At 54.5% G+C, this 53,426-nt stretch carries 55 protein-coding genes; 33 read left to right on the forward strand and 22 right to left on the reverse strand.

Annotated elements, in window-relative coordinates:
- A partial coding sequence (locus tag VI895_06800; protein HLG19510.1) for a hypothetical protein occupies positions 1 to 263 on the forward strand: 263 nt, incomplete at its 5' end.
- On the opposite strand, the gene VI895_06805 is transcribed toward VI895_06800, so the two are convergent.
- Genes VI895_06805 through gmd form a run of 4 tightly spaced genes read right to left on the reverse strand, consistent with a single transcriptional unit; the run spans position 260 to position 4,388 of the window.
- Positions 260 to 1,456, reverse strand: coding sequence for a glycosyltransferase family 2 protein (locus VI895_06805; GenBank protein HLG19511.1), 1,197 nt, complete (start codon positions 1,454 to 1,456; stop codon positions 260 to 262). The genes VI895_06800 and VI895_06805 overlap by 4 nt on opposite strands.
- Positions 1,449 to 2,456 carry a glycosyltransferase gene (locus VI895_06810; protein HLG19512.1) on the reverse strand — a complete coding sequence of 336 codons (1,008 nt, stop codon included), beginning with the start codon at positions 2,454 to 2,456 and terminating at the stop codon, positions 1,449 to 1,451. Before VI895_06810 ends, VI895_06805 begins: the two co-directional genes overlap by 8 nt.
- A complete protein-coding gene (locus VI895_06815) occupies positions 2,434 to 3,381 on the reverse strand; it encodes a GDP-L-fucose synthase (GenBank protein ID HLG19513.1) in 948 nt (315 codons plus the stop codon). The genes VI895_06810 and VI895_06815 overlap by 23 nt, the downstream gene beginning before the upstream one ends.
- Entirely contained in the window at positions 3,378 to 4,388 is a 1,011-nt protein-coding gene (gene gmd, locus VI895_06820; protein ID HLG19514.1) for a GDP-mannose 4,6-dehydratase, read from the reverse strand. Before gmd ends, VI895_06815 begins: the two co-directional genes overlap by 4 nt.
- 81 nt (positions 4,389 to 4,469) lie before the next feature.
- Between gmd and VI895_06825 the strand changes: the two genes are divergently transcribed.
- The 5 genes from VI895_06825 to VI895_06845 are packed head-to-tail and all read left to right on the forward strand — an operon-like array spanning position 4,470 to position 9,917.
- On the forward strand, positions 4,470 to 5,567 hold the full coding sequence (locus tag VI895_06825) for a glycosyltransferase (GenBank protein ID HLG19515.1): 1,098 nt from the start codon (positions 4,470 to 4,472) through the stop codon (positions 5,565 to 5,567).
- Positions 5,551 to 6,660, forward strand: coding sequence for a radical SAM protein (locus tag VI895_06830; GenBank protein ID HLG19516.1), 1,110 nt, complete (start codon positions 5,551 to 5,553; stop codon positions 6,658 to 6,660). The genes VI895_06825 and VI895_06830 overlap by 17 nt, the downstream gene beginning before the upstream one ends.
- The gene (locus VI895_06835) at positions 6,657 to 7,742 is read left to right on the forward strand and encodes a radical SAM protein (GenBank protein ID HLG19517.1); all 1,086 of its coding nucleotides are present in this window, start codon (positions 6,657 to 6,659) and stop codon (positions 7,740 to 7,742) included. Before VI895_06830 ends, VI895_06835 begins: the two co-directional genes overlap by 4 nt.
- The gene (locus tag VI895_06840; GenBank protein HLG19518.1) at positions 7,742 to 9,106 is read left to right on the forward strand and encodes an FAD-dependent oxidoreductase; all 1,365 of its coding nucleotides are present in this window, start codon (positions 7,742 to 7,744) and stop codon (positions 9,104 to 9,106) included. The genes VI895_06835 and VI895_06840 overlap by 1 nt, the downstream gene beginning before the upstream one ends.
- A gap of 13 nt (positions 9,107 to 9,119) precedes the next feature.
- On the forward strand, positions 9,120 to 9,917 hold the full coding sequence (locus tag VI895_06845) for a class I SAM-dependent methyltransferase (GenBank protein HLG19519.1): 798 nt from the start codon (positions 9,120 to 9,122) through the stop codon (positions 9,915 to 9,917).
- On the opposite strand, the gene VI895_06850 is transcribed toward VI895_06845, so the two are convergent.
- From VI895_06850 to VI895_06860, 3 genes are read right to left on the reverse strand one after another with little or no spacing between them, the layout of a single operon-like run.
- The gene (locus tag VI895_06850) at positions 9,857 to 10,777 is read right to left on the reverse strand and encodes a class I SAM-dependent methyltransferase (GenBank protein ID HLG19520.1); all 921 of its coding nucleotides are present in this window, start codon (positions 10,775 to 10,777) and stop codon (positions 9,857 to 9,859) included. The genes VI895_06845 and VI895_06850 overlap by 61 nt on opposite strands.
- On the reverse strand, positions 10,774 to 11,856 hold the full coding sequence (locus VI895_06855; protein HLG19521.1) for a radical SAM protein: 1,083 nt from the start codon (positions 11,854 to 11,856) through the stop codon (positions 10,774 to 10,776). Before VI895_06855 ends, VI895_06850 begins: the two co-directional genes overlap by 4 nt.
- Positions 11,853 to 13,127 (reverse strand): glycosyltransferase family 4 protein, encoded by a 1,275-nt coding sequence (locus VI895_06860; protein ID HLG19522.1) that lies wholly within the window; start codon positions 13,125 to 13,127, stop codon positions 11,853 to 11,855. Before VI895_06860 ends, VI895_06855 begins: the two co-directional genes overlap by 4 nt.
- A gap of 32 nt (positions 13,128 to 13,159) precedes the next feature.
- Between VI895_06860 and VI895_06865 the strand changes: the two genes are divergently transcribed.
- The 9 genes from VI895_06865 (at position 13,160) to VI895_06905 (ending at position 22,022) form a co-directional block, all read left to right on the forward strand.
- Positions 13,160 to 14,551, forward strand: coding sequence for a radical SAM protein (locus VI895_06865; protein ID HLG19523.1), 1,392 nt, complete (start codon positions 13,160 to 13,162; stop codon positions 14,549 to 14,551).
- 28 nt (positions 14,552 to 14,579) lie between these two features.
- On the forward strand, positions 14,580 to 15,551 hold the full coding sequence (locus VI895_06870; GenBank protein HLG19524.1) for an NAD-dependent epimerase/dehydratase family protein: 972 nt from the start codon (positions 14,580 to 14,582) through the stop codon (positions 15,549 to 15,551).
- Complete coding sequence (locus VI895_06875) at positions 15,548 to 16,474, forward strand: glycosyltransferase family A protein (protein ID HLG19525.1); 927 nt, start codon at positions 15,548 to 15,550, stop codon at positions 16,472 to 16,474. The genes VI895_06870 and VI895_06875 overlap by 4 nt, the downstream gene beginning before the upstream one ends.
- A 541-nt stretch (positions 16,475 to 17,015) precedes the next feature.
- Positions 17,016 to 17,933: a glycosyltransferase gene (locus VI895_06880; protein ID HLG19526.1), complete on the forward strand. Its 918-nt coding sequence runs from the start codon at positions 17,016 to 17,018 to the stop codon at positions 17,931 to 17,933.
- A 5-nt stretch (positions 17,934 to 17,938) separates the two neighbouring features.
- The gene (locus VI895_06885; protein HLG19527.1) at positions 17,939 to 18,814 is read left to right on the forward strand and encodes a DUF5107 domain-containing protein; all 876 of its coding nucleotides are present in this window, start codon (positions 17,939 to 17,941) and stop codon (positions 18,812 to 18,814) included.
- Positions 18,811 to 19,701 carry a glycosyltransferase gene (locus VI895_06890; protein HLG19528.1) on the forward strand — a complete coding sequence of 297 codons (891 nt, stop codon included), beginning with the start codon at positions 18,811 to 18,813 and terminating at the stop codon, positions 19,699 to 19,701. Before VI895_06885 ends, VI895_06890 begins: the two co-directional genes overlap by 4 nt.
- 26 nt (positions 19,702 to 19,727) lie before the next feature.
- Complete coding sequence (locus tag VI895_06895; protein HLG19529.1) at positions 19,728 to 20,366, forward strand: acylneuraminate cytidylyltransferase family protein; 639 nt, start codon at positions 19,728 to 19,730, stop codon at positions 20,364 to 20,366.
- On the forward strand, positions 20,363 to 21,304 hold the full coding sequence (locus VI895_06900) for a phosphoglycerate dehydrogenase (GenBank protein HLG19530.1): 942 nt from the start codon (positions 20,363 to 20,365) through the stop codon (positions 21,302 to 21,304). The genes VI895_06895 and VI895_06900 overlap by 4 nt, the downstream gene beginning before the upstream one ends.
- Complete coding sequence (locus tag VI895_06905) at positions 21,294 to 22,022, forward strand: SDR family NAD(P)-dependent oxidoreductase (GenBank protein HLG19531.1); 729 nt, start codon at positions 21,294 to 21,296, stop codon at positions 22,020 to 22,022. Before VI895_06900 ends, VI895_06905 begins: the two co-directional genes overlap by 11 nt.
- 28 nt (positions 22,023 to 22,050) lie before the next feature.
- Here VI895_06905 and VI895_06910 read toward each other — a convergent pair whose 3' ends face one another.
- Together VI895_06910 and VI895_06915 are read right to left on the reverse strand one after the other, a co-directional pair.
- Positions 22,051 to 22,890, reverse strand: coding sequence for a glycosyltransferase family 2 protein (locus VI895_06910; protein HLG19532.1), 840 nt, complete (start codon positions 22,888 to 22,890; stop codon positions 22,051 to 22,053).
- 2 nt (positions 22,891 to 22,892) lie between these two features.
- Complete coding sequence (locus tag VI895_06915; protein ID HLG19533.1) at positions 22,893 to 23,813, reverse strand: glycosyltransferase; 921 nt, start codon at positions 23,811 to 23,813, stop codon at positions 22,893 to 22,895.
- Positions 23,814 to 23,924: 111 nt separating this feature from the next.
- Between VI895_06915 and VI895_06920 the strand changes: the two genes are divergently transcribed.
- Positions 23,925 to 24,791 carry a class I SAM-dependent methyltransferase gene (locus VI895_06920; protein HLG19534.1) on the forward strand — a complete coding sequence of 289 codons (867 nt, stop codon included), beginning with the start codon at positions 23,925 to 23,927 and terminating at the stop codon, positions 24,789 to 24,791.
- A gap of 53 nt (positions 24,792 to 24,844) precedes the next feature.
- Here VI895_06920 and VI895_06925 read toward each other — a convergent pair whose 3' ends face one another.
- Genes VI895_06925 through VI895_06940 form a run of 4 tightly spaced genes read right to left on the reverse strand, consistent with a single transcriptional unit; the run spans position 24,845 to position 28,686 of the window.
- On the reverse strand, positions 24,845 to 26,038 hold the full coding sequence (locus VI895_06925; GenBank protein HLG19535.1) for an NAD-dependent epimerase/dehydratase family protein: 1,194 nt from the start codon (positions 26,036 to 26,038) through the stop codon (positions 24,845 to 24,847).
- A 13-nt stretch (positions 26,039 to 26,051) separates the two neighbouring features.
- Complete coding sequence (locus VI895_06930; protein HLG19536.1) at positions 26,052 to 27,056, reverse strand: Gfo/Idh/MocA family oxidoreductase; 1,005 nt, start codon at positions 27,054 to 27,056, stop codon at positions 26,052 to 26,054.
- 9 nt (positions 27,057 to 27,065) lie between these two features.
- A complete protein-coding gene (locus tag VI895_06935; GenBank protein ID HLG19537.1) occupies positions 27,066 to 27,878 on the reverse strand; it encodes a class I SAM-dependent methyltransferase in 813 nt (270 codons plus the stop codon).
- Positions 27,871 to 28,686 (reverse strand): hypothetical protein, encoded by an 816-nt coding sequence (locus VI895_06940; GenBank protein ID HLG19538.1) that lies wholly within the window; start codon positions 28,684 to 28,686, stop codon positions 27,871 to 27,873. The genes VI895_06935 and VI895_06940 overlap by 8 nt, the downstream gene beginning before the upstream one ends.
- Before the next feature lie 140 nt (positions 28,687 to 28,826).
- Here VI895_06940 and VI895_06945 point away from each other — a divergent pair, with 140 nt between their 5' ends.
- Together VI895_06945 and VI895_06950 are read left to right on the forward strand one after the other, a co-directional pair.
- Positions 28,827 to 29,684 (forward strand): ABC transporter permease, encoded by an 858-nt coding sequence (locus VI895_06945; protein ID HLG19539.1) that lies wholly within the window; start codon positions 28,827 to 28,829, stop codon positions 29,682 to 29,684.
- A gap of 9 nt (positions 29,685 to 29,693) precedes the next feature.
- Positions 29,694 to 30,956 carry an ABC transporter ATP-binding protein gene (locus VI895_06950; protein ID HLG19540.1) on the forward strand — a complete coding sequence of 421 codons (1,263 nt, stop codon included), beginning with the start codon at positions 29,694 to 29,696 and terminating at the stop codon, positions 30,954 to 30,956.
- A gap of 30 nt (positions 30,957 to 30,986) precedes the next feature.
- Here VI895_06950 and VI895_06955 read toward each other — a convergent pair whose 3' ends face one another.
- Entirely contained in the window at positions 30,987 to 32,471 is a 1,485-nt protein-coding gene (locus VI895_06955) for a radical SAM protein (protein HLG19541.1), read from the reverse strand.
- A gap of 381 nt (positions 32,472 to 32,852) precedes the next feature.
- Entirely contained in the window at positions 32,853 to 33,125 is a 273-nt protein-coding gene (locus tag VI895_06960; GenBank protein ID HLG19542.1) for a DUF4258 domain-containing protein, read from the reverse strand.
- A gap of 88 nt (positions 33,126 to 33,213) precedes the next feature.
- Here VI895_06960 and VI895_06965 point away from each other — a divergent pair, with 88 nt between their 5' ends.
- The 13 genes from VI895_06965 (at position 33,214) to VI895_07025 (ending at position 43,588) form a co-directional block, all read left to right on the forward strand.
- On the forward strand, positions 33,214 to 33,867 hold the full coding sequence (locus tag VI895_06965; protein ID HLG19543.1) for an ABC transporter ATP-binding protein: 654 nt from the start codon (positions 33,214 to 33,216) through the stop codon (positions 33,865 to 33,867).
- Complete coding sequence (locus VI895_06970) at positions 33,864 to 34,670, forward strand: ABC transporter permease (GenBank protein HLG19544.1); 807 nt, start codon at positions 33,864 to 33,866, stop codon at positions 34,668 to 34,670. The genes VI895_06965 and VI895_06970 overlap by 4 nt, the downstream gene beginning before the upstream one ends.
- A gap of 61 nt (positions 34,671 to 34,731) precedes the next feature.
- On the forward strand, positions 34,732 to 35,670 hold the full coding sequence (locus tag VI895_06975) for a GGDEF domain-containing protein (protein HLG19545.1): 939 nt from the start codon (positions 34,732 to 34,734) through the stop codon (positions 35,668 to 35,670).
- A 21-nt stretch (positions 35,671 to 35,691) separates the two neighbouring features.
- On the forward strand, positions 35,692 to 36,594 hold the full coding sequence (gene xerD / locus VI895_06980) for a site-specific tyrosine recombinase XerD (protein HLG19546.1): 903 nt from the start codon (positions 35,692 to 35,694) through the stop codon (positions 36,592 to 36,594).
- Between the two features lie 39 nt (positions 36,595 to 36,633).
- Positions 36,634 to 37,290, forward strand: coding sequence for a site-2 protease family protein (locus tag VI895_06985; protein HLG19547.1), 657 nt, complete (start codon positions 36,634 to 36,636; stop codon positions 37,288 to 37,290).
- 121 nt (positions 37,291 to 37,411) lie between these two features.
- Positions 37,412 to 37,711: a hypothetical protein gene (locus VI895_06990; GenBank protein HLG19548.1), complete on the forward strand. Its 300-nt coding sequence runs from the start codon at positions 37,412 to 37,414 to the stop codon at positions 37,709 to 37,711.
- 13 nt (positions 37,712 to 37,724) lie between these two features.
- Complete coding sequence (gene trpS / locus VI895_06995; protein HLG19549.1) at positions 37,725 to 38,708, forward strand: tryptophan--tRNA ligase; 984 nt, start codon at positions 37,725 to 37,727, stop codon at positions 38,706 to 38,708.
- Positions 38,701 to 39,519: a segregation/condensation protein A gene (locus VI895_07000; GenBank protein ID HLG19550.1), complete on the forward strand. Its 819-nt coding sequence runs from the start codon at positions 38,701 to 38,703 to the stop codon at positions 39,517 to 39,519. The genes trpS and VI895_07000 overlap by 8 nt, the downstream gene beginning before the upstream one ends.
- Positions 39,482 to 40,135, forward strand: a complete 654-nt coding sequence (scpB, locus tag VI895_07005; protein ID HLG19551.1) for an SMC-Scp complex subunit ScpB — start codon at positions 39,482 to 39,484, stop codon at positions 40,133 to 40,135. Before VI895_07000 ends, scpB begins: the two co-directional genes overlap by 38 nt.
- Entirely contained in the window at positions 40,113 to 40,871 is a 759-nt protein-coding gene (locus tag VI895_07010) for a pseudouridine synthase (protein HLG19552.1), read from the forward strand. Before scpB ends, VI895_07010 begins: the two co-directional genes overlap by 23 nt.
- A 42-nt stretch (positions 40,872 to 40,913) precedes the next feature.
- Positions 40,914 to 42,545, forward strand: coding sequence for a GTPase HflX (gene hflX, locus VI895_07015; protein HLG19553.1), 1,632 nt, complete (start codon positions 40,914 to 40,916; stop codon positions 42,543 to 42,545).
- Between the two features lie 351 nt (positions 42,546 to 42,896).
- Entirely contained in the window at positions 42,897 to 43,112 is a 216-nt protein-coding gene (locus VI895_07020) for a hypothetical protein (GenBank protein ID HLG19554.1), read from the forward strand.
- The gene (locus VI895_07025; GenBank protein HLG19555.1) at positions 43,109 to 43,588 is read left to right on the forward strand and encodes a hypothetical protein; all 480 of its coding nucleotides are present in this window, start codon (positions 43,109 to 43,111) and stop codon (positions 43,586 to 43,588) included. The genes VI895_07020 and VI895_07025 overlap by 4 nt, the downstream gene beginning before the upstream one ends.
- A gap of 4 nt (positions 43,589 to 43,592) precedes the next feature.
- Here VI895_07025 and dnaK read toward each other — a convergent pair whose 3' ends face one another.
- On the reverse strand, positions 43,593 to 45,494 hold the full coding sequence (gene dnaK / locus VI895_07030; GenBank protein HLG19556.1) for a molecular chaperone DnaK: 1,902 nt from the start codon (positions 45,492 to 45,494) through the stop codon (positions 43,593 to 43,595).
- A gap of 149 nt (positions 45,495 to 45,643) precedes the next feature.
- Between dnaK and VI895_07035 the strand changes: the two genes are divergently transcribed.
- Positions 45,644 to 47,383 (forward strand): hypothetical protein, encoded by a 1,740-nt coding sequence (locus tag VI895_07035; GenBank protein HLG19557.1) that lies wholly within the window; start codon positions 45,644 to 45,646, stop codon positions 47,381 to 47,383.
- Entirely contained in the window at positions 47,376 to 48,839 is a 1,464-nt protein-coding gene (locus tag VI895_07040) for an HD domain-containing phosphohydrolase (GenBank protein HLG19558.1), read from the forward strand. Before VI895_07035 ends, VI895_07040 begins: the two co-directional genes overlap by 8 nt.
- Here the strand turns inward: VI895_07040 and VI895_07045 are convergent.
- The 6 genes from VI895_07045 to VI895_07070 form a co-directional block, all read right to left on the reverse strand.
- Positions 48,836 to 50,104, reverse strand: a complete 1,269-nt coding sequence (locus VI895_07045) for an amino acid permease (GenBank protein ID HLG19559.1) — start codon at positions 50,102 to 50,104, stop codon at positions 48,836 to 48,838. The two genes, VI895_07040 and VI895_07045, sit on opposite strands and share 4 nt — an antisense overlap.
- A gap of 63 nt (positions 50,105 to 50,167) precedes the next feature.
- Positions 50,168 to 50,728, reverse strand: coding sequence for a 2-oxoacid:acceptor oxidoreductase family protein (locus VI895_07050; protein ID HLG19560.1), 561 nt, complete (start codon positions 50,726 to 50,728; stop codon positions 50,168 to 50,170).
- Positions 50,718 to 51,485 carry a thiamine pyrophosphate-dependent enzyme gene (locus VI895_07055; protein ID HLG19561.1) on the reverse strand — a complete coding sequence of 256 codons (768 nt, stop codon included), beginning with the start codon at positions 51,483 to 51,485 and terminating at the stop codon, positions 50,718 to 50,720. The genes VI895_07050 and VI895_07055 overlap by 11 nt, the downstream gene beginning before the upstream one ends.
- Positions 51,482 to 52,564: a 3-methyl-2-oxobutanoate dehydrogenase subunit VorB gene (locus VI895_07060; protein ID HLG19562.1), complete on the reverse strand. Its 1,083-nt coding sequence runs from the start codon at positions 52,562 to 52,564 to the stop codon at positions 51,482 to 51,484. The genes VI895_07055 and VI895_07060 overlap by 4 nt, the downstream gene beginning before the upstream one ends.
- A complete protein-coding gene (locus VI895_07065; GenBank protein ID HLG19563.1) occupies positions 52,561 to 52,785 on the reverse strand; it encodes a 4Fe-4S binding protein in 225 nt (74 codons plus the stop codon). The genes VI895_07060 and VI895_07065 overlap by 4 nt, the downstream gene beginning before the upstream one ends.
- The coding region (locus VI895_07070) for a hypothetical protein (GenBank protein ID HLG19564.1) at positions 52,785 to 53,426 on the reverse strand (642 nt) is incomplete at its 5' end. The genes VI895_07065 and VI895_07070, both read right to left, overlap by 1 nt.

Genomic DNA, 53,426 nt, shown 5'->3' on the forward strand with positions numbered 1-53,426 from the left:
TCGTCGGTTATCGATTCTATTCGGATCGTCCCACGGTCGGCTTCTACACGACGGATCGAGCGCTGCAGGCCCATCTTCGTGTGGAAGAGTTTCAGAAATTCGTTTTTCCCGTTTCGGGCGTGGATATTCCGAACGTCATACGAGATCGATGCGGGGACATTGCGATCTTGCCGTCCGGCCTGGCCTCCCGCTTCCAACACCTGACGGTCGTGGCGAAAGTCGAACCGCTCGTTCTGGTTTCTTCAAAAGTTCAATCGAATTAGTTCGAGTCATTTGCCGCGCGGATGTCTTTAAGAATCCGCATCACGACGCCCGTAATCATCATCTGGAGCCCCACGATGATAAAACCTGCCGCAAAAAGCAGCCAAACCCAATGCATTTCCAGGCCGCCGCCGAAGAGATATTTCCAAAAATAAAGTCCGTTGATCACTACCCCGACTCCGAAAACTCCGAGACCGTACCACCCCATCGTGTCGTACACTCGGAGCGTTCGGTTGAGTTTGTGAATCAAATGGCCGGTTTCATGCCGGCGAAAAAAAATCGAAACGATGAACCGCGCCAAAATTCCAAAGAGCATGATCTGAACGCCGGCTGTGAAGAAATACATACCCCCGATCGACCGGTAGATGTAGTCCGAAAAACGGACATGTTCTTCGGTCAATAGAGCGTATAAGGGGGTCGAAATCAGTAACCCCGCCCCCAGTTCAAGGAGAAGTCCGACCAATAAGAATACTTTGAAGGGGTTGTACATCAGAACGGTCCCTACAATGGTTTTGAGAAATCGGATTCCATCCGACGTCATGCGGAGTTTCGAGTCGCCGCTTCGCTCCGAATAGGAAATTGGAACTTCCACCACCTTAAGTTTCTCATGCACCGCTTTGGACGACATCGCGGGGGTGAAGTGAAGTCCGTCGGGCAACGGCGAAAGCTGCGGAAGAATATCCCGTCGGAAAAGCCGAATCCCGCTGGCGGTGTCGCGAACCTTCTCTCCGGACAAGAAGGACAAAAGCCCCGCAAAGAAACGGTTCCCGAGCTTCCGGAGGAAAGGCATCTTCGAGCCTTTGATTCCAAATCGAGTCCCGACCACCATGTCCGCACGCGAACTTCGCAGTGTCTTGTACATCACGATAAGCGAATCGGGCGCCAAAGTTCCGTCGGCGTCCATGAACGACAAGTGTGTGCCGGAAGCGCGCTGAAAACCTGTTTTTAGCGCGGCACCGTAGCCGCAATTCATTTCGTGCGTGACCACCTGGAGATGACCCTTCGAGGCCTTAGCGAGAGTCTCCAATTTCTCGCCGGTGCCATCGGTGGAGCCGTCGTCTACAATGATCACTTCTACGTCTGAAAGCTGAGCGTCTTTTCGAATCTGATCCCGGGCGGATAGAAGAGAGAGCACGACACGATCGATATGTTCGACCTCGTTGTACGCCGGAACGACAATCGATAATTTATCCATGGGCGGTTGCGATCCTTCGTTGACCGAGGAGGCCGGGATAGAACCCGATCAGCCAGCAGACTATACTCACGGACAAGAGAGCTGTGAATAGCGCCCCCGGGATCCAACCCTTGGAACGGAAAGCAAGTACGGCCCAACCGGAAAAAATACTTACCCCCGTCGCGGCGACGAGCCATATCGGCTTATGCCACAAGATAAAGAGAAGAATCGCACCGAGCGGAAACAGGAGTGGCAGGAGGTGAATCTTCTGACAGAACCCATGTTTCTTCACGAGTTGGGCATGGGCGAATCCGTATCGCTTCATCATCCGAAAAAAGGATCTGAATGTGGCCGGTCTTCGATGTTCCACCACTGCTGCCGGAGTGAAGAGCGCCGTGAAACCTTTTCGCTCCAGGCGCAGGTCCAGATCGAGATCTTCGCAGGGCCAGAGCGACTCATCGAATCCCCCCACGCTTTCGATCGCCGACCGGCGGTATAAGACATTACACGTCGGATTGTGCCGAACCGTACGCAGGTTTTCCGATGAATGGATGTAATCGGATATAAAACCAATGGACAAGAAAAATCTCCCAAATATTCGCTCCATTGATGGAGCATGTCGAGAAATAACTTGAACTCCGCCCACGGACGATACCGTATGAGTAAAGTATATCGTCAGCGCCCGTAACTGTTCGAGCCAATCGGGGTGAACTTGAGCATCCGCGTCCGTAAACGCAATCCATCCCCGATCCGTCGACTGAAGGGCGAGGTTCCGAGCATGCCCCGGTCCCTTCCCCCCGCCGTCCAAAACCCGGATCTTCTTTTTGTATTGAGCCAAGATCGAGCGGCTGTCATCCGTGGATCCGTCGTCCACGACGATAATTTCAGCCTCCCGTCTTGCCGCCCTTAAGAGGGAGTCGATGCATTCTTTAAGATGCGCCGCCTCGTTTTTCGCGGCGACTACTATGGCGATATCGAACAAACGAGCCGGAAGAACTTCAGTTCGATTTGAATTCGTCACGATACCAACGAATGGTTTCTTCGATTCCGTCTTCCAAGGAGTATTTCGTTCGAAAGCCGAGGACTTTTCGGGCGGCGGCACTCGATACGTATCGCCTGGGTTGACCGTCCGGTTTCGAGGAATCCCAGGCGAAAGTCCCCTTAAAACCGGTCGCATCGGCGACTACCCGAGCCAAGTCCCGAATTTTGATTTCCCTTTCCAAGCTCAGATTAAAGAATTGCCCTTCCGCTTCGGGACAATCGGCTGCGAGTAAAAGACCGGTTACGGCGTCCTTGACATAGAGGAAGTCCCGACTCGGATCTCCCGTGCCCCATAATTGCACCGTGGGTTCGTTGCGGCGGCGCGCCTCTTCACACTTCCGGATCAAAGCCGGAATTACGTGCGACGTTTCGAGGTCGAAATCGTCCCTCGGTCCGTAGAGATTCGTCGGAAAGATCGCCGTGTACCGCAGGCCGTATTGTTGGCGATAACCTTCCGCAGCCACGAGAAGAGATCGTTTCGCAACACCGTAGGGCGCGTTTGTCTCCTCCGGATAGCCGTCCCAAAGCGAACTCTCGGCAAATGGAACCGGTGCGAACTTCGGATACGCGCATATTGTGCCCAACAGAACAAAACGGCCCACGCCGGCTTTTGTCGCCGCGTCGATCGTATGAATCCCCATGAGCATGTTGTCCCGGAAGAAGTCCGCTGGGTGGGCCCGGTTTGCTCCTATTCCACCGACGGAAGCCGCCAAATGAAATACGAGGTCATAATCGGATCGAAAGAGTGTTCGGACGGAAGGTTCGTCGCGGAGATCGCATTCGGCTCGCGCGGGGGCGAAAATCTTCGTACATCCTTTGGCTCTCAAGCTCTCCAGTAAATGCGAGCCCAGAAAGCCGTGACCTCCGGTGACGAGAATCTTGGCTGTGGACCAGTTCAAACTCACTCCGGGAGTCTCTCGCCTTGCGCCTCGCAATCCGCTTTAAGCATGATCTTCACGAGTTGTCGAAAGGTCGTCTTTGGAGTCCAACCTAAGACACGTTTGGCCTTGGAAGCATCGCCGATCAGGACATCCACTTCCGTCGGCCGAAAATATTTCGGGTCGATTTCAACGTGGTCTTCCCATTTGAGCCGGGCGGCCGAAAAAGCTTCGGTCAAGAACTCACGGACCGAATGGGTCTCGCCCGTCGCCACCACGTAGTCGTCCGGCTTTTCTTGTTGAAGCATTTTCCAGGCGGCCTCCATGTACTCGGGCGCGTATCCCCAGTCCCGTTTTGCATCGATATTTCCAAGAAAGAGCTTCTTTTGTTTACCGGCCAAAATTCGTGCTATCGCCATCGTGATTTTACGTGTGACGAACGTCGGGCCGCGCCTCGGCGATTCGTGGTTGAACAAAACTCCGTTCGTGGCGTGAATTCCGTAAGCCTCCCGGTAATTCCGTGTGATCCAGTAGGCGAAAACTTTCGCCGCAGCATACGGGCTCCGGGGCTGTAACAACGATGCTTCATTCAAAATCCCACCCGGTGTGCCGCCGTACATTTCCGAACTCGACGCTTGGTAGAAGCGTGGTTTGATCCCGACGTCCCGAATCGTTTCCAAGATTCGCAGCGGGCCCATGGCATCGATGTCCGCCGTATATTCGGGAATATCGAAACTGACTCGAACGTGGCTCTGGGCGCCCAAATTATAGATTTCGTGGGGGTTTACCTTCGTCAGAAGCCGGGCAAGGAACGAGCCGTTCGCGAGATCTCCGTAATGTAACGACAACCTATGCCCGGGCTCATGCGGATCCTCGTAAATGTCCCGCAGCCGCCCCGTGTTGAACGTACTCGCCTTGCGTATGATTCCATGGACTTCGTAACCCTTCGAGAGGAGAAGCTCGGCCAGATAGGAACCGTCTTGGCCGGTGATTCCCGTAATGAGGGCCCGTCTTCCTTTGAGTGTTTCATTCACGTTAAGTATCCAATTCTGTTAGCCGTTTCGCCATGTTAGCCATCGTTCGAGCATGGTACAATATCTCTTCCCTCCGGCATTATGCAAACACCTGCACTTCGATCGAACGACACGGCAGAGCATCGTCCCAAAATACTCATGCTCAACAGCTTGGACGAACGATACGGTTCCACCTACCGGATCCGCGCATTTGAGGCCCTTCTCCGAGAATCGGGCTATGCCGTTGAATATTTGGAAGGGAAAAATTCCCCCTTGAACCGTCTCGGCAGTCTATTCAAAGCGGCCGCCAAGAATTCCTTTGATCTGCTCATAACGCAAAAATTCAACCCGGTCACACTGCCCGCAATTTGGGTGGCCCGTCTGCGAGGTAAGCCGGTTCTCGTCGATTGGGATGACTTTGATCCGGGATTGCAAGGAAGTCGTTGGAAACGATGGCTATCCTATGTATGCGAGACGATCGGACCCTATTTCGCGACGATCATTACCACGCATAGCGAAGTCATCGCCGACCGGGCGACGCGCAAGGGACGCCGCGTCGTCAACCTACCCCAGGGGTTCGACGACCGTCTCTTTTCACCCCGCCGGGAAAAGAAACGAGAGGACCGCTTGAAATGGGGATTTTCACCCAAGGATCTCGTGGTCGGCCACCTCTGTACGTTTACCGACGGAGGAATCCTCGACCTCCCGATGATTCTCGATTCTTGGGCTAAATTGAAACAGCCCGAGATCCACTTTCTTTTGATTGGTGGGGGACCCAAAGAACCTCAAGTCCTCCGAATGATCGACGAACGGGATCTTCGATCCCGCATTCGACGGACGGGATTACTCTCTCACGAGGAAGTTCCTTCCGCGCTGAACGCGATGGATGTGGGCATGGTCTTCATGCGGGACACCCCTGCGAACCATGCTAGAGTGTCGTTCAAAGTGATCGAATATTTGGCTATGAATGTTCCCGTCGTGGGACAAGCGGTGGGCGAGACAAAGCGACTCTTCGGAACCTGGATTACAGGCTCGGATGAAGCGCATCTGCCTCAAACTCTTCTTCGCGTTCTTCACGATCGTCCGGAGAACGATACGGCAAGCACCTTGCGACCGTACCGATGGTCGGCGATTCATCGTGATCTTCTCAACGTGATATCGAACTTTTCCATGGGAGAAAAAAATGTCTCTCACGTCTAGAGTCGATATCAACGTCGGCTATTCATGCAACGAACGGTGCAAATTTTGTTATTACATTCAGACCGTAAAGGATCGAACCAAAGAAAAAGATCTACCCACCGACGAGGTGAAAAAGAGAATCGCCTTTATTCGGCGCCAGGGAATCGAAACCCTGGAGTTCACGGGAGGCGAGCCGACAATTCGGAACGACCTCATCGATCTGGTTCGGTACGCGAAATCTCTCGGATTCAAGAGCATCAGCATGATCAGCAATGCCGTCCGGTTGGCTCAGCCGGACTATGCGAAGGCTTGCGTGGAGGCCGGAATTGACGATTTTCTCATTTCCATTCATGGCTCCGAGGCCAAAAGTCATGACCGTGTGACCGAAATACCCGGAAGCTTCGACAAAGCCGTTCAAGCCGTCCGTCACTTAACGAAATATCCGGTCAAGGTTCGGGCGAATTGCGTCATATCAGGACTTAACTATACGGAGGCCGTTCCGACGCTGGAGCTTTACCGTTCTCTCGGTCTTCAGACGGCGAATTTCATTTTGTTCAATCCCATCGTGGAGGCCGATTGGCGTTCGGCGCCGGAGCTGAACGTCGCGTACAGCGACGCCGCTCCTTACCTCAAATCGGCGATTGACCAGTACAAAGACAAGATCCAGAAAATCACCGTCCGCTACATCCCTCTTTGCTTGATGCAGGGTTATGAGTCGTACGTCACGAACATGCCGCAGATTCAGTACGACCCGGACGAATGGGACTACCTGATACGCACGGGTATCCGGGAAGGAAAATTCATATCGACCGCCGCGCTTTGGGTCGGAATGGCGCTCCATCCTTCGAAAAGGCGCGCCTTAAAACATGGCTGGAACACGCTCAAGCATGAGGGGATCAAGTACTTTCTTCAAATCAAGAACAAGGTGTACGGATCGGAGTGCCAAAAATGCGCTTACAAAGGCGTCTGTGACGGCGTTTGGAGAAAGTACGCCGATTGGAAGGGTTTCGGCGAGCTTCGGGCGATCCCCGGCCCGCGAATCCAGGATCCGACCCATTTCATTCGCCAGAATCCTAACTTCTTCCTGAACGAAAAGCGGAGAACGGCGGCTTGAAGGTTGCCAACCAGCTTAAAGTCCCTCTCTTCAAAGAGGGACTGAATGCCCTTAAAGTCTACCCCGGCTATAAGCTGGGTCAGGTCTGGAGCCGGCCGGTTTCCGTCAATTTTTTGATTACCTCCCGGTGCAATTCCAAGTGCATCACCTGTGACTCCTGGAAGCTGACGGATCACGACCGAGAACTCACCCTCGACGATTTTAAACGGTTGGCCGCGGAGATTGCGGAGCTCGACATTCCGATCGTCACGATCGGCGGGGGAGAACCGACACTGCGGAGCGATCTATGGGAGATCATCCGAGCGTTCAAAGAACAGGGCCGCGTCGTCCAGCTGACGACCAACGCTCTTACAATGAAGGCTGAACAGAGGAAACAGGTGTACGACAGCGGCCTGGATCGTGTCACGATCTCCGTGGACAGCCATCTCCCCCGCTTGTATCACCTAATTCGGGGAGTCGACGGCGGTCAGAAAGTTTTGGAGAATCTTCAGGCCCTTTTACGCGAACGCCCTCCGACGTTGGAAGTCGATTCCAACACCGTTCTGTGCAAGGACAACGCCGAATCATTTCTTGAAACGCTCGACTATTTGATTTCGATAGGGGTTCCGAAGGTCAACTTTTCGGCGGTCACTACCGCCGGAAATAATTATCTGATGGTTGAGCCGAAAAAGGATTTGGCCGATATTCCATCGACCCTCATTGATCGGATCATTGTGGGGCTTTTGGAGCGAAAAAAAACGAGCGATACGATTCCGGCCAGCACGACGTTCATTAAGGGACTGCGGACGTATTACGCGAATCCCACAAAAGTGGTTTTCCCTTGCTTCGCCGGCCACCTTACGCTCGACATCTTTCAGGACGGCTCGGTCCATGGTTGCGGGAATCTCCCGGCCTTCTCAAACGTTCGTGAAGCTTCGCTTCGGGAAATCTGGTGTGGCGACGCCGCCTCCCAAAATCGCACGGACATGGCCGAGGGGAGATGCACCAACTGTTATCTTTCGTGCAAAATCGAGCTGGCCATTGCCGCCAATCCCCGCCATCTCCCGAGTTTTGCCCTTGAAAAGCTCGCCGGATCCTTCTGATGGCCAAGAAAATCGCGATTTTTGGCGCCGGCATGACAGGTCTGGCGGCCGGTCGAATGCTTGTTCAAGCGGGTCATGAGGTGGATGTCTACGAAGCCTCGGATCAGATCGGAGGACTGGCCAAAACCTATCGCGATTCGGACGGGTTCGTATACGACAACGGCCCGCGATTCATCTTCTCGACGCTGGCCGAGAAAATCGGGATCGCCCATCTCTGCCAACCGGTCAAATATTACGAAGATCTGTATGTCGGGGGCCGATATTATTTGTTTCCGTTTGGGTTTATCCGAAACCCGGTTTACTGCGCTTCCGCCGGGCTCGCCACGCTGACCCGGCTATTCCATCGGAAACCTCAAAATCTGGGGGAATTTCTCCAGACCTACTACGGGCGTATTTTCTCGAGCGATGTTCTAAAGCCCCTTATTTCCAAATGGGCTGGAATTCCAACGGAGGAGGTCTCGATTGATTTTGCCTCCCGTCTCCTCCCGACGAATATCGGCTATGTCATTCACTCCCTGGTCAAGAAGCTCCGCGGCGGGGTCACGGAGGATTACTACAAAGCCGGGCGGTACATCGTCTACCCAAGAGGAAGTAATGCGGTGATTTTCGAATCGCTCGCAAGCACTCCCGGGTTGCGCGTTCATTTGCGTTCTCCGCTCGAGAAACTCAAGACGAGCGGCGATCGAATTCAGGGTGCCGTGGTCGACCAGACTCCCATTGAGGCCGATTATTATCTCAGTACGATCCCCATCAACACCCTTCCCCGCCTTCTGGACCGACCCAACTCGATCGCCCATTGGAGTCAATTCCATTATCGGGCCATTATGATTCTCTTCATTAAACTCCGGCGGGAACGCGTACTGAATCACCTGTGGACCTGGTTTCCCGAGCCCAAGTATCGGTTCTACCGAATCTCAGAGTTCAAGAACGCTCTCAAAGACCTCTCTCCGGCCGACAAAACATTGATCGCCGTCGAGTTCGCCTGCGAACACGACGACCCTCTATGGGCCGCCGATGCCCGAAAGGCCTACCGAGAGATCGAGATGGACCTTCATGACTTATATGGGATTGGAAATGGCGATGTTTTGGGATTGGATCTCCGAAAGAGCGGTTATGCGTACCCCGTCCTTCGAAAGTCGACCGAATTGGAACAGCGGGCAATTACACATCAGACCCCGTTTGTGAACTTGTTTGTCGCGGGACGAACAGGAATGTTTCAGTACCGGATGTTGGAGGGATGCTTTGAGAGCGCCATGACCTGCGTGGCGAGGATCCACGCAACGGTTGAGGGGCAAACTGAGTTGAGCCTCCCTGAGCTCATTCGGAGGGACGCGTTCGGCCGGCCGACGATTGTGCCCGAATAAAGAAAGATCCCCAGTGAATCGGCAAAAGATACTTGCTCTGGAAAAAGAGATGTTTGGAAATGTTCACGACGCCTACAAGCAAAGTGTGGCTATTGCCTGGGATTCGTCCTCCTCCTATGCAAAGGCAGTCGATCGTATCCTCTCGTTACATTTGAGCCGCTTGGATTCCAGAGCCTCCATACTCGATATCGGGGGTGCTTCGCGCTGGTGGATCCGGCGGTTCGGTCGAGAAACCCAGGCGATTGTCTTGGATCTCTCCAGCACTTTTTTGCATTCCGTCGCCGCCGAGAATCGATGGAAAATGCTGCTCGGAGCCAATTGCGAGGCTCTCCCCCTTGATTCTGCCTCATTTGATTTGGTTTTGATCCAAGGTGTCCTCCACCATGTGCCTGACCAACGTCTGGCACTGGCCGAGGCTGGAAGAATCCTGAGACCCGGCGGTACCTTGATCGTCATCGAACCCGCGAAGTGGAGTGTGGCCTTGGTGTACTACCTGATCAAGCGTCTCGTATATATCTTCTTTGGGACGTGGGGCCTTCGACGAATTTTGCGTTACTACGGCAGTCCCCATGAATCCTTCGTATCGCCCGCGATCATTCGTTGTATTCTTGGTCCACCGAGGTTCAGCGTCTACCTGACGAAGACCACGCCTTTCCGTTTTCCCTACATCGGTAAAGCCACGTCCACCCGAGTGTATCGTGCGTTGGAGAACGCGCTCAATCGAACCGTTTTCGCGCGTTGGTTTGGCAGTTACTTGTTTGCGGAGATCTCCCGCTCCTTTGTCGCACAAACCGTCAGCAAGAGAGACTGACCCAACCAGTCCAACGGTCGCAGAAGCAGAGCCTCTGACTGAAAAAGGATCTCCGACCACGCCTTTCCCGAAAGACCGATCTTGCGCAATTGCTCCTCACCGAAAACACTCGGCACCGACCGAACGCCACGAAAGCCGGCGTTCTCAAGATAAGCTGCCAACGTTTTGCGTGTGAAATAGTTGAGATGCCCGCTCTGAATCACCGAATATGAAAACCCAGGCCCGATGACCGACAAAAACACCTTTTCGAAATAGACCGACAGGAGCGAATAGTTGGGGACGATGGCCAAGAAAAGCCCCCCCTGGCGCAGCAGGGCGTGGAGGTGGCCAAGTGCCTCCCGGAGGTGAAGGACATGCTCGAGCGTATGGGCCGAATAGATCACATCAAAGTAACCGTCGCCATAATGTTTACGAATCGCGTCGAATGACGCGTACATCGGGACGCCCTCCCGCGTTCGAATCTGGTGGCACGCGTTCTCGTCTTTGTCCATGCCGACGATCTCGCCAAAGCCGAACTCCTTCGCTCTTGAAATGCAAAACCCCGTGCCGCTTCCAAATTCCAGGAAACGTAGTTCCTTCGGCGCAAGCACTGTGATGTGCGTCGCCCGATACGAACAAAACAACCGTTTCAGCTCGAAGTCGTGCATGTGGGCAGGTCTCCCCCAATGCTCGGTGAACCCGGGGTCACTGGCGTATCCGAGACTCTCCTCATCGATTTGGAACTTCGACTCCAGGTACGACATTCCGCATGCCGTACAATCGATGACGTTCAACCGACGTTCCGGATTGTAGTGATCCGAAGCAGAGCGGACCGTTTTGCGCAAACCGGTGAGATCGTTGCCACAGAGTTCGCAGGTCATGCCAGACGAATCATTTTACGATCGTACATCGGACATTTCTCGCAAAAGGCCGGAGGAACGGAATTTTTCATTTCCTGACGAAAAGCCCTATAGTCTTGACTGTCCCAAATATCGGCGAACGGTCGATCCCGGGTCGAACCAAAATTGAATTTACCGTCCCATCCGTGCCAATTGCACGGGGTGGCTAGACCGTCCGCCGTGATATAGCTGAAGAACCACGGGAGCTGGCAACGCCGCTTCCCATCCCCGGCCGAAATCTGCGCTTCCAAGTTCACGCCAAGCCTCTTGGCCGCCAGGCGGGCCTCCTCGTAGAACTGATTCCGCCTCGTCCGCTCCAAATCGATCGTCTTCGACTCGAAAGCCTTTTCAATGCCTTGGCTTCCCCAAAACATGATGTCCTGGACGACCAGCTTCGAAACCCCGAGGTCGGCCGTGAGCTGCACAAGGGCCGGCAGCTCGTGCATGTTGGCGCTCGTCAGACAATTATAAATAGTCACTTGCAGGAGACTTTTACGTTCCCGAATCAACGCTGTCAGAGCTTTCACGTTGGCAATGACTTTCTCGAAGTTAGCTCCCGCCCGCTGAACCTCGAATGACTCTTTGGTAGGCCCGTCGATCGATATATTCAGATAATCTTGACCGTTCGAGAGGATCTCTTCGCGCATTCGTTCGGTAAGCAGCGTGCCGTTCGTGAAAAAACCGCAGTAAATGCCCTTGGATTTCGCATATTGCACCATTCGGAAAAGGTCCTTGAGCATTGTTGGCTCACCGATTCCGTAGAGAATCAGTTTCGCGACAAACTCAAACTGATCGATGAAAGTCTTGAACATGTCGAAGTCCATGTCTGTGCCAACGCCCAGCTTTTCGGCATGTATGCAGCTCGGGCAACGGAGATTGCACCGGGAGGTCGTCTCCATGTGAAGGATTACGGGAAGCTGGGAGGGTTTGAGCGGCTCGAAGAGTTGATTCCATTTCGCCCGAAAGATCGGTCGAAGGGCCCGGAAACCATGATTTTTCCAAGCGCTGGAAAGGATCGCTAGATTCTCGCGCAAATAAACGCGTTTAAGGACGGCGTTCATGGTTCAGGGAAAAGGGGGCTCACGTATTGTTTTACGATATCGTCCCAATCGTGACGCTCTTCGACCCTCCGGCGAGCGCTGATTCCCATCGTCACGCGCTTTGATTCGTCATCGAGCAAAAGCTTGAGCTTCTCGGCGAGGTCGTCGGCATTCCCTGGGGCGAAATGGTAACCTTCGATACCATCTTCGAAGATGTCCGCCAAACCTCCGATCCGGCTCGCTACGACGGGCAAGCCTGCCGCCATCGCCTCAAGAGTCACCATGCCGAACGGTTCCGGCCAAAGAGAGGGAATGACAACAATATCGCATTGACTGTAGAGGTCCGGCATTTCGGAGTGGGACCTCCAGGGGATTGAACGAATTCCCGGCGCCCCTTTGAAATGGGAATCGGTCGTCCATATTTCAAAGTCCGATCGCGAGCGACGCAAGCATTCCGCCGCCGCGACCGCGACGGCGAAGCCCTTCCTCTTTTCCTCCGTTCTTCCTGGCACCAAAATCACCTTTTTCCCTTCGAAACCGCCATTTGTGCTATGGCGCGGCGTAAACCGACGGACGTCCACGCCCCCCGGCACGATCCTCACTTCCCTCGCGAAAGGCGAAACCCGATCCGCCGTGGATCGGTTATAAACCAGAACCACCCGGCTTGCATGCAGACTTTCGATGACCCGTTCGCGATAACTCGGAAGAAAAGCCCGCGCGGCAAAAAATTCGTGCAGCCACGTCGGACTCGGGTAGGAAACATAAAAGCCGAGCGTACAAACGTCACAGCGCAAATGCGTAAGAGCACCGTCCCGGAGGTAGTCTTTCTCGCATGCCTTTCCCCATCGATAAAGGAAGCCGTCGGCTTTGATGCATAGCATCTCATGGGCGTAGATGCGAACGACGGGTTTGAAGTCCTTGAGAGCTAGGGCGAGATAGGGCTTCAAGTACCAGGACTGCGTGATCCAGACATGGTCCGGTTTCCAGGCTTCGATCGCCGATTTAAATCGCGGTCCGATCCCCTTCGCGGAGAAAGAAAGCGGCCCGAACGGCACCAGCTCGATTTCCACCCCTACCGGTTCCCGAATCCTGCCCTTCCAGAAAAAACGGGTCCGATCGAGCGGCCAGCGAAACCTTTTGGAACCCACTCGGAGCCAGTCTTCCATGGTAGCTGCGAAGATCTTGACGTTATTATCCCTCGCCAGGCGAACGGCACATTCTCGAACATCCGTCTGAGCCCCCCCATCGGGCGGCCAATTGAAACAACTGTCCACGATCGCGATCCGCGCCACGCTTTATGATAACATGCCGCCCCCGGACGCGAATGGCGGTTCTTCTTTTAAACCCTCCCAACCCAAAAGGGTTCCAGGCCAACCGCGACTTCATGGGAAACTACGGGATGCTCAACACGCGCCCCGGCATCGTGTTGCCTCCGCTTCATCTCATACAGATGGGCGGAACCGTACCCGCCGAAGAGGTTTTTTTTCTGGACGCGGCCGCCGAAGGCCTCTCGCTGGATGAGACACGGGAACGGATACGAAATCGACCTCCAGATATTTCGATCGTTTTGACGTCGACCCCGACCTTCGACGAAGACTGCCAAATGGCCCGTTGGCTTAAGTCGATATCGCTGAAGCCGGTTTATTTGTACGGCCCCCATCCCGCCCATGTGCAGGACGAAGCCTTTGAAAAAAGCGACGCAGACGGCATCGTCGTCGGCTACACTCCCAAGACCCTTCCCGCGCTTCTGGCGGGACCCAAACCAGCCCTGGAAGAGATCATCTATCCGGGGCACCGAAAGGATCCCCCGCCCGTCGCCCCCGCTTTCAACTTGGACGACCTCCCCTATGGTTGCTGGGAGAAGGCGCCGCTTTATCGATATCGATTCAACCTCCACGAACCGATCCCCTTTGCTACCATGCGCACCTCTCTCGGCTGTGTTTATACATGCGCCTATTGCCCGTATGTCGTCGCTGAGGGAAACCGGTTTCTGGCGATGTCGTCCGATCGGATTTACTCCGAAATGGAGTACCTCTCATCGAAGTTTGGCGTTCGCTATATTCTGTTTCGCGATCTTCTCTTCACAGCCCAAAAAAAAAGAATCGAGCTCCTCTGCCAAAGACTGATCGAGCATCCCCTGCCGCTGAAGTGGCGGTGCGAAACATCAACACAGCACTTGACTTCCAACCTCGTAAGTTTGCTCGCACGTGCCGGTTGCACCGGAATCAACCTCGGGGTGGAGACTATCGATGACCTCTCCGCCTCCGAAATGGACCTGATCTCAAAACGAAGGGACCTCGACCATCTACAGGCCATGTTTCGTTCCTGCCGCGAGCACGGCATCAAGGCGAATGCGCTTTTCGTGTTCGGCTTTCCTGCGGATCAGCGGAGCGGCATTCTCAAAACGATCGCCTTCGCGAAAAATCTCGACGCCGATACGGTGCAGTTCTGTGCAGCTGTGCCCTACCCCGGGACGCAACTATTTCGCCTGGCAACGCAGGAGGGTCTGATTGAAACGTCGAAATGGGAGGATTACTCTTCGCTGCGACCCGTCATGCACACCCGACACCTTGCAAAAAAGGACGTCCAAGAACTCATTCGCTCCGGTCTTCGATCTTTTTATTTGAAGCCGACCCGAATTAAACGCCTTGCCGGACACCCTGCGGATTTGTTGCGTCGAACCAAGGCGTTCGTAAATTTCTATTTACGACGTTGATACAACTTCGCGCGGAATTGACCCTATCATGAAATATCTCATTACAGGGGCGAGCGGGTTGATCGGTGGGGCGCTCCTCCGGGAACTTGTTGCGAATCAGCACGACGTGGTAGCCGTCAGCCGACACCCGCCGGTGGGCGCTCAAGACGTTGTTTGGCATAAAGGCGACATCACCAAGCCGGAATCTCTGGCTCCTGCTTTCAGCGAGAGCTACGACGTACTGATTCACCTTGCCGGGCTCGTGTCTGCGGACGGCCGAAACAGAGAGGAGCTTTTTGCGGTAAATGGCCAGGGCACTCGCAATGTTTTTGAGTGGGCGCTCAAAGCGAAGATCCGCCGATGTCTGCAAGTCAGTTCAACGGCGGCGATCGGACCTGCTCCATATGGACGCATCGCCGACGAGACCACGCCCTTCAGCTGGTCGCCGGATAAATTTGCGTATCATGCGTCGAAGCACGAAGGAGAAAAAATCGCACTTGAGTATGTGCTGAAAGGACTGGATGTGGTCGTTGTGAATCCGGCATTCGTTTACAGCGAGAAGGACGATCACACGCCTGCGAGGGACTTGTTACGAAAGATTCGCGACCGCAGGCTACCCCTTTATCCACCCGGGGGAATGTGCAACGTCTGGGTTGGCGACGTCGTCAAAGGCATGACACGAGCTGTGGAACGCGGTCGCACGGGAGAAAGGTATATTTTGGGAGGTGAGAACCTACTCCATCGAGATTCATATGGCATCATGGCCGAGGCTCTTGGGGCCGTAATTCCCCGAATCCCAGTGGGTGTGGCAGCGCTCTATGTGTACGCCCTTACTTCCGAGATCGGGGCGCGACTTATGCGCCAGAAGCCTCGCTTCTGCCTATCCTGGGCCCGCGCCTCAAACCACACCTACTTCTACTCTTCCGAGAAGGCCGCCCGTGAACTCGCATATGCTCCTCTTGACTTCCGCAGCACGATTCAGCGCGTCGTTCCCGCCATGTTAAATGCTCGGCTCCTATGACCCCTCCGAATATCACGGTCGCCATCTGCACTCGAAACCGTGCAAGGATGCTGGATGGCGCAATAGAGAGTCTTTTGCGTCAGTCCATCAGCCCAAACGCATACGAGATCCTCATCGTCGACAATAATTCTATCGACCAAACCGAACAAATCTCGGCACAGTGGATGACTCGAACCAGCGGGCTTGTCCGATATACCCAACAGCCGGTCCCCGGGTTGAGCGCATCCCGAAATCATGCCATTGAGCGCGCATACGGCTCCATCCTCGCATTTATAGATGACGATGCCCGGCCTGTGCCCGATTGGCTCACTCACATCAAGAACTGTTTTGAGCAAGACGCTAAGTGCGTAGGTGTTGGCGGATCGATCGTACTGAGTTGGCTAAGCAGCCGCCCGTCTTGGTTGCGGAAGCAGGAAGAGTACTTCTACGCCGCACACGATTTGGGATCGGAAGCTCGATTGATGCGATTCCCCGAATTTGCAATGGGTACGAACATGGCTTTTCAAACCTCCGCCCTAAAGCATATAGGAGGGTTTCCGACGAATTTCGGATACAATTCGGCCGCCGGTACGATCTTGCCCAATGAGGAGCTCTTCGTCTCTTACTCCCTCCACCAAACTGGAAGTCACATGTGGTATCTGCCCCAAGCGCGAGTCCAGCATTTGATTGACAACGAGAGAGCGTCGGTCGATTGGTTCCTCCGGCGAGCGGGCGCGCAGGGGACCGCCGATGCAAGACTCGTCAAGAGCTTTCGTCGCTACGGGGTATTGCGACTGAATTTAACGTTATGGTTACGCCGCGTCGCCCTCGAACGCGCTCGTCTTCGGCTGCGCCTCTGTCGTCAAACCGGCGACACTCCGACCAAAGTGCTCTTCAATGTGAAGCTCCGTTACAATCAAGGCTTTTTGGACGAATGGCGCTGACTCCGATCAGGGTACGACGCAAAAGCGAATATGTTGGTTCCTTTACGAAGACAATCCGAAAGGATGCGAAGCGCTGGAGAATGCGCCTTTCCAGCCGGGGCCGAAACTCCACGATAGTTCGTCAGCACGCAGGGCAAGAACCCGTTGCTCTATGTTACTAACGTCTGGAATCTTCTCGGCGTGCGAAGATTTCACGCAGCGATTTTGCTGAGTTGATTGGCGTCCGCGTTCCGAGCGGCGATGAGCGCGGAAATAATTCGTCGTCCTTTATCCGTGAGCTGATAGCGGTGGGTGGAATGAAACCGGTCGCTCAAGTTCCTATGTGGATCATGTATCTGTATGCGATTGCGGGAGAGTGCGAAGGGAGGCTCTTCGGACGATTGCCTCGCTTTTCGTTACTATGGGCGCGATCCGCAAACCATTTTCATTTTTACAGTTCGGACAAGGCTAGGCGGGAACTTGACTACAATCCGATTGATTTCCGCGCAATGATCCAGCGAACGGCAGATGCGTTAACACGGGATAAAATGTTGTGACACGGATGTTTCTGACGGTTGCCATCTGTACCTTCAATCGTGCAAAGGAATTAAGCCGAGCTGTGGAGAGTGTCCTTCAACAAGATTTTCCCAAAGATAGTTACGAAATCCTCATCGTAGATAACCATTCCACCGATCAGACCGCGGAACTTGGCCAGGGGTTGGAAGGAGCGCATCGGGGTCTGGTACGCTATTTTTATCAACCGGTGCCAGGACTCTCCGTCAGCCGGAATGCGGCCGCTCAGAACGCAAAAGGCGATATCGTTATCTATTTAGACGACGACGCGGTACCGCACCCGGAGTGGCTTCTGACATACCAGAACATTTTTTCTGCGCATCCAAATTGTTTCGGAGCTGGCGGTACGATCCGTCTGATATGGGAAAATGAAAGGCCCCTTTGGCTTCGTAACGAGGACGAAGCGCTTTATACCGCGTACGATTTAGGGAGAATCGAGCGCCGGATGTCCCCTCCGGAGTTTCCAAGGGGCGCGAATATGGCATGGCGAAAGAATATCCTGCTGAAGCTCGGCGGATTTCATCCGGACACGGGTTACGACGCCTCAAAGAACGCGCTCGTATCCAACGAAGAAAAATACATGGCCTACCTTGTCTATAACCGCGGAGGGGAGATTTGGTTTGCACCGAGTGCGACCGTGGATCACCGGATCGATCAGACAAGAGCAACCCCCTCCTATTTTCTTCGAAGAGTCTATTTTCAGGGTGTCGCGGACGCTCGTTTTAGTAAATTCATTTTCAGGCGTACGGCGCCGTGGAAGATACTCCGCCGTATGATTCACAAGATGGCTTTTTGGCGCGCAACGGCCATGCTCCGCTGGATTCCTGAATCGGAGGAACACCCCGAGTACGTCCTTTACCGGGCCAAAGAAGAATATAATCGCGGCTATCTAAGTGAACTGAATTGACCGTAATGAAAGAGATCGTTCTCGAAAATCAACGGCTCCGAGTCGCCGTGCTTCCGGAGGCGGGAGGCCGGATTGAATCCTTCGTCGACAAGTGTTCCGGGCGGGACTGGATCTGGAGAAACGCCCGGCTAAAACCGCAGGCCCATCCCCTTTTCACATCGTACGACGACGTTTGGGCGGGCGGCATCGAGGAACTCTTTCCCAACGATCTTGAACAGAAGATCGGTTCCTACCGCCTCCCGGATCATGGCGAACTTTGGTCTCAACCCTGGCGCTTGCTGGAGACAGACGGCTCAAGATTAACACTGAGCATTCGAACGCAGGTTTACCCATGTACGGTGCAAAAGCGACTCATCTTGCAGGAATCATGTCTGACGATTTCATATACTTTGGAGAACATCGGAAACGAGTCGTTGCCATATCTCTTTAAGCTACATCCGGCTTTCGCCGTCACCTCCACGGACATTTTATGGCTTCCGGGTGGAGAGTTTTCGCGCGTGGACTCACAATTCTCGACGATGATCCGACAAGACGGATGGTTTCGATGGCCTGGAGAAGAGCAAATCGACCAGTGCAGAGGCCCTGCGTCGCAGCTGCGTGAGTTCGTCTACGTCCGGAATTTGCCCGAAGGTCTGTGTGGCGTAAAAGACCCCACGACCGGGCGATCGGTTCGCATCCGGTTTCCGATCGATGTCCTTCCCTATTGCTGGGTCTTCATGACCTATGGCGGATGGCGCGGCCACCAGGTGGTGGTTCTGGAGCCTTGCACGACCTATCCCAAGGATTTGAACGAAGCGATTCGGCGCCGCTCGACTCCTTTTTTGGAACCGGGAGGCGTGCGAAAGTTCGACGTGCGGTTTGACGTGGGGGCTGCGGAATGAAAACTCCCAAGGTTTCCGTCATCATCCGATGCTTTAACGAAGCCCATCACATCGAGAAGCTCCTTTCGGAACTGGCGCGACAAAGTTACCGACATTTTGAGATCCTCGTCGTCGACAGCGGTTCAACGGATCAAACCGTGGAGCTGGCGGGCAAATATTCTTGTCGAATCCTCCATATCGAGCGCCGGAAGTTCTCGTTCGGAGCCTCACTGAACCTGGGCTGTCGCAACGCCCAGGGCGAAATCATCTGCACGATCAGCGCCCACGCATACCCCTCGGATCGCGAATGGCTGAAACATCTCATAGCGCCTTTTTCGGACGCTCAAATCGGCGTGGCTTACGGGAGACAGCGCGGCGCTGAATCCACGAAATTCAGCGAGCATCGGATTTTCCGGAAATGGTTTCCGGAGGAGGCGGCCCCCTCGGCCAACGGGCCTTTTTGCAACAATGCGAATTGCGCGGTCCGCCGTTCCGTGTGGAAGGAGCTGCTCTATGATGAGAGCCTTACCGGCTTGGAGGATATTGAGTTCGCCCAGCGAGTCATTCAACGAGGTCTCAAAGTGCGATACGTCCCCTCGGCCTCGGTCGTTCACGTCCATGAGGAGGCGTGGATCCAAATATTCAATCGGTACCGCAGGGAGGCGATCGCCTTGCAGCGCATTTATCCGAACGAGCATTTCAACGTCGGGGACCTCTTCCGCTTATGGACATCCAATGTCGGGTCGGATTGTTCGGAGGCTTCTGCCCGAGGGTTATTTCCGCGCGAAGCCTGGAGTATTTTGAAGTTCCGGTCCGCGCAGTTCCTCGGCACTTTTCGTGGATTTCACCAGCGCAAGCCGGTAGATTCCGAACTCAAACGTCATCTTTTTTATCCGGACGAACCTTGATCCAGAAACTGCCAGCCCTTTTACCCATGAAAGGGCACTCCGAGCGGGTGCCGAACAAGAACGTACGCCTCTTGGCCGGAAAGCCTCTTTGTCACCATATCCTTGAGGCCCTGGCTTCGGCGAAATATGTCGGAGACATTTACGTCGACACCGACTCCTCCGAAATCGCCGAGACGGCCAAGACTGCCTTCAACGCTCATATTATCGATCGCCCTCCCCGCCTGCGTGGAGATAGGATTCCGATGACCGATATCCTCGTCCATGACATCTCCTTGGTCGAGGGGGACGTTTTCCTTCAGACGCATGCCACCAATCCGCTCCTGCGACCTGAAACCATCGATGCCGCGATCGAGGCTTTCTTCTCCGCCCCGAACGTGGATTCGCTCTTTTCCGTCACGCCGCTTCAGACACGGCTCTATTGGGAAAATGGAAGGGCCATCAATCACGATCCCGCGGTCTTGCTCCGAACCCAGGACCTGCCCCCCGTCTACGAGGAAAACTCGAATCTCTATATCTTCACACGAACGTGCCTCGCGTCCACGGGCCGACGAATCGGGGAAAATCCGATTCTTTTCAAAATGTCCCGTGAAGAGGCGTTGGACATCGACACCGAGTACGATTTTCGGGTTGCGGAGTTATTCCATAAGGAGAAAAGAGGAACATGAAGAAGGCCCTGGTCAGCTGCCCCTACGCCTGGGAAAGCCTTTCCCAAGAGAAAGAACGGTTTGAAAAGGCGGGCATCGCGTTGATTCGGCCCGAGGCCGTGACCCAGCAATTAACGGAGGACGAATTATTGCGATATGCACCGGAGATCGCCGGCATTCTTTGCGGAGACGATCCGGTGAACGATCGCGTGATTCAATCCGCGCCGAAACTCCGCGTGATCGTCAAATGGGGCGTCGGAACGGACAACATCGACATCGAGGCCGCGAAGAAACGCAGAATTCAGGTTACGAACACGCCCGGTCTGTTCTCGGACGACGTGGCCGACGTGACCATCGCGTACATCGTTCTTCTCTTCCGCCGTCTCCACCAGATCGACGCGCGGGTTCGAAGCGGCGACTGGCATAAACCGATCGGGCGATCCCTGCAGGGGCGGGTTCTCGGAATCCTCGGCCTCGGGAACATCGGCCGCGCCGTCGCCCAGCGCGCGGTCGCAATGAAAATGGTGCCGATCGGTTACGACCCGGACTCAAAGGCGCAAGAGATCGCAAAAACCCTCGGCGTTGAAATCGTCGACCCGGACGTATTGCTTCAGAAAGCCGAGATCCTCACACTTCACTGTTCCTTGACGAAACAAACGCGCCACTTCATCGACGCCCGCTCCCTCGCCCGTTGCCGCAAAGGCGCCTTTCTCGTCAACACATCGCGCGGCGGCCTGATCGAAGAAAAGGCCCTCATCCAAGCTCTCGGCGACGGCACGCTGGCCGCAGCCGCCCTGGACGTTTTTGAAGCCGAACCGCTGGCCGCGTCCAACGCTCTCTGCGCGCATTCCAATGTGATTCTGGGCTCGCACAACGCCTCGCACACGCTGGAGGCCATTCAGGCCGTCAACAAAGCCGCGTATGAACTTCTTTTGAACGGATTGTCCCATGCCGCCTAAACGGGTCTGCATCGTCACGGGAGCGTCCCGCGGCACCGGCCTAGCCATCTCCGCGAAGCTCAAGAGCCTGGGATGGCTCGTCTTTGATGTGGATATCGACGTCCCGAAAAAAAATAACCGGCGATTCATTCGCTGCGATCTGGCGGACCCGAACTGCGGAAACATCCTTTTGAGGAATTTGAAACATCACGCCGTTCGGCGTGTCGACGGCCTGGTGAACAATGCCGCCGTATGCCCGTCACGATCCGCGATTGAATTCACCCTGGAGGAGTGGAATCGAACAATCGCCGTAAACCTTCGGGCCCCTTTCCTTCTGTCTCGAGCCCTCTGGCCTCTTCTGCGCTCCGCAAAGGGAGCCATCGTCAATGTCGCGTCCGTACACGCGCGAGCGACCCGCCCCAAGATGTCCGTCTATTCGGCGAGCAAAGGAGGTCTTGTCGCCCTGACTCAAGCGCTGGCGTTGGAGTGGGCTCCCTATGGAATCCGCGTAAACGCCGTTTTACCCGGAGCGATCAAAACGCCGATGCTCATCCAAAACCTCCGCGGGTCGGGGATTTCACTCAAGAAACTTGAAAAATCGATTCCTCTCCGCCGTGCGGGTTCCGCGCTCGAAGTAAGCGAGCTTGTAACGTTTCTCTTATCTCCCGCCTCATCGTTCGTTACCGGGCAGACATTCGTAGCCGATGGTGGAGTTCTTGCTCAACTCTCGACAACATGAAGCTTATTCTTGCCATCCGCCGAGCGCCTTAGACCTTTTGCAACCGCTTCAAGCAGCGACGAATCGGGCCTCGGACAAAACGTTCGGCCAAGTAGTTTAGATTTCGTTCGGGGCGAATTCGTCCCTGCACACCGAATCGTTTTAGGGCGTCGTTGGCCGCTTGAATGCGCGAAAGATAGTTTTCCACGTAATGGGTCCGTGCCTCCGTGCCGTACCATTGATTGGCGCCGTGAACCCGATAAACCCCCAAGGGGTCCGATAGCGTAAGAACCTTTCCGAATATCGGCAAGGGGCGAGTCAAGACCACATCGGCACAAATTTTCCAGCTTTCGTCCAGAGGGGCAATTCGATTCAAGACCGAACGTCGAATCGTCAAACCGCTCGTGGCCGTGAAAAAATCCGTATTTCCCGATCGAAAATAATCGCGCAAAGTGATGACCGGAGGGAGAATCTCGGGATAGATCCCCTCCCTCTGATTTTCCTTCGGGGGTTCCCGTCGAATTTCCAAATAGTGCTGAATACAAACGACGTCCTGATCATGGATTTCTCTTCTCGTCGTCTCCAATTTTCGCGGAAACCAGTAATCATCCGCGTCGAGGAAGGCCACCCACTCACCTCGGGAACTGGCTATGCCAAGATTGAGGGCGGCGGCTTGTCCCGAGCGTTCTGTTCGAATGGCCCGCAGTATCTTCGAATGTCTATGGGTCCAGTCCTCCAATAGCTTCCAGGAGCCATCCGTCGAGCCGTCGTCTATTACGATAATTTCTATCGGCGATAGAGTCTGCTCCAGAGCGCTCTGAATGCATGGACCGAGGAAATGCCCATAGTTGTGATTCAATATCACCACTGAAAAGGAATCCGGACTCATGTTCACAACGTCAGACCCAGTCGCGCCGTTGTTTCACCCCACGCCCCCGCACTCCAGAGGGCCAACCACCGAATGCGGTTTGCGATCGAACCCAATTCCTGACTACGCGTGACCCGTAAGAGGTCGTGAGGCGTGCACGTTGGGTTGAGATCTATCCCGTGCAGTCGACGGACGTTCCAATTGGAAAACTTGATGTTCTTCACGAGCCGAAGCATGTGAAAAAAGCGCATCCGTTGCTTGGCAATCAGGTGGCTTACTTTCAAGACAGGGAAATATCCTGTCTTCCATCCATGACGCAGCAAAGTATAAATCAGATCCGCATCCTCGCCCGACACGAGCGAAGCACCTCTTCGTCCGAATCGCAAGTGAACCGGCGACGACTCGACTATTTCTACGTATTGCATCACAGCCGAGCGCCGTACCGCCAGACCCGCTCCGATCGGGCACCACGGCCCCCATTTCAATTCCGTGGACAAGATCACTTGATCGCCGAACTCCCGGCACGCCAGATAGTTCCGCCATGGAGGTAACCAAGAGGGCTCTTCTTTTTCAAACAAGGGTAAAATCCGACCGCCGGCCGCGCCCACTTCCGGGTGCTGTTCGAAGATCTCACGCACGTTTTGGAGATAGAACCGGTCCAAAACGTTGTCATCATCCACAAAGACGAGAGTAGCTCCCTTGCTTTCGCGAATGCCGCGCAACCGCGCGTTCGTTAAGCCAAGTCGCGGCTCATTTACTTCCAAATCGGGGCGGCAAATATATAGTTTCTCGAATGCCTCGTTCGCGGACGTTGAAGCATTGTCGACTACGATAAATTCCCACTCTTTCCGGTCCAGGCTCTGGGCCGAAATAGCCCTCAGCGTACTCTCAAAATAGTCCGCGCGTGGATTATGCGTACAGAGAATGAGGCTGATCAACGGCACAGAGGGAATATCATTTGCGTTTCTTCACATCAAGCGTAGGCCCGTCAACAGTTCGGCCTTGTCATAACGAATCAATTCAGATTCGATACGTTCTGAATGGAATGATTCGGTATGGATTCCATAGAAATACCATCGGTAGCTCTTCTGGAACAGCATCATCTTCAAGTCGAGGAGATCCGCTCCATTTGCAAAGCGCTACAAATCCCGCTCGGTTGGCATTACTTGCTTGATCTCGTGTGGACCCATAACAAACTACAACCCAAATCTGGCATGGTGGTTCTGGATGCGGGAGCCGGCTATGGACCCATGCAGTGGTGGCTGGCTGCCAAAGGCGTGAGTGTCGTCAGTGTAGATCGCTCCAATCGGTCAGTCCCCCCAACGCGATTTCGCGATTGGACGATTTTAAAGGGATTACGAGAGGAAGATTTGACAAAAGCTTCCCGCTGGATCGACTGGAAAAAGAGTATGTGGAATCTTTTCGGTAAGGCCCCCTGCCGACGGAATGATGCCTCTGACCGCGGCACTGTGTCTTTCTACCACCAGGACCTGACATCCTTGCGAGACCTGCCGAGCAACTCGTTTGACGCTATTGTGTCGATCTCGGCTCTCGAACATAACGCCCCGAACCTTCTTCGGGAAATCGTGACCGAACTTCTGCGGGTTCTCCAACCGGGGCAACCCTTGCTGGCCACACTCCATGCGGCGAAAGAAAGGGATTGGTTTCACGAGCCATCGAAGGGTTGGTGTTACACGGAAGGTTCGCTCAGAAAGTTATTCCGCCTCGAGCCGGGCGCAACGTCGAATTATCATGAATATGATTTTCTGATGCAAAACCTGCGCGATTCCGCTGAACTTCGAAAGAACCTGGATCCGGTTTACTTCCAGTCGGGGCGAAGTGGAATGCCTTGGGGGGTCTGGAACCCTGAGTATCAGCCCGTGGGGATAATGAAGATTAAAGCACAAGCGAACCGCACCTAGTGACTCGGAATGCCAACGGCCTGACGCTTAAATCCAATAGTATCGCTGCGATATCAGACTCCGGTTGCTTCCATGCGCCCGGTGGGCAATAAGCGGGCCCACAAGAGAAATTGCTTTGTGCGTTTCATCCCCTCGGCGACAGAGACTTTCGGTTCAAACCCAAGAACTCGCCTGGCCTTTTCGCAGGAGACGCGTGCCTGCATGGAGTAGAGCGGAAGTCTCCTCAAATCTCCGATTAAGATCGGTTTTTCAAATTCGGTGTTATCGGTCCTCTTTTCCAGCCGTCTTGTTCGAGTGAGTAAACCGCGGGCGATACGTGCCCTCCAAGAGGATGGCAAAAATCGAAAGATTTTTTCATACAATCTTGCGATGGCCGGGATACTCCCAAGCTTTTCTCGAAACACAGGATCCATCAGCAATTTTAACATCGCCCCCATCGAAGCCGATGTCCAACTCTGACGTTCCAGTACCCGAAGGTCGTTCATGGATATCTCTACGGTTCCGGACTGGCCGAGCATCTTCTCATAAAATCCGTAAAATTCCTTCCAAGTAATGGCGTCGGGACCGGACAGAAAGATATCCAAACCCTCGGCCTTTTCCGACTCCGCCGCCAAAACCAGCCCCTGGACGACATCATCGATGTAAACGGCGTTGCAAATCCCGCTCCCTTGATTCAAGAGAGGAATGCGCCACTGTTTCATCTTTCGAACGGGGTTCACCGTCCACGTTGTCGCATAGGGTCCAAATACAATCGACGGATAAACGACCGTGAGCCGAAGGCCCTGCTCGTGTCGGGCCCTAAGCAATAATTGCTCTATGGCCAGTTTTGTTTGGGAATACGAGTCTCCTCTTATCGCTTTTTTGGGGGTTGACTCATCCAAGATGGCGGACCCCGTAAGGCCAAAAACGTCGATCGAACTCACGTGGACAACTCGCGCACCATTGCTTGCGGCACTTTCAGCGACATTTCGCGCACCCTTTAGATTGTTTCGTTTGATCTCCCGCCACGTACCTTTGAAGTCATAGGCGCAGTGAAATACCGTGTCGCACCCTTCCAGCGCCGATTTCACCGCATCCAAATCGGTCATATCCCCCGGTCTAAATTCCACGGGAAACCTCGCGGCTTGGGCGGCCGTACGCCAGTCGCGAACGAGAATCCTTATCTTAATATTTCCCCTACGACAGAGGAATTCGGCGAGCCGGCTTCCGATGAAGCCGGTCCCCCCTGTAATCAAAACTTTTTCCATCGATACCGCCCGATCATGAACCGATCGGTGTCTCCCAGGGATATTCCAGCGGTTGTCGCCGGTCGACGCAAGCCCGGATCAGGCGAATGACTTCGGTGGCGTCCTTACCCGTCGAGGTCGGCGTGCCTCTCCGCCCCACCGCGTTTCTAAAATCCTCCAACTGCTCCACAAAAAGATCTGAAAACCCTCGATGAATCGGGCGCCCGTGTACTGCCGTCGCGGCACCTCCCGAAAATACCGGTTGACCATCGGATCCCATCAATTGCACGATGTTGTCTCGGAGTCCCAATACGGCAGAAGCGTTGGATCCATAAACCGTGAGGATATTGGATAAATCTCGTGTTCGACTGAGTTCGATTCTTCCCTTCACGCCCGATTTCGTTTGCAGCACAATTTCACTATTGGCTTCGACCCCTCCCAAGGCGTCATCTCGATACGAAACGACACCCAGTTCGCCGAACCAGAGTCGAAGAAGATCTAACGTGTGGGGTCCTGTGTCCATCAATACGCCGCCCGCTCGTTCGCGGCTGAATTGAAAGCCCGTCGTCACAGGCCAATTAAATACGTTGCCCTCGCACGCCTCGAAAGACCGAAGTTCACCAAGCATTCCGCTGCGGATGATCCATTGAGCCACTTTCACGTGGGGATAAAAGCGTCGAATATGACCGACGGCTAAAATCCGCTTGTTTCGCTCCGCTTCCTCACAAATTGCGGTGCATTCTTGAACCGTCGGTGCGAGAGGCTTTTCAACGAGAAGATCGAGCCCTTCGGAAAGAAGCTTCAAAGCCATTTCCGCATGGAGGTGGTGCGGAACCGCCACGATCGCCGCGTCCGCAATCTTGCCGATCCCGTTCGCGTCCCGCTGTATTCGACCTATTCCGTAAACGTGAGCCAAATCGCGCGCCTTCTTTTCGTCCACATCCACTAAACATGTGACTTCTAAACCTTTAGCGCGGGAAATCGCCGGGAGATGACCCATTTCCGTTACGGCCCCGCATCCTACGATACAAATACGCAAATCCCGCTCTCAGTCTTTGCTGTCCAGAGGTTTGCGGGCAATGGCATAACACAAATTCAATTGTCGCGGGTCGATTCGCCGGATGAGCAAGTCGGCGATCCTGGCCCAATGAAAACCTGCCTCATGATGGCGCGCCAAGTAAGTAACCCACTCCCAGCGCCCGCTGTCCAGAACGGGATACCATGAAGAAAGCAGCTGCAAGAGCTTTACACTGGACAACGGCTGTTCAGTATCCGATTCCGGGATCTCGACTTCGTAGACGCGGCCTCTTTTCATTCGATTATCGAGAACCACCAATCCCATGCCCAAATAGGTAATCGCCTTTGTTAAGAACGATTCGCGACGATCCGCGGCGGGATCGAGCACCAGAACAAAACCGCCCGGCTTCAAGATCCGGCCGACTTCATTCATCAATTTCTCCGGATTCCGCCAGAAATGATGGACGACACTCACCAGCACAACGGCGTCTGCGATGCCGCTTCTCACCGCCGCTTCTTCGGCGTCACCCACCCAATAACTTCCCTTTCCCAAGTTTTTGGCCACTCGAGCGCCATCGGCTGAAATATCAAATCCAAAACAATTGAGACGCGGAAACGCCTCCTTTAGAAGGGTGAGGTTCACCCCAGCTCCACTTGCGAATTCAACAACCGTCGAATCTTTGCCCGCGAGCGACTTGAGATATCTGCTAAAAGGAGCCAACGTGTGACGTCGATAAGGATGCCGTAACCACCATTCAAACATCGATGGCGTATAGTAGTCGCGGTAAATCTGCGCCTCCAAACGCTTTTCCAACGCCGTATTTGCGAACTTGGGTTCAGCCATTTCTATTCAATACGTCATCCAACGACATCCGTGGAAATACTTCCAGCTTACCCCCCGCCGTAGCATTTATTATCGTTCGGCCCCGCTTTTCAAAAAGTATCTTCGCCGCGCGATACGCGAGTTCCATTCGTTCCACTTTCGGATCGTGCCACCGATATCCGGGCCCGAAATAGTCGGGATGAAAATGGTTTCGATCCTGCGACTTCGAGTGAACCACAACACCGTCCACCTTGTCTTCAGAAGAAGGTGGCGCATACGTATGGTCGATACCCATTAAGTACACCGTTCTTGCACCAAGGTAGTAGGCCAATTGCAAATTGAGAAACGTCACGGTGCCGCCCCAAAACGCCCAGAAATCAAATCTGGATGAAAACTTTGGGAAACGCGGATACCGCCTTAGGAAATTGATGTAAATCGTATCCTCGTCCGGCGGAAGAAAACCTCGAAGATCAAACGGTATCAGTTTGGTGAAACCTCTCAATTTACGAATATCGCCCGCCCGATCCTCGGCCACGAGGCGGTCTTCTACGGTGTAGTAGGTCGGCCGGAAAGTTGTCTCCGGGAACATGAGAAATATGTTGTTGCAGGCGATGGTGATCTTGCCTGCCAGTTGTTCCAATGCGTGCCTCTTCAAGCTGGGTCCGTTCCCGATCACAAAAATATCCGAACCCAGGTGAAGATTTTTCAGGCGCCTTAAGCGATTTTCATTTTCCGACAGAGGGATTCCGAGGGCACCCAAACCGAAACGCAGGGTGCGAACGGACGTGCGGCAGGCGCCAAGGAAGTTTGTCCCAAATGGGTGAGTCATTCGAAGCGGCAGTATTGCCGGGCAGCGCATTATAGCCAATCTGACTCAAGCTGTGTTAAATTGCGCCCAGAACACCTCGCACTCTTTCTTTACTACGTGTGGAAGCGTGTTTCGCTCCCATGAACTACGTTTCAGAGTGAATGTCAGACGCCATGACGCTGGAAGAAGGCCGACCTGAAGCTCCCGTGCAACACATCACTTCTCCCCTTCGATGGGTCGGTTTCGGATTTAGAGACATCGTCGTTTTTCGGGAGCTTCTCTATTTTCTCACGTTGCGCGATATTAAGGTTCGGTACAACCAAACCGTCCTGGGCATCGCATGGGCTCTGCTTCAACCCCTTTTTTCGATGCTCATCTTCAGCCTGATCTTTCTTCGATGGGCGGGTTTGCATTCACCGGGTCGCTTTGATTCTCTGACGATTTTGACGGCGTTGGTGCCTTGGCAGCTTTTTTCCTACGCCCTGACACAGTCCTCGAACCGACTTCTGGATGACGCCGGGTTGATTCGGAAGGTATATTTTCCAAGGATCCTTATACCCATCTCGTCTGTATTGGCGGGGCTTCTCGATTTCGCATTCGCGCTTTTACTTTTGCTCCTTTTTCTTATCGTTTCCGGCATTACGCCCTCTTGGAGAATTATTCTTGTCCCGCTGATGGTCGCGATGACGCTGGCCTCTGCATTAGGCGTCGGTTTATGGTTGTCGGCGCTGAATGCACGGTTTCGAGACGTCAAGTACACCGTCCCTTTCCTAAATCAGGTGTGGTTCTTTCTGACCCCAATCGTTTACCCGGATTCACTCATCCCGGAGGCCTGGAAACCCATTTGGAACTTGAATCCGATGACCGGCGTCGTGAATGGCTTTAGATGGGCTTTTCTCGGGAATCCATTCGATATGACCCCATATTTTCTGACTTCAGTTTTGGTGACCGTTCTTCTTTTGCTTTCCGGCTGGTTGTTTTTTCGCGGCATGGAGCGATCTTTTTCTGATTGGTTATAAGCGACACCCATGAAAAGACTCGCCATCGAAGCCTTCGGGTTGAGCAAAAAATACCGGGTGGGAAGCAAGAGATATCACGATTCCACGCTCAGAGAGGCCCTCGTTTCCGTGGCGCGCCGGTTAAGATCCTTGTCATCGCCAAAAAGCGAAGATCTATGGGCGTTGCGCGACGCCACTTTTGAAGTAGAGGAAGGAGAGGCCCTTGCGATCGTCGGCAGAAATCGCGCAGGGAAAAGTACGCTTCTGAAAGTTCTGGGCCGAATCACGTTCCCGACCGAAGGACGCGCACTGATTCGAGGACGGGTCGGCTCACTTTTGGAGGTCGGCATGGGCTTTCATCCCGACCTAACCGGACGGGACAATATTTTTCTAAATGGAGCGATCCTTGGAATGAAAAGAGAAGAAATCCGACGGAAGTTCGACGACATCGTCGATTTTGCCGGAATCGAACGCTTCCTGGACACCCCGGTGAAACATTATTCCAGCGGTATGTACATGCGGCTTGCATTTGCGGTTGCGGCGCATTTGGAAACAGAAATTCTGCTGATCGACGAAGTTCTCGCCGTGGGAGACGCACAATTTCAAAAAAAATGCCTGCAACGAATGAAGGACGTCACGGGTGCGGGTCGCACGATCCTCTTCGTCAGCCATAATATGGCTGCCGTCAAACGATTGTGTCAGAGGGCGATCCTGCTTTCGGATGGCCGAATGATCGACCAAGGTCCGACCGCCGAAATTGTCGAGCGATATTTGGCGGGCCAAACTACGCAGACAACGAGTGTCACGTATCCGGACGATGCCCTCAAAACCATGCGCATCCGCGGCGTTGAACTGCTCGGTCCCACAGGTGAACTGGCGGAGAAGATTTACGGAAGTAGGGGTTTTCGAGTGCGGATAGCTTACGACGTCAACGAACCCGTCCACTCGGCATTCGTCTTGTGTCGCGTTCATGTGGAAGATGGAGTGACACTATTCAGCACCACCGATACGGACCTCGATCCGGGCCGGCTCGAGACGCGCAAAACAGGCTCTTACGTGACCGAATTTACGGTCCCGCCGAAACTATTGGCGGAAGGACAGTACTTCGTGTCGGTGAGCGTAGGAATTCCTTATCAATTCAACTTTGATCATAGGCTCGAGGCCCTAAGTTTTATGCTGGAAGACGACGGCAGCGAAACGCGCGAATGGCTTTACCGGAGCCGGCCGGGATATTTGGCGCTTGATTTTGAATGGAGAACCACTCACTGCGACTTTGTCGGATCAAAGCGCTGATCGTTCCTCGCGACGTCCTGCCCTCTTAGGTTAGGTAATGGAAGGTTTCTTGGCTGAAAAGACGGCCGACTCTTTCTTGGCTTCATCCCAGAGATACGAGGCAAAATGCGTGAATCCGCGCAGTTTCCTCGTGAAGTCTTTCCAGTGGGCGTTCTTGAGGGCGAATTTCAGCAGGTACATCGGCCGGAAGTAAAAGTTCCGAAGACCTCGATCTACGCCGGCTTTGACTTGCTCCTTGGTCAACCCCGGATAGCTCACGACGCCTGTCTGCTCGCCCTCCGGATCGAGCCACTTGTTCCAGTCTTTGGTCTGGAGATGGCCGTTTTCCTCGCAATACTCGAAATACTTGGTCCCGGGGAAAGGCATGGCCGCGGAAAACTGAAGCGTGTGTAGACCGAGATTCTTGGCGAAATCGACGGTTCTGTCGATCGTCTGCGGGGTCTCTCCCGGCAGGCCGATGACAAACGTCCCATGCACATCCAGACCGGCCTCTTTCGTGCGAACCATGAACTCCTCAGCCTGTTCCACCGTGGCCCGTTTCTGGATGTTGTTGAGGATCTGCTGATCCCCCGACTCAAATCCTACGAGAAGCTCGCGACAGCCCGCTTTCTTGAGCATCTTCATCATATGAACGTCCGCCGTATCGACGCGGGCGTTGACGGAAAACGTGACTTTGAGATTTCGGCGGAGAATCTCCTCGCAGATCCCTAAAGCCGTCGGCTTATGAAGTGTGAAGGTGTCATCTTCGAAAAAGAACTCGCCGCCCTTCACCACTTCCGGACAGATTTTGATGTCGTACTCCATTTCGTCGACCACCCGTTCCGGTTTTCGGACACGAAGCTTGTGGCCGTGCATGACCTGCGGCCAGAGACAAAACGTGCATTTGTGGGGGCAACCGCGGCCCGAAAAAATGTCGATGTAAGGATGAAGCTTCGTGCCGTCGAAGTACTTCAAAAGATCGAGCTGATGCCAAGAAGGATAAGGAAGCTCGTCCAAATCTTCGATCAATGGCCTGGGCGGATTCTTTTGAATGTCCCCGTCGTTCCAATAGACAAGGCCGAGGACTCCCTTGAGGTCGGGATAATTCAAAATCGCGTCGCGCACGGTGAAGTCGTATTCACCGACCGCAACCATATCGACCGCGCCTTCAGCCCGGCGGAGCGTCTGCTCGGGAAGCGAAGAGGCGTGCGGCCCGACCATGATTACAATCGAGTGGGCCGCCTTAGCTTTGACAAGACGGGCACACTCGATGTCGGATTGTATCGATGGAGTTGTGGAGTCCAGTACGACAAAGTCCGGTTGTTCCTTGGCAATTAGAGTTTCAAATTCCGGACGCCCCCAATCTCGGGCCGGAAAATCATAAATATGGGCATCCACACCCGCCTTTTCGAGAACTGCGGTGGCGTACGCGAGCCAATCGGGGGCCCGTAAGACCCGGCCACGAGTCTTGGCCGCCCAACGTTGGGTCCGGCAAAAATCCTTCACAAAAGGCTCGTTAATGACCAATGTTTTCATTCAGCCTGTCCTTTCGATGTCGAGTCGGTTTCCTCGCGACGGAAGCGTTAAGACTATACTGTTCTTTCGAGGGGTTAAATATTTTACCACAACCGATGGTTACGGGAGAAACGCGGCAACATCCCGCAATGCTTAGGATTTATGCCCTTGTACCTCGTCGGTTGAATTGCCTGGTGGAGACGGGTTACGCCGCCGAAGCAGTTGATTCTTTCTTGAGCTGACTCAGGTTGAGGATTTGGACCTCGATAATTCGGCCCTTCTTGTCTTCACAGAATGCAAACCCCTCTTTCACATATGAGCGGGCCTCTACGCCGGGCAAAAGTTTAATAGACGCATAGTCGGATTCTCGATCAACGTAGATCCGTGGAAACGTGACCCGCTTCACGTTCTTTCGAACCGAACCATAACGGTGATGACGACCCATAGTGCCTGCTCCTTTCGTTCCAAAATGACCGCAGCAACGTCATTACCTCGTCGACCCTTCAATCTCTTGCCGAAGATCCATTTCGGCCCCTGCGGAATTCGATAATCCGGCGTCTCAATGATGCCGCGTATCTCGTCCACGGTGATGCGTCGCTCCATCATTCGAGTTGCAGCATGCGGCGACAAAACCCATTTTATCAGTTTCTTCCGGCGAATTCTGCTGGACGGCATTAAGGATTCTTCTCATTCGTAGGCTAAAAAGTTCATAAATGCGATATAAATTTTAGTCCTTCATAATCTGCGACAAGATCGAAACAATATGCCTCAACTCTTGGAATTTGAGTCCGTTTCAAAGCGTTTCCCGTCCCGGGAACTGTTTACGGATCTTTCCTGGGGCATGGCCGCTGGCGAACGGGTTCTTCTTAGAGGGGCTAACGGATCCGGGAAGACGACGCTTCTCAAACTGATTGCGACGTTGATACGCCCCACTTCCGGAACGATTCGAATCCACGGCCGGTCGATCTGGACCCATCCGCTGGAGACCCGGAAATGCTTTGCTTATCTCTCTCCGGACGAGCGTTCGTTTTATTGGAAGTTGACCGGTACGCAAAATCTTCGTTTTTTTGGAAGGCTTCAATATCTGTCTTCAAAAGAGCTTGCCGAACGAAGTGAAAGACTCGCATCCGCATTCCAGCTCGACAAAGATCTAGACCGCCCTTTTCAGGAATACTCTTCCGGGATGCGGCAGAAGCTCTCCCTGATACGAGCACTCATGCTCAATCGCTCCCTTTATCTCTTGGACGAACCGGACCGCCATTTGGATGCCGAAGGGTTGGCGGCGCTCGAAACGATTCTTGGAGAAAAGATTTCCTCGGGCGCGGCGGTCTTGGTAGTGACGGCCGCCCCTTCTACGGCGCTCGGTGGCAAGAGCTACGTTCTGGCGGATGGCCGAATCCGTGAGAATCACACATGATCCGCGCACTGCTCGCGTTTCCCGCGAAAGAATGGCGGCTTTACCGCAGCTACCGCCTCGCCCTCATCCTCAATCTGACGAGTGTTGCTTTCGGCGTCTTTACGTTTTTCTTCGTGGGCCGGATGTTCGCGGACAGTTCCAATCCCTATTTGGCGAGATTCGGGGGAAACTATTTTCCTTACGTTCTTGTGGGGATCGCCTCGAGCAATCTTTTGGTCTCCATGCTCAACGGCCTCGCCATGAATTTACAGCGGGAGCAGGACACCGGAACATTGGAAGCGATCTTAGTTTGCCCCATCCCGGAAGCCGTCGCGCTCCTCGGCTTGGTCCTCTGGAATCTCTTCCTCTCCCTTCTGACCGGCGTGGGTTACCTCGCAGGCGGCTACCTCTTGGCCATGCTCCCGCTGGCAATCATGCCTATTCTGAAGGCACTCATTGTTTTTGTTCTTTCCGCGGGGACTTTTCTTGGCCTCGGCGGCACGGCCGCCGCCTTCATCCTTTACTTCAAACGTGGGAATCCAATCAGCTGGATCTTTTCGAGTCTCTCCATTCTCCTTGGCAGCGTGTATTTTCCCCTCGAAATCCTTCCTCGGGCGGTCCAGCACTTGGGGCGCCTTCTCCCTCTTGTTCATGCAACGGAAGGCATGCGGATGGCTCTTCTGGAAAACGCGCCGCTGGCGGTATTAGGTCCCAAGCTTCTGATATTGTTTCTTTTTTCAGTTATCTTTGCCCCCCTGGCCATCATTTCTTTGAAGTATGCGCTCTGGCGGGTTCGTGAGGCTGGGACCCTGAGCCATCAGTAACTTGAGGCGTTGACCCGCGCGGATCTCGGCTGTTATGATTCTGCCGTCGAGTAGGCTTTCGATGTCAGCCTCCCCCCGCGACGATAAAACGATCAAGCATCCGATCCAGGATCTTTTAAACGCCGTGGCCGGCGTGAAAGCGAATTTCGTCGTTTTGGCCGGTCAAGACATCGGGCGAAAGTACGAAATCAAAAAGGCGGAGCTCGGCATCGGACGATCCGAGCAAAGCGATATCTTCATCGATGACCCCGATGTCTCCCGCAACCACGCAAAGATCGAAGTCTTAAACGACTCGATTATTGTGCAGGATTTGGGAAGCACCAACGGAACCCTCGTGAACGGAAAGGCGATTACCCGGCATCAACTGATGGACGGCGACCGCGTTCAGGTCGGGAATCTCACGATTCTCAAATTCAACTTCCTCGACAACATCGAAGATACGTTCAACGAGCAACTCTACAACCAGGCCAACAAGGATTTTCTGACCCAAATCTACAACAGAAAATACTTTCTGGACCGGTTGAAAATGGAATTCAGCTACTCCCGCCGCCACGAAGTCCCCCTTTCGCTCATCATGTTCGACATCGATCATTTCAAGAAAATCAACGATACGCACGGACATACCGCCGGAGACCTCGTGCTTCGGGAGTTGGCCGCGCAAATTTACGCCGTGAAGCGGCAAGAAGACTTATTCGCCCGGTTCGGCGGAGAGGAGTTCGTTCTGTTGCTGCGGGACACTCCCAAAGAAAACGCGATCCAAACGGCTGATAAGCTGCGAAGCCGCATCGAGGAGACGCAGTTCACGTTCGAAGACCAAAAGATCCCCATCACGATCAGCATCGGCGTGGCGACGTTCTTCAGCAATAACTATAAGAACTACGAAACGTTTTTCCGTGCGGCGGACAATTACCTCTATCGGGCCAAAAAAGAGGGTCGGAACTGCGTTCAATTCGCCAAAGACGGTATTTCGGTGAAAACTGAAATCCGGACGTCGCACTGAGGCGCGCTGTTGCCCCCTTCCTTGACCTGGGATCGAGCGCACGAACTTTTCCTGGAATCTCTGAGGACCTCTCGCGGTCTCTCCCCTCACACCGTGGATGGCTATGCGCGCGACATTCTCTCTTTCGCTGAGATCTCTCAAAAAGACGCCTGCGGTTCTCCCGCCGACGCGACCCGCTCGAATATCGACTCCTTTCTTTCGCACAAAGCGCGAGAAGGTTACTCCAATCGATCGGTGTTGCGTGCCATTTCGGCGATTCGCTCGTTCTATCGATTTCTCCAGCAAGAAAATCTTGTCCCCTCCACACCCGCCGAAGATCTTCGTCTCCCTCGATTGGGTCGGCCGCTGCCCAAAGTTCTCTCAGCCGACCAAATCCGCCGCATATTAGAGGCGCCCGACCTCACGAAACCGCGCGGTCTCCGCGACCGCGCCCTCTTGGAGCTCTTCTACGCCTCCGGACTTCGGGTTTCCGAGCTAACGGCGATTACGTACGAAAATTTCCAGTTGGAAATGGGACTCGTGCGCGTTTTAGGTAAGGGATCGCGCGAACGAATCGTCCCGGTCGGGGACGAAGCCCGGCACTGGATCGAGAGATATCTGCAGGAAGGACGAAATCGGATGGATCGGGGAAAACTTCAGAAATGGCTTTTCCTGAGCAACCGCGGCCGGAGAATGACGAGGCAGACGGTCTGGCATCTGTTGCGGAAATATGCCCGACAGGTGGGTGTAACGGCGAAACTCTCTCCTCACACGCTTCGGCATTCGTTCGCCACACATCTCTTAGAAGGCGGAGCCGATCTGCGCTCGGTCCAACAGATGTTGGGACACGCGAGTCTTTCCACAACGCAGATCTACACGCACCTTTCCCGAAAACATGTCCGAGACGTCTATCGCGACCACCACCCTCGCGCCCAAAAGCGATAGCGCGTTGACACCCTTTAGGGCCTTCTGTAGAGGCCATGCATGGATAAGCTGGGAGTTCTGCTCCTCTACTTTGTTCCGTTCATTTTCTCGCTCTCGTTTCACGAAGCGGCTCACGCTTGGATGGCGAATCGAAAGGGAGATCCCACGGCGCGGTTGATGGGAAGGCTCACGCTCAATCCCGCCGCTCACATCGACCCGATCGGGACCGTCCTTTTTCCGCTTATTTCATTTTTCACGGGCGCCCCGCTCATCGGCTGGGCCCGGCCGGTGCCGGTCAACGAACTCAATTTGAAACGATGGCGAGTCGATTCCATGTGGGTTGCGGCGGCCGGCCCTTTGTCGAACCTGATTCTGGCTCTCGGCTTCACCGGGATTGTCTATTTACTGAACCGCGTTCCTGCGTCCGGTGCCGAGCTTAACGCCGGATTCAGGATCGCCGAACCTCTCGCCGTCATGGCCACCGTCGGCATTCGTTTTAACTTGATCCTGGCGTTTTTCAATTTGCTGCCGTTCCCGCCGCTTGATGGAGGGCGCGTTGCGGCCGGCCTCTTCCCGCAACTTGGAAGCCAGCTCGCCGTTTTGGAGCGATACGGATTCATCGTGCTCTACCTACTGTTTTTTACGCGCGTTCTGGATTACGTGGTGTTTATGCCCGCCCAGATCTTGTTCCATCTTCTTATTTCGCTCACCGCGTAAGCCGCTCATTGTCACCCGAAAAATTATATTGCACCTGTGATAACGTTTTTGCGTCTTGTCTTGATTAGGCGTGACTTATATGTTACCTCAGGTTCATCTCGATAACGCCTCGAGGGCGAAAATGAAAGCACGAAAGAAATCTTCGACGATTCCGTGGAGCACGGTCCGGAACCGGGTTCTTCAGGATCCAGAGACGGCCAGTGAATACCTTCGCTTGAGCGTGGACGATGAAGAGGATTTCATTGCGGCTTTACGTCACGTAGCGGAGGCTCAAGGAATCGGAAAAGTTGCTGCACGTGCTAAACTCCCACGTGAGAGCGTCTCTCGAATGCTTTCGCGCAAGGGGAATCCTAGATTGGGCAGTTTGATGGCACTTCTTCGTGGGATGAAACTCAGCCTTCGAATCGAAGAGGGCCACTAAGTAAGGAATAATCATGCGAATTTTCAGTGGAATGCGGCCGACGGGGAAACTTCATTTGGGGCACCTGTTCGGAGTGTTGAACAACTGGATCGACCTTCAGAACAAGGGAAACGATTGTTTCTTTTGTATCGCGGACTGGCATGCCCTCACCACGGAATTTCAAGATACGAAATCGATCGAACCGAACATCCGGGAAATGTTAATCGATTGGCTGGCGGCGGGGCTCGACCCGAAGAAATCGACGATCTTTTTGCAGTCGCAGGTCAAGGAACATTCCGAACTCTATTTATTGTTGGGCATGATCACACCGCTCGGCCGGTTGGAACGAAATCCAACGTACAAGGAGCTGAAACAGGAGATCACGGACCGCGATCTCTCCAATTTCGGTTTTTTGGGTTATCCCGTCCTGCAGGCGGCGGATATTCTTCTCTACAAGGGAGAAGCCGTTCCGGTCGGCCAGGATCAACTTCCCCATCTCGAACTGACGCGCGAGATCGTCCGGCGATTCAATAACGTCTACGGCAAGACTTTCCCCGAACCCAGAGCGCTGTTGACGCAATCACCGAAGGTCAACGGCGTAGACGGCCGAAAAATGTCGAAGTCGTACGGCAATGCCATTCTCCTTTCCGATTCGGAGGAGCAGGTCCGGGCCAAGATTCGTGAAATGGTCACCGATCCCAAGCGGGCCCGGCGGCAAGATCCGGGCGACCCCGACACATGCAATCTCTATCCCCTGCATGAGATCCTTTCGACCCAGAAAACGATTGGAGACGTCCGAAAAGGGTGCACGACCGCCGGGATCGGATGCGTAGATTGCAAGGGCCTTCTCCTCCCCTCTCTCCTCGCACCCCTCAAACAAATCCGCGAAAGGAGAGAAGAAATCGCCAGTTCCCCAAAGACACTGGATCGTGTATTGGAGGAGGGTGCGGAGCGAGCCCATAAGATCGCTGCAGAAACCATGAAGGAAGTACGCAAAGCCGTTAAGTTACATGGATGAAGCCGTAGCCAATCGAACTCCCGAAAACCCTTACCATATCCATTTGGATGTCTTCGAGGGTCCCCTCGATCTCCTGCTCCACCTGATCAAGGAACAGCAGGTCGATATTTACAACATTCCCGTCGCAAAGATCACCGAGCAGTACATTCAAACCATCGACCTGATGAAGGTGCTTAACCTCGATATCGCCGGTGAGTTTCTTCTGATGGCGGCTACGCTCGCGCATATTAAGTCGCAAATGCTCTTGCCGCGGGATGAAGCGGCGCAGGAGGGCGATGAGGAGGGCGTGGACCCCCGAGAAGAGCTGGTGCGGCGGCTCTTGGAGTACCAAAAATTCAAAGATGTCGCCGAGCGGTTGCTTAGCCGCCCGCTCCTTTTCCGAGACGTTTTCAAACGTGAAAAACCGGACCGCCCCCCCGTCGGCGAAATGCAGACGCCGTCGGAGCTGGTGGAAGTCAGCGTCTTCAAATTGGTCGAGGCGTTTCACCGTCTTTTGGACCGATTGCGTCTTGAAAAGCCGCATGAAGTACAGACGGACAATATTTCGATCGGTGAAAAGGTTCTTCTGATCGTCGATGCCGTGCGCAATAGCGCGGAAGGAGCCCTCCGCTTCGACGATCTGTTTGCCCGGGACAAAACGACCCCACAAGTGGTCGTGACGTTTCTCGCTCTCTTGGAGATGCTTAAGCGCGGGCTGCTTCGCGTCTTCCAAGCTGAAGCGTTTGCCGAAATTCAATTGATGGGTACCCCTAGCCTGTATGGAGACTGGAGTTATGAACATTTCTTCGGAACGACTGAAATCCATTCTTGAGTCGCTGCTCTTTTTGTCCGACAAGCCTCTCCACCTGACGCAACTGGCACAGACCGTCACGGATGCGAGCGAGGCGGAGATCAAAGATGTTTTGGATCAATTGAAAGCAGATCGATCGGCGGAGAGTTCCGGCATCGACCTGGTGGAAGTGGCGGGCGGCTACCAGCTTCGCACAAAGGCGACGAACTCTCCCTGGATCTTTCTTCTGAACAAGGCGAAAACGGTTCGTTTGAGCCGCGCGGCGCTCGAGACCTTGGCCATCGTCGCCTATCGCCAACCGGTGACCCGTCCCGAAATCGACGACGTCCGGGGGGTCGACTGCGGCCCCGTCTTGCGCCACCTTCTGGAACGAAATCTGGTTCGAATTTTAGGAAAGCGGGAAGAACCGGGGAGCCCCCTTATTTACGGAACGACCAAAGAATTCTTGGAGTTTTTCAGCCTGCGAAATCTGACCGATCTCCCGACGCTCCGGGAATACACGGAACTCGGACAAGAAAGTTTGGCGAAACTCGAAGAGCTTCTCCCCAAACCAGATGCGCAAGAAACTAACCTGGAAGGCGATCTTCCGATGACCGAAGCAAAGAGCAACGACATTGAGTTCCCCCGCAGCAGCTAAGAAAAACGAGGGAATCCGCCTCAACCGGTTGCTCGCGCAGATGGGTGTGGCCTCCCGGCGCAAAGCCGATGCCCTGATCGCCGCCGCCCGCGTCTCCATCGACGGCAAGGTCGTTACCGCGCTCGGGACGAAAGCCGATCCCCGGAAACAGGAAATCGCCGTGGACGGCGTGCCGCTCGACCGGCCATCGAAGAGACATACGTATTACCTTCTCAATAAACCGCGCGGCGTGGTGACCACGTTATCGGATCCCGAGGGCCGCCCCACCGTACGGGACCTCGTTCCCGCCCGTGAACGGATCTTTCCCGTCGGGCGCCTCGATTACGACAGCGAAGGCGCCCTGCTTCTCACCACGGACGGAGATTTAGCCCATAGGCTGATGCATCCCCGCTACCAAGTCCAAAAGACCTACCTCGTAAAGGTAAAAGGGAAACCGACGCACGAAACGTTGAAACGAATCCGAAACGGAATCCGTCTGCCCGACGGTTTTGCAAAACCGGTTGAACTTGTGGCGGAGCGGGAAACGAAGGAGCACAGTTGGTTTCGAGTCACCGTGGCGGAGGGAAGAAATCATTTGATTAAGCGGCTGTGGCTCGTTGTCCACCACCCGGTGATAAAACTGATCCGTACGAATTTCGCCGGTCTTACCGTATCCGAACTCCGAATCGGAGAATCTCGAATGCTCCGACCCGCGGAAGTTCAACGACTCTATAAACAGTGTGAAGAAAGTCGTTAGGGAGGCCCGGGTATTTCGGCACTCTTTGGAAATACGACAGGCTTGAAACCAACCCACGTTCGGCAACTGGGTCACCTCTACCGCCGGCGCTCATCGGGCGACGAGATGGCAAACTGGGATCTGGTAAAAGTGACGGCCCGCCTGTCACGTGAAATCCGCCGGCAGGTCGCGGTTGTCATCGATCGAAAAGGAGACGTCACGCACGTCGTCGTCGGCGATCACCGATCCGTTCAACTCCCACCGCTTTCCATCCGGACCGGGCCCTCGCGACTCTCCGGATACCGTTGGATTCATACGCATCTTTCGGAGGAGGGGTTGAACCGGCGAGATCTGACATCGCTCTTGTCACAACGTCTCGACCTGGTGGCGTCCGTCGCGGCAGATCTCAAGGGATTCCCCGGCTTGGTACACGTGGCCCACCTGGCGCCGCAACAAGATGCGACCTCGATCATTCGAACGCTAGAACCGGTTTCGTACCCTAAACTGAATCTTGAATTCGACTCGTTCGTGGCGGCTCTGGAGGAAGAATTTCAGCAGAAAGCGGGTCGCGTTCAGGTCGTCCGGCGGGAGAATCGCGCGATTCTCTGCGCCATCGCCCTCTCGTCCGACAAAACGTTGGAAGAAGATTTGGAGGAAACCAAGGAGCTCGCCCGAACGGTCGGTCTTGAAATCGCCGACGTCGTCGTCCAAGGACGCGACAAACCGGATCCTAAGTATCTTGTCGGACGGGGCAAGCTCGATGAAATCCTATTGCATGCCTCACAACACCAAGCGGATCTGTTGCTCTTTCAACAAAATCTTTCTTCCAACCAATCCCGGCACCTAAACGACGCCACACCGCTTCGCGTGATCGATCGAACGCAATTAATCCTCGATATCTTCGCCCAGCGCGCGAACAGTCACGATGGAAAGCTTCAAGTGGAACTCGCGCAACTTCGATACACCCTGCCCCGTCTTCGTGAATTCGGCACGCAGCTGTCTCGTTTGGTCGGAGGCATCGGTGGACGGGGCCCGGGCGAAACCAAATTGGAAATTCACCGCCGGCGGGCACATGACCGAATGAATCGCCTGGAACGTGAAATCAATCAGATCGCCCAAAAACGAGCGGCCAAACGGGCCCTTCGAAGACGAAAGAACGTCCCCGTCGTGTCGATCGTCGGTTACACCAACGCCGGGAAATCGACGTTGCTCAATTCACTCACGTACGCCACGGCCTTGGTGGAGGACAAACCGTTCGCCACGCTGGATCCCTTTTCCAAACGGCTTCGCTTTCCACAGGACCGCGAACTGATTCTGACCGACACCGTCGGATTTATCCGGAATCTCCCTCCGGACCTCATCGCGGCGTTTCGGGCCACGCTGGAGGAAATCGGCGAAGCGGATTTACTTCTTCATGTCCTCGACATTTCAGGCGTTGATTATTCAGCGCGCGTGAGTGTCGTGGACGGAATTCTCCGCGATCTCGGATTTGAAAAGATCCCTCAGATTTTGGTCTGCAATAAAGCCGATCGCCTGGAGGCGAAAGTGGCCGAGCGCATCGCCTATTCGCTTGGAGGGGTCGCGGTTTCCGCTCTAAAGGCGGAAACCTGCAAACCTCTTCTCGACCTCATGGAGGCCAAACTCTGGCAGAAACGGAACCCCGGAATCGTGGCCGAAGAAGCGGTTTCTTACTGAACGGGCCGGCGCCCGTTATATCGCCCGAAGAGGGAATCGCCATGACTTGCCCCCCGCCTTCGCCCCTTTCGGGCCTCAATCGGCTGAACCGTGACCTTTCTTTCATCAATTATCTCTATATTGGTCGAGGTTTCGGTTGCAGACAAGGAGGGCCGCATGGTCACTGGAAGCCTGCATGCCGTCCCCGCGTGCGTAGAAGCGATTCCCACGTGCCTCTGTATTTGTCGGCAGGGCTATAGCCTGGGACAGACGTGCAGTTAAGGGAAGAATCGTACTGTCGTCCTCCGAAGAAGCGGTCTCTTACTGAACGCCTTTGTATTCGATCTCGACGGCACCAACCTCGACACGAGAGTGCATTGCTACGATGCCGCATGCATTGTAGTATTCCCGGCGGAGCAACGAACCGTGGACCGAGTGGTGGAAGCATACAAGAAAGACATCGACCGCACCCTCCTTCGCGAGAATCTGAAACTGACGCCGGAGGAGCGGATTGAAAAATTGATGGAACTTCAGCGATTTGCCGAGGAGCTACGACGCGCTGGACACCAGCAGCGTGAAAAGAAATGACCGATTTTAAAGGTCTCCTCCGATGCCTGAGTGAACGCAGAGTCGAGTTTATTATCGTGGGGGGCGTGGCGGCTACCGCGCACGGATCTTCGCAGCTAACCGTAGATCTGGATATTGTGTACCGGCGAACATCAGAGAACATTCAACGTCTCGTCGATTCGTTACAACCCCAGGCTCCTTATCTGCGAGGCGCGCCCCCGGGCCTGCCTTTCCAATGGGACTCGGAGACGATTCGCCACGGTCTTAACTTTACATTAACGACAAAGCTGGGAGACATCGATCTCCTGGGCGAGATCGTGGGCGGCGGCAAGTACGAGGATCTCGCTCCTCACTCGATTTCACTAAACCTGTATGGAGTTTCCCACCGCTGTCTGAATCTGGAAAAACTGATCGAAGTCAAACGCGCCGCGGGCCGACCCAAGGATCTAGAGAGACTGGCTGAACTCGAGGCCCTTCTCGAAGAGCGCAAGAAATGATGACTTACTGAACGTCTTTATATTCGGCGTCGATGACGTCGCCCTTCTCACCCGATCCGTTCGTGGGACCCTTTTTGGGCTCTTGAGTCGGGCCGCCCGGCTGGCCGGCGGTGGTTTTGTACATGACCTCGGCAAGTTTATGGGAAGCCTGCGTGAGGTTGTCCAATTCCTTTTTCATGGCGTCGTACTGGTTCGTCTCCAGCGCCTTTTTAGCGGCCGCCACGGCATCCTCGATCGCCTTGAGCGAATCCGCAGGAACCTTTTCCTTGTTCTCCCGAAGCAGCTTTTCGGTGTTAAAGATCATCGAATCGAGATGGTTTCGCGTCTGAATCTCTTCATGACGTTTCTTGTCTTCGGCCGAATGAGATTCGGCGTCCCGGACCATCCGATCGACTTCATCTTTCGCAATTCCCGAGGAAGCGGTGATCGTGATCTTTTGTTCCTTCCCGGTCGCCCTGTCTTTGGCAGCGGCGTTCACGATTCCGTTCGCATCGATATCAAACGTCACCTCGATCTGCGGAACGCCGCGCGGAGCCGCCGGGATCCCTTCCAGATGGAATCGGCCCAGCGTTCGGTTATAGGTCGCCATTTCGCGTTCGCCCTGAAGGACATGAATCTCCACCGATGTCTGGTTATCGGCCGCCGTCGAAAACACTTCCGACTTGCGGACGGGGATCGTCGTGTTTCGTTCGATCAGGCGGGTCATGACACCGCCCAGCGTTTCGATTCCGAGAGAGAGCGGAGTCACGTCCAGCAGCAGAACGTCCTTCACGTCGCCGGCTAATACGCCGCCCTGAACCGCGGCGCCCACCGCCACGACCTCGTCGGGATTGACGGTCTTGGATCCTTCTTTCCCGAAGAGTTCCTTCACAAGCCGCTGTACGTAAGGAATTCGGATCGATCCGCCGACCAGAATGACCTCATCGATGTCAGCCGGCTTGACGCCCGCATCTTCCATGCATTGGAGGCACGGACCTTTGGAACGTTCCATGATCGATCCGGCCAATTTCTCGAACTGCGCCCGGGAGAGCCTTACGTTCATGTGCTTGGGTCCCGAGGCATCGGCCGTCAAGAACGGAAGATTGATTTCGGTTTCCATCACCGTCGAAAGCTCAATCTTGGCCTTTTCCGACGCTTCCTTGAGCCTCTGCACGACCATCTTGTCGCCCGAGACATCGATCCCCTGATCTTTCTTAAATTCGGCCACGAGCCAATTGATGATCACCTGGTCGATGTCGTCGCCGCCCAAATGGGTGTCGCCGTTTGTCGCTTTGACTTCCACGACCTTATCGCCGACCTCCAGAATCGAAATATCGAAGGTTCCTCCGCCGAAATCGTAAACGGCGATGAGCTGGTCTTTCTTCTTATCCATGCCGTAGGCCAGTGCCGCAGCCGTCGGTTCGTTGATGATTCGCTTCACTTCGAGTCCGGCGATCTTTCCCGCATCTTTGGTCGCCTGCCGTTGAGCGTCGTTGAAATATGCCGGGACCGTGATTACGGCGTCTTTCACCGGCTGGCCGAGATAATCCTCCGCCGCCTTCTTAAGTTTCATTAGAATCAGCGCCGAGATCTCGGGCGGGGCGAAACTCTTGCCTTGGATTTCCACGACGGCGTTGCCGCTGCCGTCCCGGGCGACTTTGTACGGGACCGTCTTCATTTCGCTTCCGACTTCCTCATAACGTCGTCCCATGAACCGTTTGATCGAAAAGACCGTATTTTCGGGGTTTGTGATCGCCTGCCGCTTAGCCACCTGCCCGACCGCGCGGGTTCCGTCTTTTAGAAACCCAACGACCGACGGCGTCGTACGGCCGCCCTCTTCGTTGGCGATGACCTTGGCCTCGCCCCCCTCCATCACGGCTACGACCGAGTTGGTGGTTCCTAAATCAATTCCGATAATTTTCGACATGCGTGCTCCCTTTATGTGAATTTCTCAGTGACAACGCTTGCTTACATAAGCACCAAACGATTCATGTCAAGAGCGGGCGGAAAAGAGATCGGTCGACAACTTATTGAACCTATTGAGTTTTCTCCCGCCCCTCCTACAATGGGTTTGGCGTGGCCAAACCACAGGAAGAACCCGAACTCCAGGTGCAAATCGATGCCGTCTCGGACATCCTGCAGACTTTTGAGAAAGTCTTGCGCGCCTACCGGATGTACGCCGCCGACCATGTCACGGTCGACCAGTTTGAAACGAAGGCTTTTGAAAAGATCTCCGCTTTTTTGCAAAACGATTCCGAGTTAACGCTCGTCGTTAAGCCGTATGAATTCCACTTCGGTGAAAAACCGGTCTACCACAATACGAACAAGCAGGAGAATTTCTCGTTCAAGTTTCATCAGGACGGCATTCGGCAACTGAGCTTTATTCAGGGGATTACGAAGGAAGAACTGAAAGCGTTTTTTCAGATTCTTCGCACGGACTACGAGTCGTACGAGTTCTGTGACGAGGATACCGTCACGCTCCTTTGGAAAAACGCGTTCGAACATATTTCTTACGTCGTGGTTGAAACGTTCGCCGAAGCGGGACAAGAGGCGCAGGACCTCGAAACGACGCTTGCCCAGATGGCCAAAGATGCCTTGCGGGATGAGTCCCAAGCCTCCATCTCCTCCCTGCTTTCCGGGGCGGTTCCCACCGCTCGCCGACGTTTGAAACGCGCGGACGCCGAAGAAATCATGAATCTCCCCGATCTCGATGTTGCCCGCGTGTCCCAGGAGGGCATGGATCAGGCTCGCTCCCAAGTCGGCGGCGACGACGATGTCATCGTTCAGCGAATGATTCTCGTTCTGTTGCGTGTTTTGATTACCGAAGAACGCGAGAAAGAATTCCGGGCGATTTCAACCGTGGTCCGGCGGATGATCGAGTCGATGAGTCGGCTGGGCAATTTCGGATTAGCGGCGAAGATCTACACCAAACTCAAAGAACTGGCCGATTCCTCTCGGAATCCATCCGCTGCCAATACGGCCCTCATGAAATCGTTCTACGACGAAATGAACGATCGTTCGGTGATCGAGCCCGCGACCAAAGCCGCCTCGGGCCATGAATTTTCAAAATTCGACGATTTTGGACAGTTTGTCGCCGCCCTCTCCGTCAAATCAGCGCCGGTCATTTTTGAGCTTTTCAAATCCACGGACAAACCGGACTTCCGATCGAAGCTCGTCGTTCCGCTGGCCTCCATTGGAACCGAGCACGCCGATCTTTTCGCTTCGACTTTTCAAACTCCAAATTCAAATCTCGCCCTTGCCACGCTCGACCTACTCTCTTCGATCGGTCTTTCCAAGACGGCCCCTCAAATCAAACGAGCGTTTCACCACAAAGATCCCCACGTACGCTCCAAGTCACTCGATATCCTGGCGCAAGAGGGAGCGGAGCATGCGAAAGGTCTCTGTTTAAACGCTCTGAAAGACGCTCATGCTATCGTCCGCATGAAAGCTCTCAAACTTCTCGTGGATACGGGCGACAAGAAGCTTGCAAAACCGATTTTTGAACTGACCCGCGGCGCGGAATTTGATGCACGCGATCTCGAGGAGAAAAAACAGGTTTACACCGGACTGGGCCGCCTGGGCGGCGCCGCGCTTTTGCCCATCTTCCGGGACGAACTGAAGGGGGGTATGTTGGACCGAACCGAGAAAGCGATTGAACGACGGATCGCCGCCGCTTGGGGTTTACTCACCGTGGGCGGCGATGTGGCCCGAGCGACCGTGGTGAAAGAGAAAGATCGAAAGTTGGTGCCCAATCAACTTAAAGCAGCATGCGAACAAGCGCTGCTTAAGTGGCCGAAAGAAAAGGCCCATGCCTGACGACAAGGAACACCAGTCGCTTCTCCAGGAAGTTTACGAGGCCGGGCGGGAAGAAGATGGAGAAAACCAGCTCCAGCGCATCGGTAAAGAGCTGGTGGACCGTCTCTTCATGCTTTATCGAACCGGCCGCGTCCATGACATACAAAACGAAGCGACCAACCAGGCGATTCAGAATCTGCAGAAAGTCCTCGATGAACTTTCGACGTTCGGTGAAAGCGTTTCGATTACGGCCGTCGGCGAGGGGTTTTATCTCAACAAAGTTCTTCTTAAAGTGGAATTCAGCGGCTTTGAAAACTTCCGTTTCCTCTCTCAGCTGCTGCGCCAGTTCAAGATCGCGGGCTTCACGTTCACGGGCGCACCGGCCACGGAAGAGCTTCGCTCCTTCTTAAGCGCGCTCCTAAAAAGCGGTCCGGACGAAAACTCCAAGGAATGGATCGGCCACACCTCGTATACCGCCATTCGAATCATACCGGCCGGACAGATGTCCGAGGTTGAAGCCCGGAACATCACGGCCGAAATGCTGTCCGATCCAAGCTATCTCCTTCGCCTCTATTTGAAGACCGTGATCTTCCTTCAGGAGTTCATTAAATTGGCGGAGGCGGGCGAACTCACGTCGCTCAGCCGCCTGCAACGAACGATCCACGAATTTATCGACGCGATGGGAGAGGATCGGCGGACGCTTCTGGCGCTGACCAATATTCACACCTCAGAAAGCCAGCTCGCCTATCATTCGGTCAACGTCATGCTTTTTTCGCTCTTGATGGGCCGCGAGCTGGGCATGAGCAAGCGGCACCTCTCCGACCTTGGAATGGCGGCGATGTTGCACGATATCGGCAAAATTCAGATCCCCGCCGAGATTCTTGAAAAGCGGCTTCAGCTCGGCCCGAATGATTGGAAGGAACTTCAAAAGAGCAACACGTACTCCCTTCTTCAACTCATCCGGTTGAAGGGTTTTAATGAATCCGCTCTCCGAAGAATGTTGGTTGCCTATGAGCACACGCTCAGTCTTCAAGAGGGCAAGGGACGGCGGCCGATCCTCTTCTCCCGAATTGTCGCGATCGGACACTGTTACGACGCCATGATAACGCCTCACAGTTACCGCGATGCACTCTTGCCAAACGAGGCGTTGAAACTGATGACCAAAGAAGAAGAAAAAAAGTTCGACGGCGTCCTCCTGCATCTATTCACGAAGTTGATGACGCTTTATCCGCCCGGCTCGCTCGTCCTTCTCAATACGAAGGACATGGCTCTGGTGATCGACGGCCCGGAATCACGGAGCGATCCGGCCAAGCCGCGAGTTAAGTTTCTATACGGTCCGGAGGGAAACCGTCTGCCGCCGAAAGAAATCGATCTCTCCAGCGACCGTTCCGGCAGATCGATCGTCAAATCACTGGATCCGTCGAAATACCGCATCAATCCGCTGGCGCATCTCTTCGCCGAAGTTCAAGTAGCTTAGCTTCGAAACCGGCGAACGCTTCGCTTGACTACAGCCGTATAAAACAGAGCGGCCGAGACAATCAGCAGCGGGTAGAAAAGGACACCCGATGCGAAGGGGACCATTAAAGCGCAAACGGCTGTCGAGAAATACGCCGCGGTTACGGCCAACGGCCGGCCTCGCAAGAGTCTGGCCACCGATAGACAACCCAGCGTGTATAGAAAGAGAAAGGCGACATTTGGAATCAAAAAGAACAGTCGCATCGGCACATGAAAGAATCTTTGAATTAGAAGAGCCGCGCTGATTAAGAAAAAAAGAAAGAGAACGCTGTTTTTCGGCGTTGCCGTACGGGCATCCAGGTGACCCAACCCCTTCGGCAGGTCGCCATCGCGAGCCATGGCGTAGCCGAGGCGTGAAACGCCCGCCGTATAGGCATTCATCGTCCCCAGGCAAATCACGGCGGCGATCACACCCGTGAGAATTCGCCCCGGCCTGCCGGCGAAACTCCCGGCGAGCGCCACCAAGGGTGCGCTCGCGCCGCCTTCGTTCGAAAACACACCCACGCCGATGAGAACAAAGGCCACCGCCATATAGAAAAAACCGACGATGACGCCGGCCGTGACCGCTGAACGAAGCATGTCGCGCCGCGGATCTCGAAATTCCTCGGCGAGATGAGCGATGGCCTCCCATCCCAAGAACGACCAAAAGATCAATACGGCGGACCTCCCAATACCGATAATTCCAAACGGAGCAAACGGACTAAAGTGATCTAGTCTTACGGACGGCAGGCCGACGATCACAAAAATCGAGAGAACAAGGACTAGGAGCCCGCTGAGCGCAAGTTGAACGTTGGCACTCACGCGAATCCCTAAATAATTGGCGACCGTGACCGCCATCCAACTTACCCAAGCAATCCAGAACGAGTACTCGCCCGGCAGGGGAAACGCTGCCACCAGATGGTCCGCCAATATGTGTGCCGCCGCGACGGCTCCCGCGGGAACGGAAAAGAAAATGAGCCAGCGGCTGAGCATGCCAGCCGTCCGCCCAAATACACGCTCGATCATCGTTTGGATCCCGCCCGCGTCGGGGAACTCGGCTCCCGCAGTCGCAAATGTCCAGGCCAGAGCAAGACCCAGGATTCCCAAAATCGCCCAGGCAATCAGCGACGCCGGTCCTCCTTCGCGCCAGGCGAGGAGGGGGATGACCAAAATTCCGGTTCCAAGAACAGCCGCCAGGTAGAGAGCTAGTCCTTGAGCGAAGCCCAGATTTTTTCGGAGGGCCGACAAAGTTGAATTCGTTTACAGAGCGAGACGAGGGCCGTCCAGAATTAAAGAACGAATAAAGCGATATCAGGAAACAGCGGCGCGCGCCGACGCATGAGCGGCGGCTTCAAATCCCTGATCAAACAGCTGAAGATTAATCGCGAGCAAATCTTTCTTACCGCCCAGTTTGTGCTCCACGGCTTCGCGTATCAGCTTCGGTTCGATAGCACCGTTGCGAGCCGCGAACGCTCCCAAGATCGGCATGTTGGCCGCCTTGGCGTTCCCCGCCTTCACCGCCAGATCGTTCGCCGGAATGTACACTTGATCGATGTCGGCTCGGTCGCTTCGAATGTCGATCAAACTGGAATTCACGATAAGCAGGCCGTTCGGTTTGATATGGGGGACGAATTTGTCAAAAGACGGCCGGTTCATTACAGCGACGCAGCTCGGCTGACTGATGATCGGACTTCCGATCGGGTGATCGGCGATTACGACGGAACAATAAGCGGTTCCGCCGCGCATTTCAGGGCCGTAAGACGGGAGCCAGATCACATGTTTTCCGTCTTCCATGCCGGCCAGAGCGAGAATTTGTCCGATCGCCAGAACTCCCTGTCCTCCGAATCCGGCGAACGTGACTTCAATTTGCATGGGGAGGTTCCTTGAGTTCGCCCAACGGGTAGACGGGAATCATTTTGTCGCGCACCCAATGCCCCGCTTCCGCCGGCGTCATCCCCCAATTCGTGGGACAGGTGGACAACACCTCGACGAAACTGAAACAGACATTGTCCACTTGATATTGAAAGGCCCGTTTGATCGCCTTCTTCGCTCGGATGATGTGCGCCGGATCGTGAGCCGACACACGGCAGATATACGCGGGAGTCAAAAGCGTCGAGAGAAGTTCGGCGACCCTCAATGGATATCCACTCTTTTGGACGTCTCGTCCCATTTGGGTCGTGGTCGTCTTCTGTCCCGGAAGCGTTGTGGGAGCCATCTGTCCGCCGGTCATGCCGTACACGGCGTTGTTGACGAAGATCGTCGTGAATTTTTCCCCTCGATTCGCCGCGTGCAGGATTTCGTTGGTCCCGATCGACGCCAAATCCCCGTCTCCCTGATACGTGAAGACAAACAGATCCGGCCTCACTCGTTTGAGCCCGGTGGCCAGCGCTGGCGCGCGTCCGTGGGGAGCTTCAAGAAAATCGGTATTGATGTAGTTGTACATCAGTACCGAGCAGCCGACGGGGGCTACGCCGACGGTCCGCTCCCGGACTCCCAATTCATCCAAACATTCGGCGACGAGGCGGTGGATCGTGCCGTGGGTGCATCCGGGGCAATAATGCGTCGGAACGTCATACATACTCAATGGACGAGTGAAGATCAGCGATTCGGACGAGGGCTTCTCGCTCATGGCCGTTTCCTTTCCGAAGTCTTCAGCCGATCACGAATTTGCCTCTTGACCTCTTCCGGCGTGGGAACGATTCCACCGCAGCGACCGAAAAAGTCGACCGGTTTTCTTCCCAAAACAGCCCGATGAACGTCTTCCACCATCTGGCCCATACTCATTTCCACCGTCAAAAAACATTTAACAGAAGGTCGCGCCGCCCAATTCCCGATCTGAGCTAAAGGAAACGGAAAGAGGGTGATCGGACGGAAGAGTCCGGCCCGCACTCCTTCTTCTTTCAAATCATCCACGGCCGTTTTGCAAATCCGAGCCATCGTGCCATAGGCAACAACCACAAGCTCCGTCCGATCGTCGAGAACGTATTCTTCGTAACGGATTTCTTCTTTTTCCATCCGCGCGTATTTGTCGGCCAATTTCTGGTTATTTTTCTCCAGCAAGTTCGGATCGAGGTACAAACTTTTGATGATCCGTGAACTGCGAGCTTTCGCTCCGTCGGTAATCCACTCTTTGGCCGCCGGCACACCCTCTTCCGCGGTTTCGGGGAACTCCACCGGTTCCATCATCTGGCCGATCATTCCATCCGCCAAGATCATCACCGGGCAGCGATATTTTTGAGCGATACGGAATGCGAGCTGCACGAGATCGACGGCTTCTTGAATGGAAGCGGGCGCGAACACGGGGAGACGATAGTCGCCATGCCCTCCCCCTTTCGTGCTTTGAAAATAATCGGATTGAGCCGGAAGAATTCCGCCCAGCCCCGGGCCGCCCCGGACGATATTGACGATCACTCCGGGAAGATGTGCGCCGGCCATATAACTGATCGCCTCTTGCATCAGGCTGATACCGGGACTCGAGGAGGTCGTAAAAACCGGCAGGCCGCTCGCCGCGGCTCCGAAAAGCATGTTGCTTGCGGCGATTTCGCTTTCCGCCTGCACGAAGACACCGTCGACCTCGGGAAGGCGTTTGGAAAGATATTCCGCCACTTCGTTTTGCGGAGTGATGGGATAACCGAAATAATATTTCGCGCCGACCCTCACGGCCGCTTCGGCGATCGCTTCATTCCCTTTCATCAGCTGGCGGCTCATTTCGGATCCCCCCTCTTTCTTCCATAGACGTCGATGCCGACGTCGGGACACGCTACGGCGCACAACTTGCAGCCCGTGCACTCCGATTCGTTCACCACATCGGCGTAAAAATAGCCCTGTTGATTAATCTTCCTCGACATTTGAATCACATGCTTGGGACACGCATCCACGCAAAGACCGCATCCTTTGCATCTCTCATGGCGAATTTGAGGGTGGGGCATTAATTCTTCTCCCACGGCCGGTGCATCGTCAGGCGCATCGTCAAAAGCGGTGTCTCGCCGACGGCCGTCTTTAGTTGGTCGAACAGCGACTCCCGCGCGGCGACGAACTTGAGACGCAAGCCCGATTCGGCGGCCGTCCTTCGAGCGACTTCGAGGCCATTTAGAACAACATCCACCGTCGTCTCGTGAAGAAGATGCGTATTCGATACCAAACCCGTAACCCGAAGACCGCACGCCCTCTCGAGATCGCGGATCATCCGAAGCGAACCCTGGACGGTTTGGGTAAACGGCCGGCGGGCGTTGAGCACCACCCAAAGACCGAACCGCCGATCCGGAACGGCATCCCGCAACGAGGCCAAAATCGAAGCTCCCACTTCGTCGCCGCCCACGTCGAGAACCACGCTCTCTTCCGAAGCCGCCAATAGCCGCCGCACTTCCGGAAGGATGATCGGCAAATCCGAATAGAATTGTTCACCCTTCGGAGCGATCACCGAGATTCCCTCGGAACGCAGAATGTCGATCGCTTCCCGCGACCGGAAATAGGGATTCACCAAATCGAGATCGATCAGCGACACGGGCCGATCGTCCTCTCGCCGGATTCGCCGGCTATAATTAATGGCGACTTCCGTTTTGCCGCTCCC

The sequence above is a fragment of the Bdellovibrionota bacterium genome, assembly GCA_035292885.1.
Classification (GTDB): Bacteria; Bdellovibrionota_G; JALEGL01; order JALEGL01; family DATDPG01; genus DATDPG01.

Bases quoted from the DNA above. Each gene is read 5' to 3' on its own strand.
- VI895_06805 (HLG19511.1), bottom strand. From the start codon at position 1,456: ATGGATAAATTATCGATTGTCGTTCCGGCGTACAACGAGGTCGAACAT.
- VI895_06825 (HLG19515.1), top strand. From the start codon at position 4,470: ATGCAAACACCTGCACTTCGATCGAACGACACGGCAGAGCATCGTCCC.
- VI895_06830 (HLG19516.1), top strand. From the start codon at position 5,551: ATGTCTCTCACGTCTAGAGTCGATATCAACGTCGGCTATTCATGCAAC.
- VI895_06840 (HLG19518.1), top strand. From the start codon at position 7,742: ATGGCCAAGAAAATCGCGATTTTTGGCGCCGGCATGACAGGTCTGGCG.
- VI895_06850 (HLG19520.1), bottom strand. From the start codon at position 10,777: ATGACCTGCGAACTCTGTGGCAACGATCTCACCGGTTTGCGCAAAACG.
- VI895_06855 (HLG19521.1), bottom strand. From the start codon at position 11,856: ATGAACGCCGTCCTTAAACGCGTTTATTTGCGCGAGAATCTAGCGATC.
- VI895_06865 (HLG19523.1), top strand. From the start codon at position 13,160: ATGGCGGTTCTTCTTTTAAACCCTCCCAACCCAAAAGGGTTCCAGGCC.
- VI895_06870 (HLG19524.1), top strand. From the start codon at position 14,580: ATGAAATATCTCATTACAGGGGCGAGCGGGTTGATCGGTGGGGCGCTC.
- VI895_06875 (HLG19525.1), top strand. From the start codon at position 15,548: ATGACCCCTCCGAATATCACGGTCGCCATCTGCACTCGAAACCGTGCA.
- VI895_06880 (HLG19526.1), top strand. From the start codon at position 17,016: ATGTTTCTGACGGTTGCCATCTGTACCTTCAATCGTGCAAAGGAATTA.
- VI895_06885 (HLG19527.1), top strand. From the start codon at position 17,939: ATGAAAGAGATCGTTCTCGAAAATCAACGGCTCCGAGTCGCCGTGCTT.
- VI895_06890 (HLG19528.1), top strand. From the start codon at position 18,811: ATGAAAACTCCCAAGGTTTCCGTCATCATCCGATGCTTTAACGAAGCC.
- VI895_06895 (HLG19529.1), top strand. From the start codon at position 19,728: ATGAAAGGGCACTCCGAGCGGGTGCCGAACAAGAACGTACGCCTCTTG.
- VI895_06900 (HLG19530.1), top strand. From the start codon at position 20,363: ATGAAGAAGGCCCTGGTCAGCTGCCCCTACGCCTGGGAAAGCCTTTCC.
- VI895_06905 (HLG19531.1), top strand. From the start codon at position 21,294: ATGCCGCCTAAACGGGTCTGCATCGTCACGGGAGCGTCCCGCGGCACC.
- VI895_06910 (HLG19532.1), bottom strand. From the start codon at position 22,890: ATGAGTCCGGATTCCTTTTCAGTGGTGATATTGAATCACAACTATGGG.
- VI895_06920 (HLG19534.1), top strand. From the start codon at position 23,925: ATGGATTCCATAGAAATACCATCGGTAGCTCTTCTGGAACAGCATCAT.
- VI895_06925 (HLG19535.1), bottom strand. From the start codon at position 26,038: ATGGAAAAAGTTTTGATTACAGGGGGGACCGGCTTCATCGGAAGCCGG.
- VI895_06935 (HLG19537.1), bottom strand. From the start codon at position 27,878: ATGGCTGAACCCAAGTTCGCAAATACGGCGTTGGAAAAGCGTTTGGAG.
- VI895_06940 (HLG19538.1), bottom strand. From the start codon at position 28,686: ATGACTCACCCATTTGGGACAAACTTCCTTGGCGCCTGCCGCACGTCC.
- VI895_06945 (HLG19539.1), top strand. From the start codon at position 28,827: ATGTCAGACGCCATGACGCTGGAAGAAGGCCGACCTGAAGCTCCCGTG.
- VI895_06950 (HLG19540.1), top strand. From the start codon at position 29,694: ATGAAAAGACTCGCCATCGAAGCCTTCGGGTTGAGCAAAAAATACCGG.
- VI895_06955 (HLG19541.1), bottom strand. From the start codon at position 32,471: ATGAAAACATTGGTCATTAACGAGCCTTTTGTGAAGGATTTTTGCCGG.
- VI895_06960 (HLG19542.1), bottom strand. From the start codon at position 33,125: ATGCCGTCCAGCAGAATTCGCCGGAAGAAACTGATAAAATGGGTTTTG.
- VI895_06965 (HLG19543.1), top strand. From the start codon at position 33,214: ATGCCTCAACTCTTGGAATTTGAGTCCGTTTCAAAGCGTTTCCCGTCC.
- VI895_06970 (HLG19544.1), top strand. From the start codon at position 33,864: ATGATCCGCGCACTGCTCGCGTTTCCCGCGAAAGAATGGCGGCTTTAC.
- VI895_06975 (HLG19545.1), top strand. From the start codon at position 34,732: ATGTCAGCCTCCCCCCGCGACGATAAAACGATCAAGCATCCGATCCAG.
- VI895_06985 (HLG19547.1), top strand. From the start codon at position 36,634: ATGGATAAGCTGGGAGTTCTGCTCCTCTACTTTGTTCCGTTCATTTTC.
- VI895_06990 (HLG19548.1), top strand. From the start codon at position 37,412: ATGAAAGCACGAAAGAAATCTTCGACGATTCCGTGGAGCACGGTCCGG.
- trpS (HLG19549.1), top strand. From the start codon at position 37,725: ATGCGAATTTTCAGTGGAATGCGGCCGACGGGGAAACTTCATTTGGGG.
- VI895_07000 (HLG19550.1), top strand. From the start codon at position 38,701: ATGGATGAAGCCGTAGCCAATCGAACTCCCGAAAACCCTTACCATATC.
- scpB (HLG19551.1), top strand. From the start codon at position 39,482: ATGAACATTTCTTCGGAACGACTGAAATCCATTCTTGAGTCGCTGCTC.
- VI895_07025 (HLG19555.1), top strand. From the start codon at position 43,109: ATGACCGATTTTAAAGGTCTCCTCCGATGCCTGAGTGAACGCAGAGTC.
- dnaK (HLG19556.1), bottom strand. From the start codon at position 45,494: ATGTCGAAAATTATCGGAATTGATTTAGGAACCACCAACTCGGTCGTA.
- VI895_07040 (HLG19558.1), top strand. From the start codon at position 47,376: ATGCCTGACGACAAGGAACACCAGTCGCTTCTCCAGGAAGTTTACGAG.
- VI895_07050 (HLG19560.1), bottom strand. From the start codon at position 50,728: ATGCAAATTGAAGTCACGTTCGCCGGATTCGGAGGACAGGGAGTTCTG.
- VI895_07055 (HLG19561.1), bottom strand. From the start codon at position 51,485: ATGAGCGAGAAGCCCTCGTCCGAATCGCTGATCTTCACTCGTCCATTG.
- VI895_07060 (HLG19562.1), bottom strand. From the start codon at position 52,564: ATGAGCCGCCAGCTGATGAAAGGGAATGAAGCGATCGCCGAAGCGGCC.
- VI895_07065 (HLG19563.1), bottom strand. From the start codon at position 52,785: ATGCCCCACCCTCAAATTCGCCATGAGAGATGCAAAGGATGCGGTCTT.